The 57,671-nt window shown below is 60.3% G+C and carries 41 protein-coding genes and 1 pseudogene (1 of these 42 only partly in view); 19 read left to right on the top strand and 23 right to left on the bottom strand.

Going from position 1 to position 57,671, the window contains the following annotated elements; translation table 11 throughout:
- The 5 genes and pseudogenes from V9L13_RS25015 to V9L13_RS24995 all read right to left on the bottom strand — a co-directional run.
- A protein-coding gene (locus V9L13_RS25015) for a FadR/GntR family transcriptional regulator (RefSeq protein WP_103485926.1) crosses the window boundary here: on the bottom strand, positions 1–613 show its 5' portion. It extends 134 nt beyond the left edge of the window; 613 of the gene's 747 nt are visible here — the first part of the coding sequence; it begins with the start codon at positions 611–613; its stop codon lies beyond the left edge, outside the window.
- 85 nt (positions 614–698) lie between these two features.
- Positions 699–785: pseudogene (locus tag V9L13_RS25010) on the bottom strand (metal ABC transporter ATP-binding protein); the annotation flags it as partial.
- Between the two features lie 16 nt (positions 786–801).
- The gene (locus V9L13_RS25005) at positions 802–2,529 is read right to left on the bottom strand and encodes an ABC transporter ATP-binding protein/permease (protein WP_338800818.1); all 1,728 of its coding nucleotides are present in this window, start codon (positions 2,527–2,529) and stop codon (positions 802–804) included.
- Positions 2,530–2,625: 96 nt separating this feature from the next.
- The gene (locus V9L13_RS25000; RefSeq protein WP_003221630.1) at positions 2,626–3,186 is read right to left on the bottom strand and encodes a response regulator transcription factor; all 561 of its coding nucleotides are present in this window, start codon (positions 3,184–3,186) and stop codon (positions 2,626–2,628) included.
- Entirely contained in the window at positions 3,179–4,441 is a 1,263-nt protein-coding gene (locus V9L13_RS24995; RefSeq protein WP_003221626.1) for an ATP-binding protein, read from the bottom strand. The genes V9L13_RS25000 and V9L13_RS24995 overlap by 8 nt, the downstream gene beginning before the upstream one ends.
- Before the next feature lie 414 nt (positions 4,442–4,855).
- On the opposite strand from V9L13_RS24995, the gene V9L13_RS24990 reads away from it, so the two are divergent.
- A complete protein-coding gene (locus tag V9L13_RS24990; RefSeq protein WP_338800817.1) occupies positions 4,856–5,575 on the top strand; it encodes an SIMPL domain-containing protein in 720 nt (239 codons plus the stop codon).
- Between the two features lie 171 nt (positions 5,576–5,746).
- Here the strand turns inward: V9L13_RS24990 and V9L13_RS24985 are convergent, their stop codons facing one another.
- Positions 5,747–6,106, bottom strand: a complete 360-nt coding sequence (locus tag V9L13_RS24985; protein WP_338800816.1) for a DUF6124 family protein — start codon at positions 6,104–6,106, stop codon at positions 5,747–5,749.
- Positions 6,107–7,118: 1,012 nt separating this feature from the next.
- Here V9L13_RS24985 and V9L13_RS24980 point away from each other — a divergent pair.
- The 9 genes from V9L13_RS24980 (at position 7,119) to V9L13_RS24940 (ending at position 19,758) form a co-directional block, all read left to right on the top strand.
- Complete coding sequence (locus tag V9L13_RS24980; RefSeq protein ID WP_338800815.1) at positions 7,119–8,720, top strand: ABC transporter substrate-binding protein; 1,602 nt, start codon at positions 7,119–7,121, stop codon at positions 8,718–8,720.
- A 260-nt stretch (positions 8,721–8,980) separates the two neighbouring features.
- The gene (locus V9L13_RS24975) at positions 8,981–10,606 is read left to right on the top strand and encodes an ABC transporter substrate-binding protein (RefSeq protein WP_226500657.1); all 1,626 of its coding nucleotides are present in this window, start codon (positions 8,981–8,983) and stop codon (positions 10,604–10,606) included.
- Positions 10,607–10,908: 302 nt separating this feature from the next.
- Complete coding sequence (locus tag V9L13_RS24970; RefSeq protein WP_338800814.1) at positions 10,909–12,507, top strand: ABC transporter substrate-binding protein; 1,599 nt, start codon at positions 10,909–10,911, stop codon at positions 12,505–12,507.
- A gap of 175 nt (positions 12,508–12,682) precedes the next feature.
- Positions 12,683–14,104, top strand: coding sequence for an OprD family porin (locus V9L13_RS24965; RefSeq protein WP_103485768.1), 1,422 nt, complete (start codon positions 12,683–12,685; stop codon positions 14,102–14,104).
- A gap of 78 nt (positions 14,105–14,182) precedes the next feature.
- Positions 14,183–15,778 (top strand): ABC transporter substrate-binding protein, encoded by a 1,596-nt coding sequence (locus V9L13_RS24960; protein WP_201135809.1) that lies wholly within the window; start codon positions 14,183–14,185, stop codon positions 15,776–15,778.
- Between the two features lie 73 nt (positions 15,779–15,851).
- Entirely contained in the window at positions 15,852–16,862 is a 1,011-nt protein-coding gene (locus V9L13_RS24955; RefSeq protein WP_003221609.1) for an ABC transporter permease subunit, read from the top strand.
- A 10-nt stretch (positions 16,863–16,872) separates the two neighbouring features.
- Positions 16,873–17,799 carry an ABC transporter permease subunit gene (locus V9L13_RS24950; protein WP_064585947.1) on the top strand — a complete coding sequence of 309 codons (927 nt, stop codon included), beginning with the start codon at positions 16,873–16,875 and terminating at the stop codon, positions 17,797–17,799.
- Positions 17,800–17,809: 10 nt separating this feature from the next.
- Complete coding sequence (locus V9L13_RS24945; protein ID WP_338800813.1) at positions 17,810–18,778, top strand: ABC transporter ATP-binding protein; 969 nt, start codon at positions 17,810–17,812, stop codon at positions 18,776–18,778.
- A complete protein-coding gene (locus tag V9L13_RS24940) occupies positions 18,778–19,758 on the top strand; it encodes a peptide ABC transporter ATP-binding protein (protein ID WP_103485765.1) in 981 nt (326 codons plus the stop codon). The genes V9L13_RS24945 and V9L13_RS24940 overlap by 1 nt, the downstream gene beginning before the upstream one ends.
- Before the next feature lie 199 nt (positions 19,759–19,957).
- On the opposite strand, the gene V9L13_RS24935 is transcribed toward V9L13_RS24940, so the two are convergent.
- From V9L13_RS24935 to V9L13_RS24920, 4 genes are all read right to left on the bottom strand, one after another.
- The gene (locus V9L13_RS24935) at positions 19,958–20,212 is read right to left on the bottom strand and encodes a hypothetical protein (RefSeq protein ID WP_338800812.1); all 255 of its coding nucleotides are present in this window, start codon (positions 20,210–20,212) and stop codon (positions 19,958–19,960) included.
- Between the two features lie 157 nt (positions 20,213–20,369).
- Complete coding sequence (locus V9L13_RS24930; protein WP_338800811.1) at positions 20,370–21,599, bottom strand: MFS transporter; 1,230 nt, start codon at positions 21,597–21,599, stop codon at positions 20,370–20,372.
- A 1,149-nt stretch (positions 21,600–22,748) separates the two neighbouring features.
- Positions 22,749–24,050, bottom strand: a complete 1,302-nt coding sequence (locus tag V9L13_RS24925; protein ID WP_080593282.1) for an IS4 family transposase — start codon at positions 24,048–24,050, stop codon at positions 22,749–22,751.
- Positions 24,051–24,316: 266 nt separating this feature from the next.
- Positions 24,317–25,900 (bottom strand): peptide chain release factor 3, encoded by a 1,584-nt coding sequence (locus V9L13_RS24920; protein ID WP_007965665.1) that lies wholly within the window; start codon positions 25,898–25,900, stop codon positions 24,317–24,319.
- Between the two features lie 359 nt (positions 25,901–26,259).
- Between V9L13_RS24920 and V9L13_RS24915 the strand changes: the two genes are divergently transcribed.
- From V9L13_RS24915 to V9L13_RS24895, 5 genes are all read left to right on the top strand, one after another.
- On the top strand, positions 26,260–26,949 hold the full coding sequence (locus V9L13_RS24915) for an ABC transporter permease (protein ID WP_177327464.1): 690 nt from the start codon (positions 26,260–26,262) through the stop codon (positions 26,947–26,949).
- Positions 26,950–26,970: 21 nt separating this feature from the next.
- The gene (locus V9L13_RS24910; RefSeq protein ID WP_338800810.1) at positions 26,971–27,864 is read left to right on the top strand and encodes a glycine betaine ABC transporter substrate-binding protein; all 894 of its coding nucleotides are present in this window, start codon (positions 26,971–26,973) and stop codon (positions 27,862–27,864) included.
- Between the two features lie 12 nt (positions 27,865–27,876).
- On the top strand, positions 27,877–28,530 hold the full coding sequence (locus tag V9L13_RS24905; protein WP_338800809.1) for an ABC transporter permease: 654 nt from the start codon (positions 27,877–27,879) through the stop codon (positions 28,528–28,530).
- Positions 28,527–29,684, top strand: coding sequence for an ABC transporter ATP-binding protein (locus V9L13_RS24900; RefSeq protein WP_338800808.1), 1,158 nt, complete (start codon positions 28,527–28,529; stop codon positions 29,682–29,684). Before V9L13_RS24905 ends, V9L13_RS24900 begins: the two co-directional genes overlap by 4 nt.
- A 634-nt stretch (positions 29,685–30,318) precedes the next feature.
- The gene (locus V9L13_RS24895; protein WP_003221589.1) at positions 30,319–31,482 is read left to right on the top strand and encodes a type III PLP-dependent enzyme; all 1,164 of its coding nucleotides are present in this window, start codon (positions 30,319–30,321) and stop codon (positions 31,480–31,482) included.
- A gap of 47 nt (positions 31,483–31,529) precedes the next feature.
- Here the strand turns inward: V9L13_RS24895 and V9L13_RS24890 are convergent, their stop codons facing one another.
- The 4 genes from V9L13_RS24890 to V9L13_RS24875 form a co-directional block, all read right to left on the bottom strand.
- Positions 31,530–32,408 (bottom strand): hypothetical protein, encoded by an 879-nt coding sequence (locus V9L13_RS24890; RefSeq protein WP_338800807.1) that lies wholly within the window; start codon positions 32,406–32,408, stop codon positions 31,530–31,532.
- Positions 32,409–32,455: 47 nt separating this feature from the next.
- The gene (locus tag V9L13_RS24885; protein ID WP_338800806.1) at positions 32,456–34,672 is read right to left on the bottom strand and encodes an alpha-xenorhabdolysin family binary toxin subunit A; all 2,217 of its coding nucleotides are present in this window, start codon (positions 34,670–34,672) and stop codon (positions 32,456–32,458) included.
- 201 nt (positions 34,673–34,873) lie between these two features.
- Positions 34,874–35,629 (bottom strand): tetratricopeptide repeat protein, encoded by a 756-nt coding sequence (locus V9L13_RS24880; protein ID WP_338800805.1) that lies wholly within the window; start codon positions 35,627–35,629, stop codon positions 34,874–34,876.
- Positions 35,626–36,306 carry a Fe2+-dependent dioxygenase gene (locus V9L13_RS24875; RefSeq protein WP_003221582.1) on the bottom strand — a complete coding sequence of 227 codons (681 nt, stop codon included), beginning with the start codon at positions 36,304–36,306 and terminating at the stop codon, positions 35,626–35,628. The genes V9L13_RS24880 and V9L13_RS24875 overlap by 4 nt, the downstream gene beginning before the upstream one ends.
- A gap of 207 nt (positions 36,307–36,513) precedes the next feature.
- Between V9L13_RS24875 and V9L13_RS24870 the strand changes: the two genes are divergently transcribed.
- Together V9L13_RS24870 and V9L13_RS24865 are read left to right on the top strand one after the other, a co-directional pair.
- Positions 36,514–38,835 carry a TonB-dependent siderophore receptor gene (locus V9L13_RS24870; protein WP_338800804.1) on the top strand — a complete coding sequence of 774 codons (2,322 nt, stop codon included), beginning with the start codon at positions 36,514–36,516 and terminating at the stop codon, positions 38,833–38,835.
- A gap of 252 nt (positions 38,836–39,087) precedes the next feature.
- Positions 39,088–41,616: a sulfite reductase flavoprotein subunit alpha gene (locus tag V9L13_RS24865; protein ID WP_338802903.1), complete on the top strand. Its 2,529-nt coding sequence runs from the start codon at positions 39,088–39,090 to the stop codon at positions 41,614–41,616.
- Between the two features lie 117 nt (positions 41,617–41,733).
- Here V9L13_RS24865 and V9L13_RS24860 read toward each other — a convergent pair whose 3' ends face one another.
- From V9L13_RS24860 to ptsP, 4 genes are all read right to left on the bottom strand, one after another.
- Positions 41,734–43,275: an alkaline phosphatase D family protein gene (locus tag V9L13_RS24860; RefSeq protein WP_338800803.1), complete on the bottom strand. Its 1,542-nt coding sequence runs from the start codon at positions 43,273–43,275 to the stop codon at positions 41,734–41,736.
- A 169-nt stretch (positions 43,276–43,444) separates the two neighbouring features.
- Positions 43,445–45,178, bottom strand: a complete 1,734-nt coding sequence (locus tag V9L13_RS24855; RefSeq protein ID WP_338800802.1) for a PTS fructose-like transporter subunit IIB — start codon at positions 45,176–45,178, stop codon at positions 43,445–43,447.
- An 11-nt stretch (positions 45,179–45,189) separates the two neighbouring features.
- The gene (gene pfkB / locus V9L13_RS24850; RefSeq protein WP_338800801.1) at positions 45,190–46,131 is read right to left on the bottom strand and encodes a 1-phosphofructokinase; all 942 of its coding nucleotides are present in this window, start codon (positions 46,129–46,131) and stop codon (positions 45,190–45,192) included.
- The gene (gene ptsP, locus V9L13_RS24845; RefSeq protein ID WP_338800800.1) at positions 46,131–48,992 is read right to left on the bottom strand and encodes a phosphoenolpyruvate--protein phosphotransferase; all 2,862 of its coding nucleotides are present in this window, start codon (positions 48,990–48,992) and stop codon (positions 46,131–46,133) included. The genes pfkB and ptsP overlap by 1 nt, the downstream gene beginning before the upstream one ends.
- Before the next feature lie 306 nt (positions 48,993–49,298).
- Between ptsP and cra the strand changes: the two genes are divergently transcribed.
- Both cra and V9L13_RS24835 read left to right on the top strand, forming a co-directional pair.
- Positions 49,299–50,294: a catabolite repressor/activator gene (cra, locus tag V9L13_RS24840; RefSeq protein ID WP_338800799.1), complete on the top strand. Its 996-nt coding sequence runs from the start codon at positions 49,299–49,301 to the stop codon at positions 50,292–50,294.
- A 3-nt stretch (positions 50,295–50,297) separates the two neighbouring features.
- The gene (locus tag V9L13_RS24835) at positions 50,298–51,074 is read left to right on the top strand and encodes a TatD family hydrolase (protein ID WP_338800798.1); all 777 of its coding nucleotides are present in this window, start codon (positions 50,298–50,300) and stop codon (positions 51,072–51,074) included.
- Here the strand turns inward: V9L13_RS24835 and V9L13_RS24830 are convergent, their stop codons facing one another.
- The 5 genes from V9L13_RS24830 to V9L13_RS24810 all read right to left on the bottom strand — a co-directional run bounded on the left by V9L13_RS24830 (position 51,075) and on the right by V9L13_RS24810 (position 57,622).
- Positions 51,075–51,464, bottom strand: coding sequence for a hypothetical protein (locus tag V9L13_RS24830; protein WP_338800797.1), 390 nt, complete (start codon positions 51,462–51,464; stop codon positions 51,075–51,077).
- 283 nt (positions 51,465–51,747) lie between these two features.
- Positions 51,748–53,778 carry a methyl-accepting chemotaxis protein gene (locus V9L13_RS24825; protein ID WP_338800796.1) on the bottom strand — a complete coding sequence of 677 codons (2,031 nt, stop codon included), beginning with the start codon at positions 53,776–53,778 and terminating at the stop codon, positions 51,748–51,750.
- Positions 53,779–53,974: 196 nt separating this feature from the next.
- The gene (ampE, locus tag V9L13_RS24820; RefSeq protein ID WP_003221565.1) at positions 53,975–54,814 is read right to left on the bottom strand and encodes a regulatory signaling modulator protein AmpE; all 840 of its coding nucleotides are present in this window, start codon (positions 54,812–54,814) and stop codon (positions 53,975–53,977) included.
- Entirely contained in the window at positions 54,811–55,371 is a 561-nt protein-coding gene (ampD, locus tag V9L13_RS24815) for a 1,6-anhydro-N-acetylmuramyl-L-alanine amidase AmpD (protein WP_262143699.1), read from the bottom strand. The genes ampE and ampD overlap by 4 nt, the downstream gene beginning before the upstream one ends.
- Positions 55,372–55,435: 64 nt before the next feature.
- Positions 55,436–57,622, bottom strand: coding sequence for a DUF1631 domain-containing protein (locus V9L13_RS24810; RefSeq protein WP_338800795.1), 2,187 nt, complete (start codon positions 57,620–57,622; stop codon positions 55,436–55,438).
- Between the last annotated feature and the right edge of the window lie 49 nt (positions 57,623–57,671).

The following is a 57,671-nucleotide window of genomic DNA, read 5'->3' as shown; positions in this document are numbered from 1 at the left end:
GGCTCAGGCGGTTCATGTAGTGCTGCTGATCGTCATGCGCAAGGCGCGCCGAATTCAGCCGTGTACGCGGAATGATGCTGGTGCCCAGGTGGGTCATGATGTCGGTGAAGTAGCGGTTGCCGGTGGACAGAGCGATTTCCAGGTGGAAAGCGAAGTCCGAGGCCACCGCATCGCTGGCGTGGGCCACGCTGTCGTTCAGCGCATCGAGGGCGGCGCGCATGGTTGCCAGTTGTTCGGGGCTGCGGCGTTGCGCGGCGAGGCCGGCGGACTCCACTTCCAGGCTGATGCGCAATTCGAGAATCGCCAGCACATCACGCAACGTGACGACCGTCGCCGGGTCGATGCGAAAACCGCTGGGGCTCGGCGTGTCCAGCACAAACGTGCCGATGCCATGGCGGGTTTCCACCTGGCCAGCGGCCTGCAAGCGGGAAATCGCCTCACGCACCACGGTGCGGCTGACGCCATGTTCCTGCATGATCGCCGACTCGGTGGGCAGCTTGTCGCCGCGCTTGAGCAGACCGTCGCGGATCTGCTCGGTCAGCACCGTCACCAGCTCCTGGGCGAGGCTGCGGCGCTTGCGCGGGAGGCGTGGGGTGTCGATCGGGTTTTCCATGGTCTACGTCTGGTCTCGAAATTCGGCTTGGTGGGCATCATAGCGCAGGCGGGTTGTACGATCACTTACCACGCGTACCCCCCAGTGGGAGCGGGCTTGCTCGCGAAGGCGGTGTGTCAGGCAACCGATTTGTCGACTGAATGGACGCCTTCGCGAGCAAGCCCGCTCCCACTGGGGAATGGTGGTGATCAGGCGGTCACGGCCTGCTCCACCAGATGCCCGCTGTCGATGCGCACATGGCGTGGATGGAAACGCTTGAGGCTGCTGCGGTGGCCGACGCTAACGATGCTCAGCCCCGGTAACTGATCGATCAGCGCCTGATACAGCGTCGCTTCATCCTCTTCATCCATCGCCGACGTCGCTTCGTCCATATACAGCCATTGCGGTGCGTAAAGCATGGCGCGGGCGAAGGCCAGACGTTGCTGTTCACCCGGTGACAGCATGCGCTGCCAGTGATTGGCTTCGTCCAGACGTGCGACCAGATGCGGCAGTCGGCAGATTTCCAGCACCTCGACGTAGCGCTCCGGCGCGTAGGTGTCGCCCGGTTGTGGATAACTCAACGCCTCGCGCAGGGTGCCGATCGGCAGATACGGCTTCTGCGGCAGGAACAGATAACGCGCCGCCGGCAAGCGGATGTTGCCGTGGCCCGCCGGCCACAAGTGCCCCATCGCCCGCAGCAGGGTCGATTTACCGCTGCCGGAGCGGCCGCTGAGCATCACCCGCTCGCCCGGCTCCACCGTCATGTCGGCATTGGTCAACAGGTGACGACCGTCGGCCAGATCCAGACCGAGGTTATGCACTTTCAACTCACGGCCCTGATTCTGCACGTCGATGGCTGGGATGCGCTCTTCGTTATCGGTCATGGCCTGCCGGAAACTCAGCAGACGATCGCAGGTGGCGCGCCAGGACGCGAGGCTCTGGTAAGCGCTGATGAACCAGCTGAAGCTCTCCTGGACGTTGCCGAATGCCGAGCTGATCTGCATCAGCTCACCGAGTTCGATCTTGCCGGCGAGGTAACGCGGCGAGGCCACGATAAAGGGGAAGATGATGGCCGCCTGGCTGTAACCGGCGGTGAAGAATGTCAGGCGCTTGGACACTTTCATGATGTCCCAGAAGTTGTGCCAGACATTGCCGAAACGGCCGCTCAAGCGACGGTTTTCATTCGGTTCGCCGTTGTACAACGCAATGCTCTCGGCATTTTCGCGAATCCGCACCATGGAAAAACGCAGGTCGGCTTCAAAGCGTTGTTGTTGGTTGTTCAGGCCGATCAAGCGACGACCGATCAAGTGCGTCAGCCAGCTGCCCACCACGGCGTAGACCAGCACGCACCAGAACATGTAGCCGGGAATGGTGATGCCATAGACTTCGATGCTGCCCGACACGCCCCACAAAATGATCGAGAACGACACCAGGCTGACGATATTGCGCAGCAGGCCGATCCCCAGCTCAAGGGTATTGGAGGTGAAGTTGTTGAGGTCTTCGGAAATCCGCTGGTCCGGGTTATCGGTGTAACCGCCCTGCTCCAGCTGGTAGTAATTCTTGTCGGCAAGCCAACGGGAGAAATGTTTTTCGGTAAGCCAGGCCCGCCAGCGAATCGTCAGCATCTGGGTCAGATAGAGCCTGTACACGGCGCCGATAATCGCCACGGCCGCAATGCCGCAAAAGTACAGAATCAAGCGCCAGAACGCCGCTTCATCCTTCTTTTGCAGGGCGTTGTAGAAGTCCTTGTACCAGGTGTTGAACCACACCGAGATGCCCACGCTCAGCAACGAGAGCGCGATCACCGCAATCAGCAGCGTCCAGGCCTTGCCCTTCTCTTCGCTGCGCCAGTAAGGCGTGATGATCGCCCACACCTTGCGAAAAAACTGCCCGCGCACAGCATCGTTGACCGCGGAATATTCAGCGTTCTGATTCATGGAAAAGGCTCGATAAAGAAAAGAACAGACACGCACCGATCATAGTTGATCGGTGCGCGTTATCGCGAGAGCTGGCGATGGCCGTTCAGCGCAGGTTCAGCGACGAACCGGGCGCTTCTGCAGTTTGCGCTGCAGGGTGCGGCGGTGCATGCCCAGGGCGCGGGCAGTGGCGGAAATGTTGCCTTCGTGTTCGGTCAGCACACGCTGGATGTGCTCCCACTGCAGACGGTCAACCGACATCGGGTTTTCCGGCACCAGGCTGTCGAGGTCGGCGTGCTCGGAGAGCAGCGCGGCCAGTACGTCGTCGGCGTCGGCCGGTTTGCACAGGTAGTTGCAGGCGCCGCGCTTGATCGCTTCGACCGCGGTGGCAATGCTCGAATAACCGGTGAGGATCACCACGCGCATTTCCGGATCCAGTTCCAGCAGCTTGGGCAGCAGCACCAGGCCGGAGTCGCCGTCCATTTTCAGGTCCAGCGCGGCATAGTCCGGCAGGTCGGCCTGGGCGATGGTCAGGCCTTCCTCGGCGGAACCGGCGGTGCTGACGCGAAAGCCACGACGGGCCATGGCACGGGCCATCACTCGGGTGAAGGTCGCGTCGTCGTCGACCAGCAGCAAATGCGGCAGTTCTTCGCCTTCGACTTGGATTTCGTCACTCATGTTGGTCTCCTCGGGCGCCGTGGGGCAGGCGCAGCTCGGTGAGCGTGCCGCCTTCCTCATGACTATAGAGTTTCACTGAGCCGCCGGCGCGTGTCACGCTGGCCTTGCTCAAAAACAGGCCCAGGCCGAAACCTTTGCCCTTGGTGGTAAAAAACGGTTTGCCGATCTGCTCGGCGATGGCCAGCGGCACACCGGCGCCGTGGTCACGAATGCTGATGGTCACGGTTTCCGCGTCCCAGTCCAGCGTCACCTGGAGATTTTCCGGGCAAGCGTCGGCGGCATTGTTCAGCAGGTTGAGCAGCGCCTGGGTCAGATCCGGCGGCGGCGCCATGCGCGGCACGCTGCCCTGGCCGAGACGCTGGAAGCGATAACTGGCTTCCGGACGCATCAGGTGCCAGCGGTTCAGCGCTTCGTCGAGCCATTGAGTGACGTCCTGCATCTCCACGGCCATACGCCGGTTGGCCTCGGCGGCGCGCACCAATTGTTGCAGGGTCTCTTTGCACAGTTTGACCTGATCCTGCAGCACCTTCAGATCGTCCTGCAACATCGCGTCGGGATGATCCTGCTGCATCTCCTTGAGCAACACGCTCATGGTCGCCAGCGGCGTGCCGAGCTCATGTGCGGCGCCGGCCGCCTGGGTGGCGACGGCCAGCAACTGCTGATCGCGCAGGCCTTCTTCGCGGCGAATCGCCCGCAACTCTTCCTGACGACGCAGCTCTTCAGCCATGCGCGCAGCGAAAAACGTGATCACCGCAGCGGCCAGCGCGAAGCTCAGCCACATGCCGTAGATCTGCAGGTTCTCGCGGGCCACCGGCAGAGTTTCCAACGGGTAGAAACGCGTGAGCATCACGGTGTACAGCGCCAGCGCAATACCCGACAGAATCACCGAATAACGCCATGGCAATGTCACCGCCGCGATGGTCAGCGGCACCAGATAATAGGAAACGAACGGGTTGGTCGAACCGCCGGAGAAATACAGCAACGCACTGTGGATCACCAGATCGCAGGCCAGTTGCAGGGCGTATTCGAGTTCAGTCACCGGCCATGAAGTACGCAGGCGCACGGCGGTGAACACACACAGCAGAATCGAGCAGCCAAGGGTCATCGCCAGTTGCACCCACGGCAACGGCAGCAGTTGCAGCCAGTAAGCCAGGCCGACGGAACCGGCCTGCGCGGCGAGCACCAGGGTGCGGATGAACGTCAGCCGCCAGAGGTTCTGGCGAGTGGCGGAAGTCAGTTGTACGGGGGCGAGCATGAGCTCTCCTGATGAGCGCTCCAGGCGGATCGCACGGAGTATAACCAAGCCACGCCTTTGAGAGGCGAAAGTGCGGCAAATGACCACATGGCGTTGCCGAAAAATTGGTCTACCCCGCATGGCTGCCCGAGATCACCTGTGGCGAGGGAGCTTGCTCCCGCTCGGCTGCGAAGCAGTCGTAAATCCGGTATCTCCGGTATTTCTGGCAGATCACGGTTGCCGGGTTTGGGACTGCTTCGCAGTCCAGCGGGAGCAAGCTCCCTCGCCACAAGAGCGCACTCGACTCAGGATCTGCGGTGATCCCGGCCATCTGTATAGAAGTTGTAACTGGGCGAACCGGATCGCAGAAGCTAGAGTCTGATGGTTTCACGCAGGCCCCCGATCCAGCACCTGCGCCCTCATCAAGGAGCTTTCATGCACACATTTCGCCGCAGCGCCGCCCTTCTCGCCCTGACCGTCGGCAGCGCCGCCAGCCTTCCGGCGCTGGCCGCCGATGAGCTGCACTACAACCAGATCTCCCTGCGCGCCGAAGTCAGCCAGGAAGTGGCCCGCGACCTGATGATCGTGACGCTCTACACCGAAGCGCAAAACACCGACCCGGCCAAACTCGCCGCCGACGTCAGCACCACCATGAACAAGGCACTGGCCCAGGCCAAGCAAGTCAAAGACATCACCCTGCGTCAGGGCAGCCGCAACAGCTACCCGATCTACGACACCAAGGGCCAGAAAATCACCGGCTGGCGTGAACGCGCCGAACTGCGCCTGGAAAGCGCCGACTTCGCCGCCCTGTCCAAACTCACCGGCGAACTGCTGACCGACCTGAAAATGGGCGGCATGGACTTCGCCATCGCCGAGCCGACCCGCAAGGCCAGCGAAGACAAGTTGCTGAAAGAAGCCGTCAGCGCCTTCAAGGCCCGCGCGCAACTGGCCACCGATGCACTGGGCGGCAAGGGCTACAAAATCGTCAACCTGAACCTCAACAGCAACGGCTACCCACAACCGTACATGCGCGCCCCAATGATGATGAAAGCCGCCGGCATGGCGGATTCGGCACCGGTCACGCCGGAAGTAGAAGCCGGCACCAGCCAGGTCAGCCTGACCGCCGATGGCTCGATTGAAGTGCTGATGCAGTGAGTTGATGTGGGCTGAATGAGAAACCGGCGATCAGTAAGTGATCGCCGGTTTTTTTGTGCCTGGATTTTGTGGTGAATGTTCCGCCGCCATCGCGAGCAGGCTCACTCCTACAATTTGGAATGCATTCCTCTGTGGGAGCGAGCCTGCTCGCGAAGAACGATAACGCGGTCGTCAGCCTTGCGGATCCACCCGATCCAGCGCCCGGTTCACCGCCAGTTCAGCCAGCATGATGATCTGCTGAATCGCCAGCGCCGTATTGCGCTGCGGGCGACTGAGCTGATCGGCGAAATCACTGGCCATGGTGTTGGCCGAGGCCAGGGATTCACAGGCGTGGGCCAGCAGGCTTTCCGTGTCGATGCCCGGATGGACGAGGAACATCGAACTGGGTGGACGTGGTTTTGCGGATTCGGGGCTGAGGTAGAAATCGAGGGCACGTTTGATTGCTTCGCGGTTTTTTGCGAGGTCTTCGGCGTGGAGGGCTTCGGTGAGTGGGGTTGTTTCTGGGGGTGGATCGTGGACAGGCTTGGACATTGATAGCGTTCCTAATCAATAGCCATTCACGCGCCGTTCTCACGCGGCGGAGTGGTGGCAGCAATGTGCGGGGTGAGAAACCGGTAGGAACAAGCCCGGCCGGACCGAAGCCCGCCCGCACACAGCCGCCATAGAACATTGCAGCAGCAGAAATGCCGGCGGCAATTATGGTGGTACTGATTGTGGATTAACAGTTCCTACGGGTTCTCACGCCCGATCGCTGAGTTTTCAGCGACAGCTCAAGGCTAGAGAGCTGACGTCCGAGGGACAACCTGAAAACCTTGTGGGAAGGTTCTGGTTTTCTCACACATTCTTAAACACAACCCCACTCACTGTAGGAGCTGCCGAAGGCTGCGATCTTTTGACTTTGACTTTCACAATTCAAAAGCAAGATCAAAAGATCGCAGCCTTCGGCAGCTCCTACAGCGGGACTGGGTCCAGTCAATTAGAGACCGGTCGGCTGTCAGGCCGCCTTCGCTGGCAAGCCAGCTCCCACAAAATCAAGATCAAAAGATCGCAGCCTGCGGCAGCTCCTACAGGGAACATAAGTACAACCCGCACGCGGCGCATGCCGCCCCACTCCAGGATGAGCGCAAGCTCGGCTGCAGCTCTTGATCTTGATCCACGGGCGACGTCGGAAGGCTGAGCGGAGGGATTGATCCGGGGGTGGGAGCGCAGCGACCGTTTGGCGAAGCCAAACACAGCGAGAGGAGGTGCAGCGAAGCAAACCGGAGGCGCTGCCCCCGGATCGATCCCGCAGCGAAGGAACCCCGAGCCCCAGCGAGCGGGCCGAACGCAGGAGCAAGCGTTTTTGGTTACTTTTTAGGCGTTTGTAAAAAGTGACCCGCCGTAAGGGCGGAACCATAAGCCGCAGCACCCGAAGAAACGGATATGCCCAAACAGCGCTGGATATACCGAGATAGACGCATCCCCTCAAAAAACGATATTTCCGAACACCCCCGAATCCCCGCTAACCTCAAGGAACAACCACCTCCAGACCTACGGGCCAGACATGCAAAGATCCACCCTCAAACCACTCCTGATCACACTGGCCCTGAGCGCCATAACCCCAATCGCCAACGCAGCCACCACCCTGGTCTACTGCTCCGAAGCCAGCCCCGCAGGCTTCGACCCCAGCCAATACACCAGCGGCACCGACTTCGACGCCTCAGCCGAAACCGTCTTCAACCGCCTCACCCAATTCAAACGCGGCGGCACCGAAGTCGAACCCGGCCTGGCGACCAACTGGGACGTAAGCTCGGACGGCCTCCAGTACACCTTCCACCTGCGCCAAAACGTAAAATTCCACACCACCGACTACTTCAAACCCACCCGCGACTTCAACGCCGACGACGTGCTGTTCACCTTTCAGCGCCTGCTCGACCCGGACAACGCCTTTCGCAAGGCCTACCCCGCCGAATCCCCGTACTTCACCGACATGGGCCTGAACACCACGATCAAATCGGTGGAAAAACTCGACGAGCAGACCGTGCGCTTCAACCTCAACAACGTCGACGCCGCGTTCGTGCAAAACCTCGCCATGAGCTTCGCCTCGGTGCAATCGGCCGAATACGCTGCCCAGCTATTAAAGGAAGGCAAAGCCGCCGACCTCAACCAGAAACCGGTGGGCACCGGCCCGTTCGTGTTCAAGCGCTACCAGAAAGACTCACAAATCCGCTACGCCGCGAACAAGGCCTACTGGAAACCCGAAGACGTAAAGATCGACAACCTGATCTTCTCGATCACCCCCGACGCCGCCGTACGCCTGCAAAAACTCAAGACCGGCGAATGCCAGGTCAGCGGCTACCCGCGCCCGGCGGACATCGAAGTGATGGAACAAGACCCGAACCTGCGCGTACTGAAGCAGGCCGGTTTCAACCTCGGATTCCTCGCCTACAACACCACTCACCCGCCACTGGATCAGCTCAAGGTGCGGCAGGCGCTGGACATGGCCATCGACAAACCGGCGATCATCAAAGCCGTCTACCAGAGTGCCGGCCAACTGGCGCAGAACGCCTTGCCGCCGGCGCAGTGGTCGTATGACCCGAACATCAAGGACGCGCCGTACGACCCGGTGAAAGCCAAGGCATTACTCAAGGAAGCGGGAGTGGCGCCAGGTACCACCATCAACCTGTGGGCGATGACCGTGCAGCGCGCCTCCAACCCGAACGCGCGGATGTCGGCGCAGATGATCCAGCAGGATTGGGAGAAGATCGGGATCAAGGCCAACATCGTCAGCTATGAATGGGGCGAGTACATCAAGCGCGCGAAAAATGGCGAACACGACGCCATGATCTATGGTTGGACAGGTGACAACGGTGACCCGGACAACTGGCTCGGCGTGCTCTACAGCTGCGCGGCGGTCAAGGGCAGTAACTACGCCAAGTGGTGCGATCCGGCCTACGACAAACTGGTGCAGCAGGCCAAGGTGACCACCGACAAGGCGCAACGGGTAAAACTGTATCAACAGGCGCAACTGATCCTTAAACAGCAGGTGCCGATCACCCCGATTGCCAACTCGACCGTGTTCCAGCCGCTGCGCAAAGAAGTGACCGGCTTCAAGATCAGCCCGTTCGGCCTGACGCCCTTCTACGGCGTGGGTATAAATAAGTAACACCGAGCCCCAGAGCGGCGCACACAACGTGACCAGCGCACCGTTTTGGGGCTTCGTTTGCACCGTAAAAAACGCCCGCAAACGGTCAAATGCGTCAACTCTTATACAAATGCGACATTAAGGTACGTTCGTGCCACGCTTTGAGGCCGGCAGTCGCTCTGGATCTTGCATTGGGTATGGCCCCTGCATAAGTATCCGCAGGCACGACTCACGAGGTCGTACCTCAATATTAAAAAATGACAACAAATCATGAGGCCAACATGCTTAAACACGCGGTCATTCCGTTTTTAGTCGGCGCAGGCTTGTTAGCCTCCGCACCATTCGCATCCGCTGCGACTAACCTGGTGTTCTGCTCCGAAGGGAGCCCGGCCGGTTTTGATCCAGGCCAGTACACCACCGGAACCGACTTCGACGCCTCAGCAGAAACCATGTTCAACCGTCTGAGCCAGTTCGAGCGCGGCGGTACCGCTGTTGTTCCTGGCCTGGCCACCAGCTGGGACATTTCCCCGGACGGCCTGACCTACACCTTCCACCTGCGTGAAGGCGTCAAGTTCCACACCACCCCGTATTTCAAGCCGACTCGTGAGTTCAACGCCGACGACGTGCTGTTCACCTTCAATCGCATGATTAACAAGGATGATCCGTTCCGTAAGGCGTACCCGACCGAATTCCCGTACTTCACCGACATGGGGATGGATACCAACATCACCAAGATCGATAAAGTCGACGACCACACCGTCAAGTTCACCCTGAAAGAAGTCGACGCCGCGTTCATCCAGAACATGGCCATGAGCTTCGCCTCGATCCAGTCCGCCGAGTACGCTGCCCAGTTGCTCAAGGAAGGCAAGGCTGCCGACATCAACCAGAAGCCGATCGGCACCGGCCCGTTCGTGTTCAAGAGTTACCAGAAAGACTCCAACATCCGCTACACCGGGAACAAGGACTACTGGAAGCCTGAAGACGTGAAGATCGACAACCTGATCTTCGCCATCACCACCGACCCGTCGGTACGTATCCAGAAGCTGAAAAAGAACGAGTGCCAGGTCACCCTGTTCCCGCGTCCGGCGGATCTCGCGGCGCTCAAGGCCGACAAGACCCTGAAGATGCCTGACCAGGCCGGTTTCAACCTGGGTTACATCGCCTACAACGTGATGGACAAGGTCAAGGGCAGCAACGAGCCTAACCCGCTGGCTGACCTGCGCGTACGTCAGGCGCTGGACATGGCGGTGAACAAACCGCAGATCATCGATTCGGTTTACCAGGGCGCCGGCCAACTGGCCGTCAACGCCATGCCGCCGACCCAGTGGTCCTACGACACCACCATCAAGGACGCCAAGTACGATCCTGAAAAAGCCAAGCAACTGCTCAAGGAAGCTGGCGTCAAGGAAGGTACCGAGATCGTTCTGTGGGCGATGCCGGTTCAGCGTCCGTACAACCCGAACGCCAAGCTGATGGCTGAAATGCTCCAGTCCGACTGGAAGAAGATCGGCCTGAACGTGAAGATCACCAGCTACGAGTGGGGCGAGTACATCAAGCGTTCCAAAGGTGGCGAGAACCAGGCCATGATCATTGGCTGGAGCGGTGACAATGGTGACCCGGACAACTGGCTGAACGTGCTGTTCGGCTGCGACTCGCTCAGCGGCAACAACTTCTCCAAGTGGTGCGACAAGAAGTTCGACGGCCTCGTCAAGGAAGCCAAGCGCACTACCGACCAGGCCAAGCGCACCGAACTGTACAAACAGGCGCAACACGTCCTCAAAGATGCAGTCCCAATGACACCTATCGCTCACTCGACGGTGTATCAACCCATGCGCGCCAACGTGCAGGACTTCAAGATCAGCCCATTCGGCTTGAACTCCTTCTACGGCGTCAGCGTCAGCAATTAAAAACAGACAGCGGCGACGTTTCAGGCGGCGCCGCTGTTTTTTTCTGCCGACTAGCCAGGAATTTGCCTACAGCCATTTCCACCCTGCTCTAACAGGGAGGTACATGACGTGTTGCCTTTTCCTACGAGTCTTTAGGACTCAGCGCATTTACTGCCAGACCCACGGCCCCTACCGTCGGGCTCTGACCAGTTTCTGCGTGGGCCACCGGCTTGCTGTACGTACTGGATTGAGCTCAATGCAACCTCAACTTCCCTGGACGGGATCGCGGTGCATTGAACAACACTAAAAAAAGAGGGAGCGTCATGCGCCATACCTTGGTTTTTTCCGCATTGCTGGGCGCCGGCCTGTTGGCCGCCACGTCGGCCAGTTACGCCGCCAGCGACAGTCTGGTGTTCTGCTCCGAAGGCAGCCCGGCGGGTTTCGATACCGCGCAATACACGACGGCAACCGATAACGACGCCGCCGAGCCGCTGTATAACCGTCTGGTCGAGTTCGAAAAAGGCGCCACCAATGTCGTACCGGGTCTGGCAACCAAGTGGGATATTTCCGAGGATGGTCTCAAGTACACCTTTCACCTGCGTGAAGGTGTGAAGTTTCATACAACGCCGTACTTCAAACCGACGCGCGATTTCAACGCCGACGACGTGCTGTTCACGTTTAACCGCATGCTCGATCCCGCGCAGCCATTCCGTAAGGCTTATCCGACCGAATTCCCGTACTTCAACGGGATGAGCCTGAACAAGAACATCGCCAAGGTCGAAAAGACCGGGCCGCTGACCGTGGAGTTCACGCTCAACAGCGTCGACGCCGCGTTCATCCAGAACATCGCCATGAGCTTCGCTGCCATCCTGTCCGCCGAATACGCTGACAAGCTGCTGGCCGAAGGCAAGCCGAGCGACATCAACCAGAAGCCGGTCGGCACCGGGCCGTTCGTGTTCAAGAGCTATCAGAAAGACTCGAACATCCGTTACACCGGCAACGAGCATTACTGGGACCCAAGCCGGGTCAAGCTGAAGAACCTGATTTTCGCGATCAACACCGACGCCTCGGTACGCGTGCAGAAACTCAAGGCCGGCGAATGCCAGATCACCCTGCATCCGCGTCCTGCCGATGTTGAAGCGCTGAAGAGCGATCCAAAACTGCAGCTGATTTCCAAGCCCGGTTTCAACCTCGGCTACATCGCCTACAACGTCCGTCACAAGCCGTTCGACCAGCTCGAAGTGCGGCAGGCGCTGGACATGGCGGTGAATAAACAAGGGATTCTCAACGCCGTTTATCAAGGCGCCGGACAGCTGGCGGTCAACGCCATGCCGCCGACCCAGTGGTCCTACGACGACAGCATCAAGGACGCCGCCTACAACCCGGAAAAAGCCCGCGAGTTGCTCAAGGCTGCCGGCGTCAAGGAAGGCACCGAGATCACCCTGTGGGCGATGCCGGTACAGCGTCCGTACAACCCGAATGCCAAATTGATGGCCGAAATGCTCCAGGCTGACTGGGCCAAGATCGGTCTGAAAGTGAAGATCGTCAGCTACGAATGGGGCGAGTACATCAAGCGCACCAAGAATGGCGAGCACGATATCAGCCTGATCGGCTGGACCGGCGACAACGGTGACCCGGACAACTGGCTGGGCACCCTGTACAGCTGCGACGCGATTGGCGGCAACAACTACTCCATGTGGTGCGACCCGGCTTACGACAAGCTGATCAAAGAGGCCAAGGTCGTCACCGACCGCGACCAGCGCACCGTGCTCTACAAACAGGCGCAGCAGTTGCTCAAGCAGCAAGTGCCGATCACGCCTGTCGCCCACTCGACGGTCAACCAGCCGTTAAGCGCCAGGGTTGAAGGCTTCAAGGTCAGCCCCTTCGGTCGCAATGTGTTCTCGGGCGTCAGTATCGATTAACCCAACCGATTAGCCGCAACGCTGAGGGGGCTGTCTATCCCCCTCACGCAAGCGCTTTGCCGAAATTCGCCAATCAGGCCTTTTGCAAACGTTTGCGATGTGTGAATGAGTTCTAAACCAATAACCGGCCAACCCAAAAAAGCCGGCATAAAAAGAAAGTAAAGGAGCTTCACCCATGAAACTGAGCAGCACTGCGATACTGGCTTTGGCCATCAGCAGCATTACCGCAACGGCGTATGCGGAACCTGTTAGTCAGGAATTCGTACCGACCACTCTGGCCGGCAGCAGCGCCCAAAGCGAGGCCAAAGGCTTTGTCGATGGACAAAGTCTGGGCGGCACCACGCGTAACTGGTATGCCAACGAACTGAAGCGTCGCGATGACACCTTCAGCTACGTGAAAAACAGTGACAAGAACACTTCGCCCGTGGTCAAAACACCGACCGCACGTCGTATCAACTGGGTTCAAGGCACAATCGTCAACTACACCTCGGGCTTCACCCAAGGCACCGTTGGCGTCAGCACCGAAGTCGCGGCCTACAACGCCATCGCTCTCGACCGTGACCGCAAGGACATCGCCGGCGGTTCCAACCGTACCCTGGCGCACTCCGACGGTGACGCTGTCGACCAGTGGAGCAAACTGGGTCTGGCCAACGTCAAGTTCCGTGTTTCCAACACTACGCTGACCGCAGGCCGCCAGAATTTCAGCACCCCGATCGTCGACGTCATCGGCAACCGTCCGCTGCCTTCGAGCTTCGAAGGTATCAGCCTGCACAGCGAAGAATTCAACAACCTGTCGTTCGACCTGGCCGGTTTTGACCGCGTCTCGCCTCGTACCGAGCAGAGCCTGTCGAAGTTCCGCAGCGAATACGGTGCCAACGGCGCGGAAACCGACAAGGTCTACACCGCCGGCGTCAACTATCAGCCGCTCAAAAGCCTGAAAACCAGCCTCTACGTGGCCAACGTCGAAGACTTCTGGAACCAGTACTACTTCGGCGGCACCCATGAACTGGGTGACAGCCAGGTGCTGAGCCTGACCACCGGTCTGAACTACTACAAGACCGTAGATGAAGGCAAAAAACTGATGGGCAAAATCGACAACGACACCTACTCGCTGTCGTTCGGCCTGACCCACCAGGCGCACAGCCTGACCTTCTCGTACCAGCAAGTGAACGGTGACGAGTACTTCGACTACCTGCACGAAACCAACGGCATCTACCTGGCCAACTCCCTGCTGTCGGACTTCAACGGCCCGAACGAGAAATCCTTCCAGATCGCCTATGGCATCAACATGGCCGAATACGGCGTGCCAGGCCTGAAGTTCAACATCTACCAGGCTCGTGGCTGGGGCATCGACGGTACTCACTACACCGGCACCGCCTACACCGATCCGGGCGCCAAGCGCGGCGACCTGAGCCTGATGGACGGCGAAAGCCACTACGAATACGGCATCGGCGCCTCTTACGCCGTGCAGAGTGGCCCTCTGAAGGCCACCGCGATTCGCGCGACTTACACCACTCACCGCGCGAGCGAGCATCAGGCTGACGGCAACATCAACGAGTTCCGTCTCGTGACCACGATTCCATTCAACATCCTGTAAAAACCGCCGACCGACGGCTGACTCATGACGAGTCGGCCGTTCGGTTTTTTGTCTTCAACCGATTGCAGAGGGTTATCGATGAAAATGCTTCCCCTACGTGCGGCCGTCGCTGCCGCGTTGTTGAGCGCCGCCATCGGCGTCTCGGCCAAACCCTTGGTGGTCTGCACCGAAGCCAGCCCGGAAGGCTTCGATATGGTCCAGTACACAACTGCAGTCACTGCCGATGCGGTGGCCGAAACGATCTTCAACCGTCTGGCCGACTTCAAGCCCGGCACCACCGAAGTGATCCCGGCGCTCGCCGAGTCCTGGGACATCAGTGACGACGGCCTGACCTACACGTTCCACCTGCGCAAAGGCGTCAAGTTTCACACCACCGAATATTTCAAGCCGACCCGCGACATGAACGCCGACGACGTGGTCTGGAGCTTCCAGCGCCAGCTGGACCCGAATCACCCGTGGCACAAACTGTCGAGCGTGGGCTTCCCGTACTTTGAAAGCATGGGCTTCAAGGAACTGCTCAAAAGCGTAGAGAAAGTCGACGACAACACGGTCAAGTTCACCCTGACCCGCCGCGAAGCGCCGTTCCTGGCCGACATCGCCATGGCGTTCTCCTCGATCTACCCGGCCGAATACGCCGACCAGTTGCTCAAGTCCGGCAAGACCGGCGACCTCAACAACAAGCCTGTGGGCACCGGCCCGTTCATCTTCCAGCGTTACGCCAAGGACGCCCAGGTACGCTTCAAGGCCAACCCGGACTACTTCCGTGGCAAGGCCCCGGCCGACGCGCTGATTCTGGCGATCGCCACTGACAACAACGTGCGCCTGCAGAAGCTCAAGGCCAACGAGTGCCAGATCGCGCTGTATCCGAAGCCGGATGACATCCCGAGCATCAAGAAAGACAGCAACCTGAAGGTCGACGAGATGGACGCGATGACCGTCTCGTACATCGCCATGAACACCCAGCACAAATACATCAGCGACGTGCGGGTGCGCAAAGCGATTGATATCGCCTTCGACAAGGAAGCCTACGTCAACGCGCTGTTCGGCAAAGGCAACGCCTCGGTCGCGGTCAACCCGTACCCGCCGACGCTGCTGGGCTACAACCACGACCTGAAGAACCCGCCACGTGACCTCGACAAGGCGCGCGCCCTGCTCAAGGAGGCCGGGGTTCCGGAAGGCACCGTGTTTACCCTGTTTACCCGTAACGGTGGTGGCCCGACCAACCCGAATCCGATGCTCGGCGCGCAGATGATGCAGGCTGACCTGGCGAAAGTCGGGATCAAGATCGACATCCGCGTGATGGAATGGGGCGAGATGCTCAAACGCGCCAAGGCCGGCGAGCACGACATGGTGTCGGCCGGATGGGCGGGCGACAACGGCGACCCGGATAACTTCCTGACGCCTATGCTCAGTTGCGAAGCGGCCAAGAACGGCGAAAACTACGCTCGCTGGTGCAACGAGAAATTCCAGGCACTGCTGGACGAAGCACGGGCTAAAGTAGATCCGGCCGAACGCGCCAAACTCTACGAACAGGCCCAGGTGCTGTTTAATCAGGACCAACCGTGGATCAGCATGGCCCACACCCGTATGTTTACCGCAATGCGCAACAACGTAGAGGGTTATCACATCAGCCCTCTCACCACTAATAACTTCGCCACCACCCAGGTGAAGTAGATAAGAAACTCCCGGCCTCCCTGACCCCAGGGTCGCCGGGCACGCCTAACCGGCTGATGAGGTACCACACAAGATGTTTAGTTTTATTGCCCGCCGACTGGGGTTGTTGATCCCCACGTTTTTCGGCATCACCCTGCTGACTTTCGCGTTGATTCGCATGATCCCTGGCGACCCCGTGGAAGTGATGATGGGCGAACGTCGGGTCGACCCCGAAATGCACGCTCAGGCAATGGAACGCCTAGGTCTGAACAAACCGCTGTATGCCCAGTACCTGGACTACATCGGCAAACTGGCCCACGGCGATCTCGGCGAATCCCTGCGTACGCGTGAAAGCGTATGGACCGAGTTCACCTCTCTCTTCCCGGCGACCCTGGAACTGTCCATGGCCGCCCTGCTGTTCGCCGGCATCCTGGGCCTGCTGGCCGGGGTGATTGCGGCCCTCAAGCGAGGATCCCTGTTCGACCACGGGGTGATGGGCATCTCCCTGGCGGGGTATTCGATGCCGATCTTCTGGTGGGGCCTGATCCTGATCATGTTTTTCTCGGTGAGCCTGGGCTGGACCCCGGTCTCCGGACGGATCGACCTGCTCTACGACATCGAGCCGCGCACCGGTTTCATGCTGATCGACACGCTGCTGGCCGATGACATGGGCGCGTTCCTCGATGCCCTGCATCACCTGATCCTGCCGGCCATCGTGCTCGGCACCATTCCGCTGGCGGTGATCGCGCGGATGACCCGTTCGTCGATGCTCGAAGTGCTGCGTGAAGACTACATCCGTACCGCCCGGGCCAAAGGCCTGTCGCCGGCGCGCGTGGTGTTCGTGCACGGCCTGCGCAACGCGCTGATTCCGGTTCTGACCGTGGTCGGTCTGCAAGTCGGCACCCTGCTGGCCGGTGCAGTCCTGACCGAAACCATCTTCTCCTGGCCCGGCATCGGTAAATGGCTGATCGAAGCCATCGGCGCCCGGGACTACCCGGTTGTGCAAAACGGCATCCTGTTAATCGCCTGCCTGGTGATTCTGGTCAACTTCGTAGTGGACATCCTCTACGGCTTTGCCAACCCACGCATCCGTCATCAGCGCTGAGGTCCATACCATGAGCACTCCAACATCCTCAGTAGCCAATGCCGCCCCAAGCGCGGATCAAAGCCTGCTGTACCCGTCGCCGTACAAAGAATTCTGGCAAGCCTTCTCCAAAAACAAGGGCGCGGTTGCCGGCCTGCTGTTCATGCTGCTGGTGATTTTCTGCGCGATCTTCGCGCCGTGGGTCGCGCCGCATAACCCGAGCGAGCAATACCGTGACTTCCTGCTGACGCCACCGGCCTGGCTTGAAGGCGGGCAGATGCAGTTCCTGCTCGGTACCGATGAACTGGGGCGTGACCTGCTGTCGCGCCTGATCCAGGGTTCGCGCCTGTCGCTGCTGATCGGTCTGTCGTCAGTGGTGATGTCGCTGATCCCGGGGATCCTGCTGGGTCTGTTCGCCGGCTTCTTCCCGAAAATGATCGGCCCGACCATCATGCGTCTGATGGACATCATGCTGGCCCTGCCGTCCCTGCTGCTGGCTGTGGCGATCGTCGCCATCCTCGGCCCTGGCCTGATCAACACCGTGATCGCCATTGCTGTGGTGTCCTTGCCGTCCTACGTGCGTCTGACCCGTGCTGCGGTGATGGGCGAACTGAACCGCGACTACGTGACCGCCGCGCGCCTGGCCGGTGCCGGTCTGCCACGCCTGATGTTCATCACCGTGCTGCCCAACTGCATGGCGCCACTGATCGTGCAGGCGACCCTGAGTTTCTCTTCGGCGATTCTCGATGCTGCGGCGCTGGGCTTCCTCGGCCTTGGCGTACAACCGCCAACCCCTGAGTGGGGCACCATGCTGGCCTCGGCCCGCGACTACATCGAACGCGCCTGGTGGGTCGTCAGTCTGCCTGGTTTGACCATTTTGCTCAGCGTGCTGGCAATCAACTTGATGGGCGACGGCCTGCGCGATGCGCTGGACCCGAAACTCAAGAACGCCGCCTGAGGAGATTCCCATGTCACTGCTAGAAATCAAGAATCTCAACGTTCGCTTCGGCGACAAGAACGCCGTTCCAGTAGTCGACGGCCTCGACCTGAAAGTCGACAAGGGCGAAGTCCTGGCGATCGTTGGCGAATCGGGTTCGGGTAAATCCGTGACCATGATGGCGCTGATGGGCCTGATCGAGCACCCGGGGATCGTCACTGCCGATTCCCTGAGTTTCGACGGCAAGAACATGCTCAAGCTGAGCAGCCGCCAGCGTCGACAAATCGTCGGCAAAGACCTGGCGATGGTGTTCCAGGACCCGATGACCGCACTCAACCCGAGCTACACCGTCGGTTTCCAGATCGAAGAAGTGCTGCGCCTGCACCTGAAAATGTCCGGCAAGCAAGCGCGCAAACGTGCCATCGAACTGCTGGAAAAAGTTGAAATCCCGGGCGCCGCCAGCCGTATGGACGCCTACCCGCACCAACTGTCCGGCGGTATGAGCCAGCGCGTGGCGATTGCCATGGCGATTGCCGGCGAGCCAAAACTGCTGATCGCCGACGAACCGACCACGGCGCTGGACGTAACGATTCAGGCGCAGATCATGGATCTGCTGCTGGCGTTGCAGAAAGAACAGAACATGGGCCTGGTGCTGATCACCCACGACCTTGCGGTCGTGGCTGAAACCGCCCAGCGCGTGTGCGTGATGTACGCCGGCCAAGCGGTTGAAGTCGGTCAGGTGCCGCAACTGTTCGACATCCCGGCGCACCCGTACAGCGAAGCGCTGCTCAAGGCGATTCCCGAGCACAGTCTGGGCGCCTCACGCCTGTCGACCCTGCCGGGTATCGTTCCGGGCCGCTACGACCGTCCGCAGGGTTGCCTGCTGTCGCCGCGCTGCCCGTACGTGCAGGACAGCTGCCGCGCGCAGCGTCCAGCCCTTGATCCGAAAAGCAACAGCCTCGCGCGCTGCTTCTTCCCGCTGAACCAGGAGGTGGCGTAATGGCCGTCGTACTTACCGCCCGCGACCTGACCCGTCACTACGAAGTCTCCCGTGGCCTGTTCAAGGGCCACGCGACCGTGCGCGCCCTCAACGGTGTGTCGTTCGAACTGGAAGCCGGCAAGACCCTCGCCGTGGTCGGCGAATCGGGCTGCGGCAAATCCACCCTGGCCCGTGCCCTGACCCTGATTGAAGAGCCGTCGTCCGGCTCGCTGAAGATCGCCGGTCAGGAAGTCGCCGGCGCCGACAAGGCCCAGCGCAAGCAACTGCGCAAAGACGTGCAGATGGTATTCCAGAGCCCGTACGCATCGTTGAACCCACGGCAGAAAATCGGTGATCAACTGGCCGAGCCGCTGCTGATCAACACCAACCTGTCGGCCACCGAACGTCGCGAGAAAGTCCAGGCGATGATGAAGCAGGTCGGCTTGCGTCCTGAGCATTACCAGCGTTATCCGCACATGTTCTCCGGCGGTCAGCGTCAGCGGATCGCCCTGGCCCGGGCGATGATGCTGCAACCGAAAGTGCTGGTGGCGGACGAACCGACCTCGGCGCTGGACGTGTCGATTCAGGCGCAGGTGCTGAACCTGTTCATGGACCTGCAGCAGGAATTCAACACCGCCTACGTGTTCATCTCGCACAACCTGGCCGTGGTGCGTCACGTCGCTGATTCGGTGCTGGTGATGTACCTCGGCCGGCCGGTGGAAATGGGCCCGAAAGAGGACATCTACACCCGTCCTCTGCACCCGTACACCCAAGCCTTGTTATCGGCGACGCCTACGATCCACCCGGACCCGGACAAGCCGAAAATCAAGATCGTCGGCGAACTGCCCAACCCGCTGAACCCGCCACCGGGCTGCGCGTTCCACAAGCGCTGCCCGTACGCGACCGAACGTTGCAGCAGCGAAGAGCCGGCCCTGCGCCAGCTCGACAACCGGCAGGTGGCTTGCCACTACGCCGAGCAGTTCCTCGACGGCGCCGCCTGATCACCGCGGACAGAATTGTGGCAGCGGGCTTGCTCGCGAATGCGGTGTGACAGTCGATGATGATGGTGACTGATTCACCGCTTTCGGGCGCAAGCCCTCTACCACAGGGGATTTGAGTTGTAGTCAAAGGGTTAACCAAACCCCTTCTCCTCCGATTGCGCATCAGTCGGGGAAGAAGGGGTTTTCTTTTGCCGGCGATTTACGACTGGCTGTCGCCGTCGTCATCGTCAGTGTCTGGCTCATCAGTGGTGGAGTCGTCATCGTCCTTGCTGCCGCCCTGGTCCTGATCGCCCGGTTCGGATTCAGACTTGGCCAGCATGACCACACCGGCTTGTCCGTGGGCTGCGTTAAAACCCTGTGGTGGCGTGGCAGAACTCGCCCACGCCGCCGTGGTGCCAAGCGTCAACATCACCAAAACCTTAAGCAACAGCACAACGCGTTGAAAAATGCTCATAGCCATTTCCATCCTTTCGTGGTTGAAGCCTGGGGTGCCAATCCGGCGCTGAATGAAATCTAGTTCCGATCAGTCCGGTTCACCAGATAGGACGCTAACGGGACCTCGGAAATGCCCCGGTCGGGAAGATCACTTGTGAATAACCGCTATAACCGAATCAGCTAAGCGAGGTGGCGCGCTGGTTGGCGGCTTGCGCCTTGGCCGGTGTCGACAAGCGTGTAGCAAGGCAGATCAGCGGCACGGTCAACAACGCCAGTGTCGCGCTCGCAAGCCATACGCTGTGCCCGCCGAAGTGCCCATACAGCTGACCACTCAGCACCGGAGACAGCAACGCACTGGCGCTCCAGCTCATGAAGAACAGGCCGAAATACTGGCCGCTCTTGCCACCCTGCGCATGCCGCATGACCAGCACATTCATTGGCGGCATGAAAAAAGCTTCACCCAATGTCCAGATCACCGTCGACAGACACACGTAAAACAACCCCGAGCCAAACGGCAACATCCCCAACCCGACCGCCAGTAACACACAGCCCGCCAGCACTTGTCGACGCAAGCCCCAGCGCTCGCCCCAATGCGTCAGTGGGATCTGCAGCGCCACCACCAGCATCGCGTTAAGCCCGAACTGCCAGCCGATGGCCTCGGTGCTCAAGTGGTAGTAGTCACGCAGATAGTTGCCCAGCGTGCTGTAAACCGTGTCGAACGCCATCCCCAGCAACACCGCCGCACCGAGCAGCCAAAGGAACGCCGTGTCGCGCAACGGTGTGCCAGTGCCAGCCTCGGTCACCTCATCGGGCTCGAGCACCGCACGGCGCCAGGTAGTGCGCACAAACCACAGCAACGCCAGCAACGTCATTGCCGCACTGACAAAAAACACCCAACGGAAATCCGTCTGCGCCAACACCCCGCCGGCAATACCGGCAGCCGCCATGCCAAGGTTTCTTGCAACACGGCTCAAGGCCTGGGCGCGCGAACGCTGCGCTGGCTCGCAATACTCCATGATCAGCCGCTGATGCAGGGTTCGAATCGCCCCGTCGAGGGTACCGCTGAGCAACAGCAACCCGGCCAGCAGCGGCACCTGCGTCACCAGCCCCAGCAGGATCAACACCCATACGGAGACGAAGAACAACGCCGCCGTCAGCCGCGCCGTCCGCACATGGTCACTGAGCAGCCCGCCGAGCATCGAACCGATCAACAACCCGGCACCATAGGCCGACAGCAGCCAACCGACTGTCTCGATCGCCAGCCCCAACTCCTGACGCAGATACAGCGCCATGAACAGCTTGACCATGCTGCTCAGACGATTGATGAACAGCAATGCCGCAAGTACCCAGGCCATCAGACTGAAATAGCCGCTGGGACGCAGCAGATGGACGAGGTTGCGCGTCATTCCCTTGACCTCTCAAAGCGACTGGCGTGGACCTGAAACACTAACGCCCAGCACACCGGTTGTCGCGCTCAAGAACATCGAGAACTCAAAATACGGACTCGCCCTACAGTCCCTACGGTCGCTCAGTTCGATTAGAAAATGGTCGGTTGTGAAACCGCCTTCGCGAGCAAGCCCGCTCCCACAGTGGATTGGGCGAGTCAGTTAGAAAATGGTTGGCTGTCAGGCCGCCCATCGCCAGCAGGCTGGCTCCTACAGAGGGATTGGGTGTGGTTTGTTAGAGATTGGTCGGCTCGGAGGCCGCCATCGCTGGCAAGCCAGCTCCCAAATTGGGATTGGGTGTGGTCTTTTGGAGATTGGTCGGCTGTCAGGCCGCCATCGCCAGCAGGCTGGCTCCTACAGAGGGATTGGGTGTGGTCTTTTAGAGATTGGTCGGCTCGGAGGCCGCCATCGCTGGCAAGCCAGCTCCCACAGTGGGATTGGGCGAGTCAGTTAGAAAATGGTTGGCTGTCAGGCCGCCATCGCCAGCAGGCTGGCTCCTACAGAGGGATTGGGTGTGGTCTGTTGGAGATTGGTCGGCTCGGAGGCCGCCATCGCTGGCAAGCCCGCTCCCACAGTGGATTGGGCGAGTCAGTTAGAAAATGGTTGGCTGTCAGGCCGCCCATCGCCAGCAGGCTGGCTCCTACAGAGGGATTGGGTGTGGTCTGTTGGAGATTGGTCGGCTCGGAGGCCGCCATCGCTGGCAAGCCAGCTCCCCCAGTGGGATTGAGTGCAGGCAGTTGGAAATTGGTCGGCTGTCAGGCTGCCATCGCCAGCAGGCTGGCTCCTACAGGAAAGCAAAAGCCTAGCGCATGCTTTTCACCACTCAAATGGCCGAGTGTCAGCTCGCCGAAAGCTTTTGATCTTGATCCACGGGCGACATCGGAAGGCTGAGTGGAGGGATTGGTCCGGGGGTGGGAGCGCAGCGACCGTTTGGCGCAGCCAAACACAGCGAGAGGAGGTGCAGCGAAGCAAACCGTAGGCGCTGCCCCCGGATCGATCCCGCAGCGAAGGGACCCCGAGCCCCAGCGAGCGGGCCGAACGCAGGAGCAAGCCTTTTTGGTTACTTTTTCGGCGTCTGGAAAAAGTGACCCGCCGTAAGGGCCATCCCTTTCAAGGTCTTTTCGTTTTGGCGGCCTTGATTACCCTGTCCGTTGAAACATGAGCATGCACCGCTGTGCCTTGGACCCACGTTTTGGGCTTGGGCACCTTGGGGCCTCGGGGGCTTTTCGCAACTTGTTTTGGCTGGATGTTTCTGGCTAGTTCCAACAAGCGCTGAGCCAGTTTTTCCGCAGGGATAACGGGAAGGTACTCCGAGGGCAGCGCAATCTGCATTCCCTCATAACCACTCCTGACCTGGACCGCCAAGTGGTAGGTCGAGGCTTCCCAGCCTTCAGGCTGGGTGTCGCGATGGGCTTGTTCGACACTTCGTTTGAGTACGGCCAGGACGTTGTATGCCAATACCGCAGTAGCGAACCCGAGCAAGGCAGCCTTTGGGCTGCCAAGGGTTTCGATTTCACTTTCCAGGATCGCTTCCAGTCGCTGGAACATGCCCTCAATACTCCAGCGGCGGCGATAGAGTTCTGCGATCTGCTGTGCACTGATGCTCTCAGGTAGATTGCTCCAGAACATCAAGCTGCTGTCACCCGAGTCTGTTGGCGAATGAAGCGTCAGTTCCACGCGCCGCCATTGGTAACCGCCTCTGACGTGGATGATCTGCTCGCGCACAGTGCCTGTTTCCACAGCTACGGGCTCTTGCCACTCACCCTCTTGAATCAGGCGTGGGTGCTTGGCTTGCTGACGAATGACAAAGGATGTCTGGACCTGCTCACAAGCTTCCATAACCGGGAGCGTGCAGTAGAGTCGATCAGCCAGCCACACCTGGCCCGGCTCGGCATCAGCCAATAGAGGCAGCACACAAATACGCTCGCTTGCGTAGGCATCCTCACATGCCTGAAGGTCGATGACCTGATCGAGATCGGGGTCGTAGACAACCACCGAAAAGCCAGGACGAGCGGCACCCCGCTCGTGGCGTAGAGCGCCCAGACGTTTCTCAGTGGATGCCAAGTGGTTGCCGTCCACCACCCGAACCTGCCAGCCCGGCAGCATCGTGGTGCAACCCAGCTCTTTGATGGTTGGGGTCAGGCGTTGTGCACAGCCTGTGACCAGCGCGCGCAACAGAGCAGGTTCGGTACGACTGATCTTGTCGTAGAGGGCTGCCAAGCTGACAGGAAGATCTTCCAGTTGCCGAGCGGCGGCGTGCAGGGATGGCTTCAAACCCAATGAAACAAGGGACATCAGCTTGATGATGGTCGAGAACAGTAGTTCACGAGAATACTGCCGTTGCCGATGTTCTTCGAAGACCTGATCGACCCACTCAGGAGCAATAGCCTGCTCCAGCGCCAACTTGGCCATGACGCTGGCAGGTGCTTTTTTTTCGAATCGAGCTAGAACATCGGTCCACATCTTCGGGGGATCCCTGACTGAAATTTCAGGGGATTTTACCTAAGACCTTGAAAGGGATGGCCGTAAGGGCGGAACCCTAATCCGCCATCACCAAAAAAACGGATATACACCCAAACCACCCGAAGCCTGGTCGGCCCGAAGGCCGCCAAGACCAAAGCCCAAAAAAAGCCCCCAAGGCCTACACCTCAGGGGCTCCAGACAACTCAGCTCAACGCTTAGTGGTGCTCACGGGTCGCACGGAACTTCACATCCGGCCACCGCTCTTCCATCAACGCCAGATTAACCCGCGTCGGCGCCAGGTAGGTCAGGTGCCCACCGCCATCCAATGCCAGATTCTCCACAGCCTTGTTGGAAAACTCCTCAAGCTTCTTCTTGTCGCTGCATTCAATCCAGCGCGCGGAGTAAACAGTGATCGGCTCATAAGAGCACTCAACCTTGTATTCCTCCTTCAAGCGGCTCGCGACCACATCAAACTGCAGCACACCCACGGCGCCAAGAATGATGTCGTTGCTACGCTCCGGAAAGAACACCTGAGTCGCACCCTCTTCAGCCAGCTGTTGCAGCCCTTGACGCAACTGCTTGGACTTCAACGGATCACGCAAACGCACGCGACGGAACAGTTCCGGGGCGAAGTGCGGGATGCCGGTGAAACCGAGGACTTCGCCTTCGCTGAAGGTGTCGCCGATCTGGATGGTGCCGTGGTTGTGCAGACCGATGATATCGCCGGCGTACGCCTCTTCCAGCTGTTCACGCTCGGAGGAGAAGAACGTCAGGGCGTCGCCGATGCGCACGTCCTTGCCGGTACGCACATGGCGCATCTTCATGCCTTTCTCGTATTTGCCGGAGCAGATACGCATGAAGGCGATGCGGTCACGGTGTTTCGGGTCCATGTTCGCCTGGATCTTGAAGATGAAGCCCGAGAACTTCTCTTCCACCGGCTCGACGGTGCGCTCGTTGGCGACACGGGCCAGCGGACGCGGGGCCCAGTCAACTACGGCGTCGAGCACGTGGTCGACCCCGAAGTTGCCCAATGCAGTACCGAAGAACACCGGGGTCAGTTGACCGTCGAGGAACTCCTGCTGGTTGAACTCGTGGCAGGCGCCCTGCACCAATTCCAGCTGTTCGAGGAAGCGCTCGTACTCGTCGCCCAGGTGCGCGCGCGCCTCGTCGGAGTCGAGTTTCTCGATGATCTTGGTTTCGGTGCGTTCGTGACCGTGACCGGCGGTGTAGACAATGATGTAGTCGTCGGCCAGGTGATAAACGCCCTTGAAGTCACGGTAGCAACCGATCGGCCAGGTGATCGGCGCAGCCTTGATCTTGAGGACGGCTTCGATCTCGTCGAGCAGTTCGATCGGGTCGCGGATGTCACGGTCGAGTTTGTTGATGAAGCTGACGATCGGCGTGTCACGCAGACGGCAGACGTCCATCAGCGCGATGGTCCGTGGCTCAACGCCTTTACCGCCGTCGAGCACCATCAGCGCCGAGTCGACCGCCGTCAGGGTGCGGTAGGTGTCTTCGGAGAAGTCTTCGTGGCCCGGGGTGTCGAGCAGGTTGATCATGTGTTCGCGATACGGGAACTGCATGACCGACGTGGTAATGGAAATACCCCGTTGCTTCTCCATCTCCATCCAGTCGGATGTCGCATGGCGGTCGGATTTACGGGATTTCACCGTGCCGGCCACTGCAATCGCCTTGCCCATCAACAGGAGCTTTTCGGTGATCGTGGTTTTACCGGCATCGGGGTGGGAAATAATGGCGAAAGTGCGGCGTTTCGCGACTTCGGCGGCCTGGTTGGTCATGGGAAATCGCCTGGCGGTGATTCAAAAAAGGGCCGCGATTATAGCCCAACTCGATGCAATAACCGAACCGTTGAGCACATTAAGGGTGGCCAAATGCTGCCCCGGATGGGAACCTTTTAAAGCACGGAGACGTCCATCCCCTGTTACGACATTTCGTCAGGGGCTGAAAAATCAGCAAGTTAGCCTGACGAGGCTGCGCTCATGGCTCGCTTTCAGACCGCTTGTTGCCGGTGCTGAAGGAGCTGCTTCTCGCGAACGTTTATTTCCCGGCAGCCAGGCATGGCATGCCACTCGGGACGGCGTTCGCCGACTACAAGAAAAGGAGTCCGCCTGTGGCTATCCGCTATGGCAAAGGGCTGATGGGAGGTGCGGTGGTTATCGCGCTCCTGGCCCTGCTGGTCCACTGGATCGGCATCAACACGATCGAACACTACCGCGACGATTTGTTGTTTTACCTGCAAGCTCATCTGATTCTCGTCCTCGCTTCAATGCTGGCCGCCCTTGTCGTGGGCATCCCCGCCGGTATCTTCCTCAGTCGCCCGACCATGGTCGGCCGCGCTGAACGTTTCATGCAGATCTTCAATATCGGCAACACCGTGCCACCGCTGGCCGTACTGGCGATTGCCCTGGGGATTCTCGGCATCGGCAGTGGTCCGGCAATCTTCGCTTTGTTCCTCGCCTCTCTGTTGCCGATTGTGCGCAACACCTACGAAGGCCTGAAAAACGTCCAGGGTTCGCTGAAAGAAGCCGCCGTCGGCATCGGCATGACCCCGCGTCAGGTGCTGTGGAAAGTTGAATTGCCCAATGCGGTGCCGATCATCATCGGTGGCGTGCGCGTAGCCTTGGCGATCAACGTCGGCACCGCGCCGCTGGCCTTCCTGATCGGCGCCAACAGCCTCGGCAGCCTGATCTTTCCCGGCATCGCCCTGAACAATCAGCCGCAACTGCTGCTCGGCGCCGCGTGCACCGCGCTGCTGGCCCTGCTGCTCGATGGCGTGGTCACCCTCGCCAGCCGTCTCTGGCTGGAACGCGGTTTGCGCCCGTCTTAAGGCTTTTGCGAAGGAATATTTATGAAACGACTTAGCTTGATCTTAGGCTGCATCATGCTGTTCGCAGGATTGGCCCAGGCGGCGGAAAAACCGGTGATTCGCCTCGGCGCCCGGGTGTTCACCGAGCAGACCCTGCTCGCGGAAATCACCGCGCAATACCTGCGCAGCAAAGGTTACGACGCGCAGATCACCGGCGGTCTGGGCAGCAACCTCGCCCGCAGCGCTCACGAAAGCGGGCAACTGGACATGCTCTGGGAATACACCGGCGTGTCGCTGGTGGCCTATAACCATGTCACCGAAAAACTCGACAGCGAACAGTCCTACGCCCGGGTCAAAGAACTCGACGCGAAAAAAGGCCTGGTCTGGCTGACCCCGTCGAAATTCAGCAACACCTACGCCCTCGCCCTGCCGAAAAAAGTCGCCGAGGAGTATCCGCAGATCAACACCATCAGCGACCTGAACAAGGTGTTGCGCGATGAAGCCAAGACCAATCACCTGGTGGCGCTGGACACCGAGTTCGCCAACCGCTCCGACGGTCTCGACGGCATGGTCAAGCTCTACGACATGAACCTCACCCGTAAGAACATCCGCCAGATGGACGCGGGGCTGGTCTACACCGCGCTGCGCAACGGCCAGGTGTTCGCCGGTCTGGTCTACACCACCGACGGTCGCCTGAATGCCTTCGGCCTGAAGTTGCTGGAAGACGACAAGCACTACTTCCCCGACTACACCGCCGCGCCGGTGGTGCGTCAGGCCTACCTCGATGCACACCCGCAACTGGCCGAGCAACTCAAGCCGCTGGCAGAACTGTTCGATGACGAAACCATGCGCCAGCTCAACGCGCGGGTCGACGTCGATCACGAAAGCCCATCGAAAGTGGCCGCCGACTTTCTGCGCCAGCACCCACTCAATTAAGGAGGAAAAGTCATGGAATTTCTGAACGCCTTTTCCCACCTCGACTGGCAGCAGGTGATGCACCTGACCTGGCAGCACATCACCCTGGTTGGCGTCGCCGTGACACTGGCGATCCTCATTGGTGTGCCGCTGGGCATTCTGATGACGCGTTTCCCCAGCCTCGCCGGTCCCTTGCAGGCCAGCGCCACAGTGCTGCTGACCGTGCCGTCGATTGCGCTGTTCGGTCTCCTGCTGCCGTTCTACTCCAAGTTCGGCCAGGGCCTCGGGCCGATGCCGGCGATCACCGCGGTGTTCCTTTATTCGCTGCTGCCGATCATGCGCAACACCTACCTCGCCCTGACCGGCGTCGAGCCGGGCATCCGTGAAGCCGCACGCGGTATCGGCATGACCTTCGGCCAGCGCCTGCGCATGGTCGAGTTGCCGATTGCGGTGCCGGTGATCCTCGCCGGGGTGCGCACCGCGGTGGTGATGAACATCGGCGTGATGACCATCGCCGCAACCATCGGCGCCGGTGGCCTCGGTGTGCTGATCCTCGCCTCCATCAGCCGCAGCGACATGTCGATGCTGATCGTCGGCGCGCTGCTGGTCAGTCTTCTGGCGATCTTCGCCGACCTTCTCCTGCAGTGGCTGCAACGTACGCTGACTCCAAAAGGACTCCTCAAATGATCGAACTTCAAAACCTCAGCAAGACCTTCCAGAGCAACGGCAAAGATGTCAAAGCCGTGGACTCGGTGAGCCTGACCGTCAATGAAGGCGAAATCTGTGTGTTCCTCGGGCCATCGGGTTGCGGCAAAAGCACCACGCTGAAAATGATCAACCGCCTGATCAAGCCGACCTCGGGCAAGATCCTGATCAACGGTGAAGACACCACCGACCTCGACGAAGTGACCCTGCGTCGCAACATCGGCTACGTGATCCAGCAGATCGGCCTGTTCCCGAACATGACCATCGAAGAGAACATCGTCGTGGTGCCGAAACTGCTCGGCTGGGACAAACAGAAATGCCACGACCGCGCTCGCGAACTGATGAGCATGATCAAGCTCGAACCCAAGCAGTATCTGCATCGCTATCCGCGTGAACTGTCCGGCGGCCAGCAACAGCGCATCGGTGTGATCCGCGCACTGGCGGCGGATGCGCCGCTGTTGCTGATGGACGAGCCGTTCGGTGCGGTCGACCCGATCAACCGCGAGATGATCCAGAACGAGTTCTTCGAGATGCAGCGCGCGCTGAACAAGACCGTGATCATGGTCAGCCACGACATCGATGAAGCGATCAAACTCGGCGACAAGATCGCGATATTCCGCGCCGGCAAACTGCTGCAGATCGACCATCCGGACACCCTGCTCGCGCACCCGGCAGACGACTTTGTCAGCAACTTCGTTGGCCAGGACAGCACCCTCAAGCGTCTGCTGCTGGTGAAGGCTGAAGACGCAGCGGACAACGCGCCATCGGTCAGTCCAGAGACCCCGGTGGCCGATGCGCTGGAATTGATGGACGAGCATGACCGCCGCTACGTGGTGGTCACCTGTGCCGAGAACAAGGCGCTGGGTTACGTCCGTCGACGCGACCTGCACCGCCAGACCGGCACCTGCGCGCAGTATCTGCGCGAGTTCAACGCCACCGCGGCGTACGACGAACACCTGCGCATCCTGCTGTCGCGCATGTACGAGTTCAACCGTTCGTGGCTGCCGGTGATGGATGCCGAGCGGGTGTTCCTGGGTGAGGTGACGCAGGAGTCGATTGCGGCTTACCTGAGCTCGGGGCGTTCGCGCGGGATGAAGACCAATATCGTCTCGCCGGCTGAGGCTGCAATCGCGTAAAAACTCCAAACCTGTGGGAGCGGGCTTGCTCGCGAATGCGTAATGGCCGTCGGCGGTGATGTCGGCTGTGAAAATGTCTTCGCGAGCAAGCCCACTCCCACAGGATCTGTGCAATTTCCTGATGATTCGCAGGCGGAAAAGAATCTCAACAGCTGCGTTCACGGAACTTCTGCAAGCAGCCGCTTACAAACGGCCAAAATCCCCCTCACACCCACCTGTCGCCGCCAACGTCGCCGATGTTGCGCCTATCGCACTTACCCACTAGTTAGCCGAGAAAAGCGGCGAACGTGCAGGTATTTTTAACACATGAAAATTCCTGGGGAACATCTGCCCGTCATCTCGGTCGGCTACAAAGAGTGATATCCGCGACGCACGTCAGAAGCGTGCAAAAACGCGACATTTTTAGTTGATCTCAGGCCCCTCACGCCCTAAAGTTCGCGCCGAACGTCCATGCTGGAAACGATCCATCCGGCTCAAGTACTGACGACGAGACAGCAAGGCCAAGGGCAGTTACGCCCGTGGCCTTTTTGCTTTCGGCGACATGCCTTGGGAAGTAGGCGAACCAAAGTGGGGATACGGAGGACGTTCATTTACACCCATGTTTTTACCCGTTTGCCCATAGGAGCACTCCAGCATGTCGATCCAGGTCGAAGACTATTTCGCGCGCGAAACCTTTCAGAAAATGAAGGCGTTCGCCGACAAACAGGAAACCCCGTTCGTGGTGATCGACACCGCGATGATCAGCCAGGCCTACGATGACCTGCGCGCCGGTTTCGAATTCGCCAAGGTCTACTACGCGGTCAAGGCCAACCCGGCCGTCGAGATCATCGACCTGCTCAAAGAGAAAGGCTCGAGCTTCGACATCGCCTCCATCTATGAGCTGGACAAAGTGCTGAGCCGTGGCGTCAGCCCGGATCAGATCAGCTACGGCAACACCATCAAGAAATCCAAGGATATCCGCTACTTCTTCGAGAAGGGCGTGCGCCTGTACGCCACCGACTCCGAAGCCGACCTGCGCAACATCGCCAAGGCTGCACCGGGCTCGAAAGTCTATGTGCGCATCCTCACTGAAGGCTCGACCACCGCCGACTGGCCGCTGTCGCGCAAATTCGGCTGCCAGACCGACATGGCCATGGATCTGCTGATCCTCGCCCGTGACCTGGGCCTGGTGCCGTACGGCATCTCGTTCCACGTGGGTTCGCAACAGCGCGACATCAGTGTCTGGGACGCGGCGATCGCCAAGGTCAAAGTGATCTTCGAACGCCTGAAAGAAGAAGACGGCATTCACCTGAAACTGATCAACATGGGCGGTGGCTTCCCGGCCAACTACATCACCCGCACCAACAGCCTGGAAACCTACGCCGAAGAAATCATCCGCTTCCTGAAAGAAGACTTCGGCGATGACCTGCCGGAAATCATTCTGGAACCGGGCCGTTCGCTGATTGCCAACGCCGGTATTCTGGTCAGCGAAGTGGTACTGGTTGCGCGTAAATCCCGCACCGCTGTCGAGCGCTGGGTGTATACCGATGTGGGCAAATTCTCCGGCCTGATCGAAACCATGGATGAAGCGATCAAGTTCCCGATCTGGACCGAGAAGAAAGGCGAGATGGAAGAAGTGGTCATCGCCGGCCCGACCTGCGACAGCGCCGACATCATGTACGAAAACTACAAGTACGGTCTGCCGCTGAACCTGGCCATCGGTGATCGTCTGTACTGGCTGTCGACCGGTGCGTACACCACCAGTTACAGCGCCGTCGAATTCAATGGCTTCCCGCCGCTGAAATCGTTTTACGTGTAATACGTCGCGATGGTGAAAAAGGCCCATGAGCAATCATGGGCCTTTTTTTATGGGCGCAGCCACGCCTCAAGATGATCGAGCATTGCCATGCAATCATTGGCGCTCTCGGTCAATGCGGCGAGTTTGAAATTCAACTCACTCAGTTTCACCGCAGCCTTCGCCTGCAAGAGTTGATTGCACATGCTATCGAGGCGCTGATAAAGCGCTTCGATGAATAGCCCCATCTGCGTATTCACCGATACGAATCCGTTGAATAACGCCACGATATCGGCCTTGTATGCAGCCGCCCTGATGGACGGATCAGTCGATGCATAGGCCAGATCCCAGACCGGCGTCGTCAATGGATCGCCAAACAGCCCTTCGGCTACGGTTGGCGTCGTATGACACAGGCAGGAGCGGTGATCCATGGCGCTGAGAAACACTGACTTCAAGCCAAATGACTCGTCGTACACTTCCACGACCGTGTATTTCAGCTGCCCTATCTCGGCGCGCAGCGCATAGAAACGCAGTGCCAGTTCGTGTATCAGGTCAGGCACATCCTCTGCTGGAAACAACTGCCAGCTGGTCGACCGCGAAAGACTGAACTGCCGAAAGTCCACTTGGCTGACAGGCTCGTGTCGGGAGGTGTTGCCTGTGATATCCAGGGCTTCACGAGTAAACACTTGCAGATCCGCCACATACCCTGCGCCAAGACGCCTGGAGGCTTCGGTACGCGCCCAGAAATCCTGCAGATAGCGTTGATTGAACCGGGCGTTCTCCAGACGCGAGTCTTTGGCCAGAACGGCCAATTGATGCCCTGCCTTTCTCCGGCGCTCGAAGACCAGCGGTATCGCATTGAACGTGGTCGGCAAGGTGCCGAGAAATTGCCCGTAACGGTCCAGTACACGCCGTTGCATCGCTGAAAATTCATAAGCCATAGCATTCATGCTGTTTCAGGAAAGGCAGGCCGGTCGCCCACCTTCCCAGCTCCCTGTTATTGATGAATGCTCTGCAGATACTTGACGACTTCGGCGACTCGATCAATCGCTGCTTGCGTCCGGGTTTCAACGGGAAGCGAAGTGTTCTGCCTGAAATCACTGGCGAAGCGGGTAAAGTCATCGATCAGAACGCAGAACTCTCCAGCGTAAGCCACACGGCCATCGTCCAGTTGATCCAGGGTTTCGACCAGCTCAATCCGGCCTTCAATGCGCGCGAGGTCTTTGCTGTATTTGTTGATCTGTGCGCGCAGATCACCTGCCTGTTCATTCAGCCGGTTGTACGCTGCCAGCATATTCAGAAAGGAAATGGCCTCGCCAATGCCGGAAATCAGTTTCTTCAGCGTCTCGATAGCCAGCAGGGCAACTTGCACCTGAGGTGGCGCCAGTCCCAATGCCTTGAGGTTTTCCAGAGACAACTGCGCTTGTTCGCCAATTTTCTCGATGCCAGCCTTGGCGATCAGATCAATACCCTCGGAAACAGACTTCATTTCGGTCGTCAGGTCTGCGAGTTTTTTGTCAGATCTGGCCTTGAGCTCGATCGTGGTGACACGCTCGGCCTTGAGCGTCACGATCCACTCGGCCGAAGCGCTGCGATCGTAATGAGCGCTGATGCTCTTGTGCACGGCTTTCAGATCTTCGTTCTGCACCGCCACCTTATTGAAGATATTCTTCAGCTCGAACTCCATATCCTCGCGAACTTCGTCCGCCTCGTCTGGATACTCCAGCTCAGCCTGATAGCTGCGCAGTTTTTTCTCGGCGCGTTCCAGATAAATGCCAGTGGCCTGTGCCTGACTCCGCAGATCGTAGGTGGCCTTGTTGATGGCGAGCACCAGACTGTTCATGGCCCCGACAGTTCCAGGCATGTAATCGAACTGCTCGAAGAGCATTTGAGCCGTGGTATTCAGCGCTTGCACGCCAGCATTATGCTCACGCAGGCGCGCCATGTTGAACACAGGAACAGCCGAACTTTCTGATAGCAAAGACATCATTGACCCACTCCGAACAACCAGCCCACTTCTTTCATATTCTCTGTCAGCTTCTTCAAATACTTTCAGCAACTGATCAGAGCTGACTTTTATCTGTTCCCAAGGATCGACGATACTCAGTAATTGATTCTTGAAACGGCGTAACGAAGTCGCTTCAAAAATACCTTCAACTTCTTTGGCAGAAGCCTCGACGTAATCACTGAGGGCATTCCATACAAGCATGAGGTTCTGAGTCGCGACCTCGGCTTCAATCGCCACGTAACTCAAATTCTGCAAATCATCTCGAACCTTGTTCAACGAACTCAGCGTCTGGTTCTTGCTTGCCATACTCTGGTTATCGACCTGCTGCAGTTGCTTCAGGCGATTACGTTCAGAGCGGATTTTCTCGGCCTTGACGCCTTGGTAAATGCCAAGAATCAATCCGCCAATATTCAGGGTGGCCGCCGACCTGATCGCTTCCTGCACCAGTTGATCGTATTGTTTGTTCAGTTCATCAATTTCTTTTGCGCGCTGATCAATGACAGCCTGCAGCGCCTTGATATCGTTCTGGTAAGTGTTCCTGGAGACGAACTGCAGTCGCAAGGCAATTTCCGGCAGCACCTTTTCACGCATATCGGCGCCAAAACTGTCCAGCAGGGCCCGAACGCGCTCGGCGTCCTGATGACAAAGCGCAACTTTAGCCAACAGGTCATTGAGATACCCCTTGATATCCAGCACATCTTCCGAAGACAGGTCCAGATCAGGCAGACCCGGAATCTGCCGTTGCAGATTCAGATATTCCTCAGGCGTATTGATGTTGTGCTCTTCGAGATACCTTGAGGCCTTGAGATCCTCATACACTTCGACAATGCCGTTACCCGTGCGGATAATACTGCCGGCAAAGATTCTCAGATCGTTACCGGTCAACATGATCTTTTCGCGTAATGGCGACCAGCGCTTGGCGTGATCATAGGTCATGCTGAAGGTGCGCAGAAAATCTCCCGCTTTCAGGCCCACGCCGCCTTGATCACCCGCACCATAGTTCAGATAGGCAATAACATCTTGCAACCGGACGGGCAGCGAGAGGCCGAGGGCCTCATACTTCCTGAGACTGATAATTTGCTCTTTGGTCAGTTGTATACCGGTATCGCGGTTATACCCCTCACCCACACCCAGCGAAGCATTTACAAATGCCAGGGGTGCTTTCGCGGCGGCCTCGACCACCTTGTCATTTAATTTGAGTTCCATCAAAGACTCCTTGTCTTCCGTGGATATTAATAACCGTTATTTTATTTTCGATATCGACAAGAAACTTCCAGCCACTTGAACAACATCGAACCCAACAGTAGGCAGATACAACTAATCCGCCAAGTTATTAACTATTAAAATTAAATACAAGAACCAGCAAATCCAACTAACCTGTGGCAAACCAAAAGACTTTTTAATGACTCAAGCGACGAGCAGTTCCCCAAGCCGCTGCCGATAAGCATCGGCCATCTGGCGAATCGACGGATGACTGGCGCTCGACAATGAACCCATGCTCACCCGCAGGAAATTCACGTTCCCTATAGCCAGTGCCTTGCGCAACCAGCCCAGCGCGTCCTCGATCAATCCAGCATCAGCCAGCACTGCGGCATAACTGAACTGCCCACGAAAATCCCCGCCCTCGGCCGAACGTCGGTACCAGTCGCGCGCGGCGGCCGGGTCGGCGCGACAGACCAGCCCTTCTTCCAGATAACGCCCCAGCAGGTTCATCGACTTGGCGTGGCCGGCTTCAGCGGCGCGCTGATACAGCACCAGGGCCTGAGCATGATCCAACGTCACTCCGCGCCCGGTACCCAGCAGATTGGCCAGGTTATACATCGCCCAATCCAGCCCCGCGTCGGCGGCGATCCGGTAATGCTGCGCGGCAACCGCAGCATCGGCAACACAACCCCAACCATGCTCATGGCAGCGACCGAGCATGTTGCGCGCCATCAGATGCCCTTGCCCGGCTGCGATGCCGAACCAGCGCAGCGCCAATGGCACATCCTGAGCGATGCCGCGACCATCGAGCAGGATCTGCCCGAGCAGCGCCTGCGCTTCGACAATGCCCTGCCCCGCCGCGAGCAGAATCGCCTGCGCCGCACGCGCCGGGCTTTCTTCAAGCATGGCGTTGAGCTGCGCGCCGTCGAGTACTTCCTCGCGCCGCAGTTGAAAACTCATACCTCGACCCAGCGCCGCAGCAGATTGTGATAGGTGCCGGTGAGGCGGATCAGCGACGGGTGATCGGGCATGTCTTGAGTCAACTGCTGGATCGCCCCGTCCATCTCGAACAGCAAGGCGCGCTGGCTGTCTTCGCGTACCAGACTTTGCGTCCAGAAGAACGACGCATAACGCGTACCGCGCGTGACGGCATTGACCTTGTGCAGGCTGGTGCCGGGGTACAGCACCATGTCGCCGGCAGGCAGTTTTACCCGCTGGGTGCCGAAGGTGTCCTGGATCTCCAGCTCGCCACCGTCGTAGTCCTCGGGCTCGCTGAAAAACAGCGTGGCCGAGAGATCGGTGCGCACCCGTTCGATGCTGCCCTTGGGCTGGCGTACAGCGTTGTCGATGTGAAAATCGAAACTGCCGCCCGCCGTGTAGCAGTTGAGTAACGGCGGAAATACTTTGTGCGGCAGCGCGGCAGACATGAACAGTGGGTTTTTCCACAGCCGTTCGAGCATCGCCGCACCGATTTCCTTGGCCAGTGGATGACCTTCAGGCAGTTGCAGATTGTGCTTGGCCTTGGCCGACTGATAACCGGCGGTGATCTTGCCATCGGCCCAGTCAGCCTGCTCCAGCGCCTCGCGGATGCGCTGCACTTCGTCTTTGGCGAACAGGCCGGGAATGTGCAGCAGCATGACGAACGTACCTGATGGCAAAGGGGTGCCAATGGTATTGATTCTTATTGACCGTGTAAAACCCGTGTGACGAATGAATCGGCAAAAACCGTAAGGCCAAATTGTAAAGAATGTAAATTCGTCGCGAATAACAATATTTCGCAATTGATACGAATACCTGTTTACCCTATATTCCGCCGCCTCAAATCCTTGGGGAGGGGAATAAAAATGTCACGTCAACACGCACAATTGCCGGTCAGTTCACCACGTCTGCTCGCTTCGGCAATTGGTGTCGCCATTACTGCCGGCTCCGCTGGGCACATGGTATTTGCCGCCGAAAAGACCGACAGCAAAGCCTCCGGCAATGCCATCGCTCTGGACGCTACCGCCATCACCGGTGAAGCGCAGGACCCGACGTCCTACCAGGTCGAAAAAGCCTCCTCGCCCAAGTACACCGCACCGCTGGTCGACACCCCGCGCTCGGTCACTGTGATCCCGCAACAAGTGCTGAAGGACACCGGCGCGCTGAACATGCAGGACGCGCTGCGCACCGTACCCGGCATCACCTTCGGTGCCGGTGAAGGCGGCAACCCGCAGGGTGATCGTCCGTTCATTCGCGGTTTCGACGCTCAGGGCGACACCTATCTCGACGGCGTGCGCGACACCGGTTCACAGAGCCGCGAAATCTTCGCCGTGGAAAACATCGAAGTCAGCAAGGGCCCGAACTCCGCCATCGGCGGTCGCGGCGCGGCTGGCGGCAGCATCAACCTGGTGAGCAAGAAAGCGCACCTGGGCAACTCCTTCGACGGCGGCTTCACCTGGGGTTCCGACCAGACCCAGCGCTACACCCTGGATGGCAACTACCAGTTCAGCGACACCGCTGCCGGCCGTCTGAACCTGATGAGCCACGAGAGCAACGTCGCCGGTCGCGACAGCGTCGATTACGATCGCTGGGGTATCGCCCCGTCCCTGGCGTTCGGCCTGGGCACCGACACCCGCGTCAACCTCGACTACTACCATCTCGAAAGCAACGACACCCCGGATTCGGGCATTCCGTACACCATTCCGGCTGCAGGCTCGGCGGCGCGTACCAAGTCCAATCCGGACAAACCGTACGCCGGTGGCGATCACAGCAATTTCTATGGCCTGGACGATCGCGACTTCCGCAAGGGCCGTACCGACACCGCGACCTTCGCCATCGAACATGATCTGAGCGATTCGCTGACCATCAAGAACACCCTGCGCCACGGCACCAGCATGCAGGATTACATCCTGACCCAGCCGGACGACAGCAAGGGCAACGTCAACAACGGCACCGTGTGGCGCCGTGCCAACACGCGCGTCAGCAATACCGAAACCACCACCAACCAGACTGATCTGTTCGGCAATTTCTACATCGCCGGTTTCAAGAACAGCTTCTCCACCGGTGTCGAGTACACCTACGAAGAAGCCCAGAAGTCCTCGTACAACGTCAACACCGACACCACACCGCGCAGCCCGGGCAACGCCAGCACCAACTGCACCCCGTCGATGATCGGCGCCTCGAGCGGTTACAACTGCACCTCGCTGTCGAACCCGAATCCGGGCGATCCGTGGAACGGCGCGATCTCGCGCAACTACGCCGGCACCGACACCAAGGCCAACACCTATGCGCTGTACGCGTTTGACACTCTGGAGTTGTCCGAACAGTGGCTGGTGAACATGGGACTGCGTTACGACCACTTCTACACCGACTACAAAACCTACACCAACGCCGGCACCACCACCTCCAAGGGTGATGACACCAGCGAGTTCGTGACCGGTCAGTTCGGCGTGGTCTACAAGCCAGCTCCGAACGGTAGCATCTACGCGTCCTATGCCACGTCTGCGACGCCACCTGGCAACACGTTGGGCGAGGGTATGGAAGGCAACCCGCTGGGCGGCACCCCGGATCGCAATGGCAACCTGCTCAAGAGCGACATGGAGCCGGAAACCACCAAGAACTACGAAATCGGCACCAAGTGGGATCTGTTGAACGATCGCCTGTCGCTGACGGCTGACATCTTCCGCACCGAGAAAGAAAACGCTCGTGTGCAAGTCGACACCACCTCGTACGAAAACGCCGGCAAGACCCGTGTGCAAGGTATCGAGCTGTCGGCCAGCGGCAAGATCACAGACAAGTGGCAAGTGTTCGCCGGCTACGCGTTCATGGACAGCGAACAAGTCGACGGCGGCCCGATGGGCAAGGCCAACGATGGTAACGAGTTGCCAAACACGCCGAAAAACAGCGCCAGCCTGTGGACCACTTACCAGATCACGCCGAAGCTGACCCTCGGTGGCGGCGCGTTCTACGTCGACGACGTATACGGCAGCGTGGCCAACACCACGATGGTCGATTCCTACGTACGTTACGACGCGATGGCTGCCTACAAGCTGAGCAAGAACGTCGACCTGCAACTCAACGTGCAGAACCTGACCAACGAGGTCTACTACGACAAAGCGTTCTCGACCCACTTCGCCAACCAGGCGGCGGGCCGTACGGCATTGCTGAGCACCAACTTCCACTTCTGACCAACGCTGTAAATGTGGGAGAACCTGCAGGAGTGAGCCTGCTCGCGATGAGGTCGTGCCTGCCAGCGAATGGATTGACTGATCCACCGCTATCGCGAGCAGGCTCACTCCTGCAAAGGTAGGCGCCGCAAGATCATGGCCCCGTTCATTCCATTGAACGGGGCCTTTGTGCGTAAAGAAGAACGCTTCTCGACAACCCACGGCATAATGCGCGCCGTGATGACAATTTTTCGAACGGACAAGGCGAGCGACGTGTTGAAGAAAACCCTGTTCCAGTTGCACTGGTTTTTCGGCATCACTGCCGGGCTGGTGCTGGCCCTGATGGGCATTACCGGTGCCGCCTATTCGTTCCAGGACGAAATCCTGCGGGCGCTGAACCCGTCGGTGTTGCAGGTGGAAAAACAAGTCGCCGGCGTCCTGCCTCCAGTCGACCTGGTGGAACACATCGAAGCGACTTCCGGCAAGAAAGTCTCGATGCTCTGGGTCGAGACCGACAGCGGCAACGCCGCGCGCGTCTACTTCACTCCGCCCAAAGGCGAACGTCGTGGCGAGATGCGCTACTTCGATCCCTACACCGGCGAGTTCATGGGCGACGCGGTTGGCCAGGACTTCTTCGGCCTGATGCTGCAGCTGCACCGTTTCCTCGCCATGGGCGATACCGGACGCAACATCACCGGCGCCTGCACCCTGATCCTGTTGTTCTTCTGCCTGTCCGGGCTGTACCTGCGCTGGCCGCGACAGTGGAACAGCTGGCGCGTGTGGCTGACCCTCGACTGGAAGAAAAAGGGCCGCAGCTTCAACTGGGATCTGCACTCGGTGGCAGGCACCTGGTGTTTGCTGGTGTATCTGCTGCTGGCCTTGACCGGGTTGTCGTGGTCCTACGAGTGGTACAACAAGGGCCTGACCAAACTGCTTTCCGATGCGCCGCAAAACGAGCGCGTGCGCGGTGGTCGCGGCCCGGCGCCGGAAGGTCCGGCACCGACTGCCGATTACGCGGCGATGTGGAGCAGCATCTACAGCGCCGCCGGTCCAGGTCTGTCGGCCTACAACATCCGTATGCCGCCAGTGGCCGGGCAACCGGCGACCGTGTTCTATCTGCTCGACAGCTCGCCGCATGATCGCGCGCTGAACCAGATCACCCTCGACCCGGCCACCGGCATCGTCAAACGCGTTGATCGCTACGCCGACAAGAGCTTCAAGGCGCAGCTGTTGACCAGCATTTACGCGCTGCACGTCGGCAGCTATTTCGGCCTCGTCGGACGGATCATCATCACCCTCGCCGCCGTGTGCATGCCGCTGTTTTTCATCACTGGCTGGCTGCTGTATCTGGATCGCCGACGCAAGAAAAAGCAGATTCAGGACGCGCGCAAAGGTCTTGAACAACCGACCGGTAATGCCCCTGGATGGCTGATCGGTTTTGCCAGCCAAAGTGGTTTTGCCGAACAACTGGCCTGGCAGACCGCCGGGCAATTGCAGGCCGCCGGGTTGCCGGTGAAGGTGCAGCCGCTGGCGAATGTCAGCGCAGAGGATCTGCGCGAATCGAACCACGCGCTGTTCGTGGTCAGCACCTTCGGCGACGGCGAAGCACCGGACAGCGCGCGCGGTTTCGAGCGCAAAGTGCTGCGCGAAGCCACGACCCTCGACGGCCTGAATTATGCGGTGCTGGGCCTGGGTGACCGCCAGTACGCGCACTTCTGCGGCTTCGCCCGACGCCTGCATCAGTGGCTCGGCGAACACGGCGGCAAGACCCTGTTCGCCCCGGTCGAAGTCGACAACGGCGATCCGTACGCCCTGCGTCACTGGCAGACTCAACTCGGCCTGATCACCGGACAAGCGCCGGTCGACACCTGGCAAGCGCCGAGCTACGACAACTGGACACTGCTGCGCCGCGAACTGATGAACCCGGACAGCAGCGGTTCGCCGGTGTACCTGTTGGGCCTGAAGGCGCCGAGCACCAGCAGCTGGCTGGCCGGCGATCTGGTGGAAGTGCTGCCGCGCAACTGTGCGTGGGCGATCGAGCACTTCCTCGACGGCCTCGGCATTCGTGGCGAAACCACCGTGAAGATCAACGGCCTCGAAGAACCGCTGGAAGTCGCCCTCGCCAGCCGCCAGTTGCCGGAACATCGTGCGCATCTGGTCGGCCTGCATGCGCAAGCGCTGGTGGATGCGATGGTGCCGCTGGCGATGCGCGAATACTCGATCGCCTCGATTGCCGCCGACGGCGTGCTGGAACTGATCGTGCGTCAGGAACAACACGCCGATGGCAGCCTCGGCATCGCTTCCGGCTGGCTGACCGAACACGCCCCGGTAGGCGGCGCCATCAGCCTGCGCGTGCGGCGCAACAGCGGGTTCCATCTGCCGAATGAACCGCTGCCGATGATTCTGCTGGGCAACGGCACCGGCCTCGCCGGGTTGCGCAGCCTGCTCAAGGCACGCATCGCCGACGGTCAGCAGCGCCACTGGCTGCTGTTTGGCGAGCGCAATCGCGAGCATGATTTCCTCTGCCGGGCGGAGCTGGAAGAGTGGTTGATCAATGGCGATCTGGCGCGCCTGGACCTGGCGTTTTCGCGGGATCAGGCGCAAAAGATTTACGTCCAGGATCGCCTGCGCGAATCCGCTGACGAGCTGAAAAAATGGCTGGCTGACGGTGCGGTGATCTACATCTGCGGCAGCCTGCAGGGTATGGCCTCTGGCGTCGATCAAGTGCTCAACGACGTGTTGGGGGCAGCCGAAGTCGAACGCCTGATCGAACAGGGCCGTTACCGCCGCGACGTGTACTGACACCCATCATTCCCCTGGGGGAGCGGGCTTGCTCGCGAAGGCACCGTGCCAGTCGATATCAACTTCGCTGACACACCGTCTTCGCGAGCAAGCCCGCTCCCACAGGTTCCGCAGCGTCTAGACGGGCTGCAACTTCTGCTCAAACACCGCCACCCCATTCAAATCCCGCAACACCACACTCATCTCCCCGCTCTGCCCTTCGATATTCACCTCGCCAAAGAACTGAAACCCGGCAAATGGTGAAGCGTTCTGCGTCGGCGGAGCCTTCTGGAACACCACTTCCGGGCCGAAGGTCTTGTCCAGCGGATTAGGCCCGAAGCTCCCGGCATTCAGCGGCCCGGCGACAAACTCCCAGAACGGTTCGAAATCCTGAAACGCCGCGCGCTCCGGATGGTAGTGATGCGCCGCGCAGTAATGCACGTCCGCGGTCAGAAACACGAAATTGCGTACCTGTTGCGCGCGCAGGAAACCCAGCAACTCAGCGACTTCCAACTCACGTCCTTGCGCCGGGCCGGGATCGCCGTTGGCCACCGCCTCCCAGCGTGCCACGCCGGGGCTGACTTCACCGTCGGGCACACCGAGGCCGATCGGCATGTCGGCGGCGATCACCTTCCACTGCGCCTTGGAGTGCTCCAGCCCACGCTTGAGCCAGTCCAGTTGTTCGCGCCCGAGGAAAGGTTTGGCCGCGCCGAGGTTGTCGTCGTTGGCCCCGCGATAACTGCGCATGTCGAGCACGAACACGTCGAGCATCGGCCCGTAGCTGAGCTTGCGATAGATCCGTCCGCCGCCATCGGCCGCCTGCAATCGCATCGGCGAATATTCCAGCCAGGCCTTGCGCGCACGGCCGACCAGGGTGTGGATATCTTTTTCCTGATAGCGCTCGTCGAGCTGCTTGCCCGGCGACCAGTTATTGACCACTTCGTGGTCGTCCCACTGCCAGATCTGCGGGACTTCGGCGTTGAAGCGGCGGATGTTTTCGTCCATCAGGTTGTAGCGATAGTTGCCGCGATAATCGTCGAGGGTCTGCGCGACTTTGCTCTTGGCTTCGGTGGTGAGATTGCGCCAGATCCGCCCGCCTTCAGTGGTCAATTGCGCCGGCACCGGGCCGTCGGCGTAGATGGTGTCGCCGCTGTGGATAAAGAAGTCCGGCAAGCGCAGACGCATGGATTCGTAGATGCGCATGCCGCCGATGTCCGGGTTGATGCCGAAGCCTTGGCCGACGGTGTCACCGCTCCAGACAAAACGAATATTGCGCCGCGCCGTCGGTGCGCTGCGCAGGTGGCCGAGCCACGGCTCGCTGGCGACGCCGGTTTGTGCGTCCTTGAAATACACGCGATAGAAAATCGCCTGATCGGCGGGCAGCCCGGTGAGTTCGACCCGGGCGGTGAAGTCGCTGCGCGCATCGGCCAGGGCCGAGACTACACGGCGTGGGTGGCGAAACTGGCTGCGGGTGTCCCACTCGACCACCATCCGCGCCGGGCGGTCGCTGCGGCTCCAGATCATCGCGCGGTCGCCCTGCAGGTCGCCGGACTGCACGCCGTCGGTGAGTTGTGGCCGATCCTTGACCGACGCGATCACTGCCGGCGCCAGCCCGGGCATCAGCAGCCCGGCGCCGACCACTTGCATGACCCGACGGCGCCCGAGGTTGAAATCGCTCATGCTGTTCTCCCTGAAAAAAGGAAAACTTAAGCACGCAATGATGAATCCGGCATGACAACACATCCCCTGTGGGAGCGGGCTTGCTCGCGAAAGCGGTGTGTCAGTTAAAGAAATATCGACTGACACGACGCCTTCGCGAGCAAGCCCGCTCCCACAGGTTGTTGCGGTGTCAGGCGTTGACGGGGTCGACCGCCAGTTCCGTGGCTTCCGCGCGTTTGACCGCCGCGTAAACCACCGCCGTCAACAAACTCCCCGCGACAATCGCCAGCAGATACAGCAACGCATGATTGATCGCATTCGGGATCGCCAGCACAAACAAGCCACCGTGCGGCGCCATCAGTTTGCAGCCGAAGTACATCGACAACGCGCCAGTCAACGCACCACCGGCGATGCTCGCCGGAATCACTCGCAGCGGGTCTTTCGCGGCAAACGGAATCGCCCCTTCGGAGATGAAGCACAGCCCCAGCACCAGCGCCGCTTTACCGGCCTCGCGCTCGGTCTGGGCGAACTTGCGGCGGGCAATGAAGGTGGCGATGCCCAGTCCGATTGGCGGCACCATGCCGGCGGCCATGGTCGCGGCCATCGGCGCGTAACTCTGCGAAGCCAGCAGCCCGACCGAGAACGCATACGCGGCTTTGTTGATCGGCCCACCGAGGTCGACGCACATCATGCCGCCGAGCAACACCCCGAGCAGAATCGCGTTGGTCGTGCCCATGCTGTCGAGAAAATGCGTCAGCGCCGCAAGCATGCCGGCAACCGGTTTACCGACCACGTAGATCATCACCAGCCCGGTGAACAGGCTGGCGAACAACGGGATGATCAGGATCGGTTTCAGCGCTTCAAGACTTTGCGGCAAGGCGACATAGCGACTGATGGCCTTGGCCGCATAACCGGCGATGAAACCGGCGACGATCCCGCCGATGAACCCCGCCCCAAGCGTACTGGCGAGCAAGCCACCAATCATCCCCGGCGCCAGGCCCGGGCGGTCGGCGATCGAGTAGGCGATGTAACCGGCAAGCAGCGGCACCATCAGCTTGAACGCGGTCTCACCGCCGATCTGCATCAGCGCCGCCGCCAGCGTGCCCTCTTCCTTGAACGCGGTGATGCCGAAGACGAACGACAGCGCGATCATCAGACCACCGGCCACCACCATCGGCAGCATGAACGACACGCCCGTCAGCAGGTGTTTGTAGACCCCGGTTTTCTCTTGCTTGGCCGGCGCGTTGCCGTCACTCGCGGCGCTCTCCACCTGAGCTTCGGCGAGGGCTTTTTTCAGGGTCGCTTCGGACTGCTTCAAAGCAATCCCGGTGCCGCAGCGGTAGATTTTCTTGCCGGCAAAACGCTCGGTGGCGACTTCGATGTCCGCCGCCAGCAACACCACGTCAGCCTCGGCAATCGCCGTCGCGCTGAGCGGGGTTTTCGCGCCGACCGAACCCTGGGTTTCGACGTGCAGTTCATAGCCCAGACGCTTGGCCGTCTGCTGCAACGCCTCGGCAGCCATGAAGGTGTGGGCGACGCCGGTCGGGCACGCGGTGATGGCGACGATGCGCGGCGCACGTTGCGCAGCGGCAACCGGGACGGCTTCGCTGGCGACGTAAACCTCGGCCTCTTCAGCACCGCGACGCAGCACCGCTTCGACATCCTGCAGCGCTTGCGCCGGGGCGATGCGGAACACACGCTTGCCGACAAAACGGCGCATGTCGATGTCACCGGTGACCACCAGCAACACCCACTCCGCCGCCGCAATAGTGGCGGCCGACAATTCGCGCTCGGGGTGCGCCGCATCGACCACTTCAACGCTGGTGCTCCAGCCCTGACGCTGGGCCGCCGCATCGAGCAGACGGGCGCACAGCACACTGGTGACCATGCCGTTCGGGCAGGCCGTGACAATGGCTAACTTCATGACAAACCCTCTTATTGTTCTGTCAGGGGACGCACGCGTACGCCCTGTTCGAGCTGCGCCAGTTGCGCCGCATCGTTGATGCCGAAACCGATCTGCGTCACCGCCATCGCGGCAATCGCCGTGGCCGTGCGCAGGGTCTGCTCGGGAGTATCGGCACTGAGCAGACCGTGCAGCATGCCGGCCAGCAACGAGTCACCGGCACCCACCGTACTGGCGACCGTGACCTTCGGCGGCGTGGCATGCAGCGCCGAGCCGACGCTGAACCAGTTCACCCCGTCGGCACCGTGGGAAATCACCACGTGCTCGATACCTTTGGCGTGCAGGCACGCCGCAGCCTGAGCTTCGGCGGCGTGCGAGACCACATCGCAATCGAGCGCATCGGCGAGTTCTTCGGTGTTCGGCTTGATCAGCCACGGGCGCGCTTCAATCGCCGCACGCAAGGCTTCACCGCTGCTGTCGAGGGCGACTTTCAGACCGAGACCGGTCAGACGTTCGATCAGTTCGCGCAACCACTGCGCGCTGACGCCGCGCGGCAGACTGCCGGCGACCACCACCGCGTCATGCCCCGGGGCGATCTGCAGCAGACGCTCGAGCAACGCCCGCTGCGCCGCCGCGTCGACCACCGGCCCCGGGCCGTTGATGTCGGTGATACGCCCGTCATGCTCGGCGACCTTGATGTTGCTGCGCGTCTCCCCCGGCACGCGGATGAACGCGTCGACGAAGCCGCGCTTGGCGAACAGGGTTTCGAAGGCTTGCAGATTGTCTTCGCCGAGAAAGCCGCTGACCGTCAGTTGATGCCCGAGGTCCGCCAGCACCTGCGCGACGTTCACGCCTTTGCCGGCGGCGTGGGTGTGCATCTCGTCGCTGCGGTTGACCTGACCGGCCTCAAGGCGCGACAGCTCGACCGTGAGGTCCAGCGCCGGGTTAAGGGTCAGGGTGAGAATCTTGGCCATTACAGGGCCTCCACTAATGCACGCACTTCGTTCGCGCTGCCCACGGTGAGGGCTTGTTGAGCAAGGGTTTGCGCCTGGGTCAGGCTGAGTTCGCGGATGCGCGCCTTGACCTCGGCGATGCTGCGCCCGGATACGCTCAGCTCATCGACGCCGAGGCCGACCAGCACCGGCACCGCCAGCGGATCTGCCGCCAGTTCGCCGCACACGCCGACCCATTTGCCATGGGCATGCGCGGCGCGCACGGTGATGTCGATCAACTGCAGCACCGCCGGGTGCAGGCCGTCAGCCTGGGCCGACAGTGTCGGGTGACCTCGGTCGATGGCCAGGGTGTATTGCGTCAGGTCGTTGGTGCCGACACTGAAGAAGTCGACTTCCTTGGCCAGCACCGGCGCCAGCAATGCGGCGGACGGTACTTCAATCATGATCCCCAGTTGCAGATCGGCAACCGGGATTTCCAGGCGCAGGCGCTCGGTCATGTCGCGGGCCTGACGCCACTCTTCGACGCTACCGACCATCGGGAACATGATCCGCAATGGACGGTTATCCGCCGAACGCAGCAAGGCGCGCAATTGCGCTTCCATGATCTGCGGACGCTGCAACGTGAGGCGAATGCCGCGCACGCCGAGGAACGGGTTTTCTTCCTTGGCGATCGGCCAATATGGCAGCGGTTTGTCGCCTCCGACATCAAGGGTGCGCACCACCAGCGGTCTCCCGGCGAGGCCATCGAGAACGCGACGGTATTCGGCTTCCTGAGTGGCTTCGTCTGGCGCTTGCGGGTGGGCCATGAAAATCAGTTCGGTGCGCAGCAGACCAATGCCTTCGGCGCCCTGCTCGACCGCAGCGCTGACCCCGGCGCTTTCACCGATGTTGGCGAACACTTCCACGGCGTGGCCGTCAGTGGTGTGTGCCGGTTGATGGCGTTGTTCGGCGGCAGCCTTGAGACGTTGTTCGCGGGTATCACGTTCTTCGGCGGCGCGTTGCAGGGTCGCGGCATCGGCGTCGACGTGCAGGCGACCGCGCTGGCCGTCGAGCAGCAACGGCGTGCCCGGTGCCAGCAGCAGCACCGCTGCGCCCGCACCGACCAGCGCCGGAATTCCGAGAGCACGGGCGACGATTGCACTGTGCGCGGTGGCGCCGCCGCGAGCGGTGAGAATCCCCGCGACGCGCGCCGGATCGAGCCGCGCCACGTCGGATGGGCCGACTTCGTCCATCACCAGAATGTACGGCTGCTCCGGCTCGTTCGGCGTCTGCACACCGCAGAGTTGCGCCAGCACCCGGCGCCCGATGTCACGCAGGTCCGCCGCCCGCTCGGCGAGCAACGCGTCCTGCAGCGATTCCTGTTGCTTGGCCGCCGCTTCAATCACCGCCATCCACGCCGCTTCGGCGCTCTCGCCTTGCTTGAGACGGGTGTCGACTTCGTCGGTCAGTTCCGGGTCGTCGAGCATTTCCTGGTGGGTGATGAAAATCTCGCGAATCGCCTTGGCCTTGCTGCGTTCGATCAGGCCCTGGATGTCACTGCGCACATCGCTCAGCGCTTGTTTGAGACGCTCGCGCTCAATGGCCGCGGACTCGCCGCGCAACGGGTAATCGATAGCCTGTTGCACCTGAATGTGCGCTGGACCAATGGCGATGCCCGGTGCAGCAGGGATCGCCTGCAACTGCGCGCCGGACGCCGGGGCGATCAGCACTTCGGCGATATCAGCGATGGCTTCGCGTTGCTGACTCACGGCCGGCAACGGTTCGACTTCTTCGCCGAGGCCTTCTTCGATAGCGGCCAGCAGCGCCGGCAGGGCATCAGCGGCGATGCTCGGTTCGGCGATCAACTCCAGCACCTGACCACGACGGGCGCCGAGACTCAGCAGCTTGCTCAGGCTTTTTACCGACACGGCGCTGTCCGCGCTGTCGACGATGCGCACGCGGATTTCACCGTCAAAACTCTTCGCCAGTTGCGCAAGAATCTTCGCCGGGCGTGCATGCAGACCGTGAGCGTTGGCCAGGGCAATACGCGCGCTCGGCCAATCGGCGGGCAGTTCGCCGCCGAGCACTTCGAGGACTTTGCGGCTGCTGGTGGCGCGGCCCAGTTCATGGCCGCGCCCTTCAATGAGCAGTGCACACAGACGTTCGAGCAGCGCCTGATGCGCCTCACCCAAACTGGCCAGACAGAACAGACCACTGAGCGGCTGGCCGAGGTAACGCATCGGTTTGTCCGGGGTGACGAAGGCCAGGCCCGGGCGCTTAACGGTCTGCTCGCTGTGCAGCCACCACAGGCCATCGCCCAGCGGCAGCGCTTCGACTTGCTGCAACACGCCGGCAAACCCATTGCTCACACAATCTGCCTGACGCAACAGACGCGCGCCACGCCAGACCAGCTCTTCAAAATCGTCAGCCGACACGCCGAGGCCGATCATCTGCGCATCCAGCGCCAGTTCCTGCGGCGCACCTTGCAGCAGTTTCAGCAGCGCTTCCGGCGAGCTGGCGCGACGCAGCGCCTGACCCAGATCGGTTTCGCCGAGGGCGCGGGTCAGCAGTTGCAGCAGACGCAGGTGTTCGTCGGATTTGGCGGCGATGCCGATCGCCAGATAAACGATCTGCCCATCGCCCCAATCCACCCCCTCGGGAAACTGCATCAGCCGCACGCCGGTGGCGAATACCTGATCGCGGGTCTCCGGGGTGCCGTGGGGGATGGCGATACCCTGGCCGAGAAAGGTCGAGCCCTGGGCTTCCCGGGCCTGCAAGCCGGCGAGGTAGCCATCGGCGACCAGGCCATCGGCCACCAGATGATGGGCGAGCAATTGCAGGGCGGCGGGTTTATCCACAGCCGATTGGCCCATGGATATCTGCTCTATAGTGAGCTCGAGCATGCGATCTCCTTTTTGGCACATGGATGCGCCAGGATATTGTTTTGAATGGTCACAGCTTAGGCGCTGGTCAGCCTGCTTTTCAGCGGCAGTTTTGGCGGTTTCACGGCAGAACCGGCCAAAGGCGTCTAAAACGTAGAAAATACGCTTGCTGAAACGTTTAATCTAGATTGATCGGCACGTTACTCGATAATGTCTCATCCTTGAAGTCCAACTTGTCGGATGCGCTGCGACAATAGTCGTCTGCCCGAATCGGGTAGGATTGGCGAAAATGTCGCGGCAAGCTCGAAAAAACAAGGAAATCCCGGGTTGAAACTCAGTGATATCGCGCGGTTGGCCGGAGTGTCCGTGACCACCGCCAGCTACGTCATCAACGGCAAGGCCGAACAGCAACGCATCAGCAGCGCCACGGTCGAGCGGGTGCGTGCAGTCGTCGAACAGCACGGCTTCACCCCCAATCCACAAGCCGCCGGGTTGCGCAGTCGGCACACGCGCACGTTGGGCTTTATTCTGCCGGATCTGGAAAACCCCAGTTACGCGCGGATCGCCAAACTGCTGGAGCAAGGCGCGCGAGCGCGGGGCTATCAGTTGCTGATTGCCAGCTCTGACGACGCGCCGGACAGCGAGCGCCAATTGCTGCAACTGTTCAAGGCGCGCCGCTGCGATGCGCTGATCGTCGCCAGTTGTCTGCCGGCCGGTGACGATAGCTACCGCCAGTTGCAGGCCAAGGGCTTGCCGATCATAGCCATCGACCGGGTCATGGAACCCGAGCACTTCTGCTCGGTGATCAGTGACGACCGCGAAGCCAGCCTGCACCTGACCCAGAGCCTGCTCGATCCGCAACCAAAACAGATCGTGCTGCTCGGTGCGCGTCCGGAGCTGAGCATCAGCCAGGAACGTGCGGCCGGCTTCAAGCAGGCACTGGTCGACTTCAAAGGCGAAGTGCTGATCGAGCACGCCGAGTCCTTCAGCCGTGAATGCGGCAAGCAATTGATGGAAGAACTCCTGCAACGTCTGGGGCATTTGCCGGATGCGCTGGTGACCACGTCCTACGTGCTGTTGCAGGGCGTGTTCGATGCGCTGCATGACTTCCCGCTCAAATCCCGCCCGCTACGTCTGGGCACCTTCGGTGATACGCAGTTGCTGGACTTCCTGCCGCTGCCGGTCAACGCCATGGCCCAGCAGCACCAGTTGATCGCCGACAAGGCGCTGGAACTGGCGCTGGCCGCCGTCGAGCAATCGCAATACAAGCCTGGCGTGCAGGCCATCGCCCGTACCTTCAAGCAGCGTATTCACCGGGACTGAGCCGTGGAGCTGATCGACAGCCACACCCACCTCGACTTCCCCGACTTCGACGCCGATCGCTCGGCGTTGCTCGCCGAAAGCCGCGCCCTCGGGGTGCGGCGGATGGTGGTGCTGGGGGTTTATCAAGGTAACTGGCACCGGGTGTGGGATCTGGTGCAGAGCGATGCCGACCTGTACGCGGCATTCGGTCTGCATCCGGTGTATCTCGATCAGCATCAACCCGAAGATTTACGCACGCTCGGTGACTGGCTGACGCGGCTGCGCGGCCATCGACAACTGTGTGCGTTGGGCGAGATCGGTCTGGATTACTTCATCGAAACCCTCGACCGTGAACGTCAGCAGGCGCTGTTCGAGGCGCAGCTGCAACTGGCAGCGGACTTCGAACTGCCGGCGCTGATCCACGTGCGCCGCAGCCACGCCGCGGTGATCGCCACGCTCAAACGCTTCAAGCTCAAACGCGCCGGGATCATCCACGCCTTCGCCGGCAGCCGTGAAGAAGCTCGGGAATACATCAAACTCGGTTTCAAACTGGGTCTGGGCGGCGCGCCGACCTGGCCGCAGGCGTTGCGCATGCATCGGGTATTGGCGGATCTGCCGCTGGAGTCGATCGTGCTGGAAACCGACTCCCCGGACATGGCGCCGGCGATGTTTCCCGGAGTACGCAACACCCCCGCGCACTTGCCGGCGATCTGTGCCGCGCTCGCCGAGTTGATGAATATCAGTTCAGAACGACTGGCTGCCGCCAGCACCGCCAACAGCTGCGAAGTGTTCGGCTGGTAATCAGTCGCCGTGGGCCTTGGCCGCCTCGAGGATCAGGGTCATGTGCTGGCGATGATGAACAAAACGCAGCAGCGCGAAGTACACAAAAAGCACGATCAGTGATGCATTCAACTGTTCCGTCACGTCAAGCAGGCCGATCCATTCCATGACCAACGCCACCAGCAGCGCGGTGCACACCGTGACTGACGCGCTGAAGCGCAGCAATCCGAGAGAGTCGAGAGATTTGAAGCGTTTGATCTGCACTGGACAGCGTAGCTCCAGGGTTTTCTGGCAGTGATTGCAGGTAAACGGTTCATTGATTGCGATGGCATTGAGTTGCCAGGGTTTAAGCACCTGCGTGGTCTGGCAATGAGCACAACGGCCCTGAACTCCCAGGGTTACAACGGACATTCGCGGCCTCCTCAGCGCAACTAACTGATCAGGGATATTGGCTCAATAATGACGAAAAGCCAGCCGTCGAAAGAAAACAGGAATTGGCTTACAAGCGTAAGTATCAATGCATTACAAAATGTTCTGACATCTGCCCTGCTCCAGCCCTGTAGCGAGGGGATTCATCCCCGATGGACTGCGCAGCGGTCCCTGATCACTTACAAGCATGGGGGGGACGCTTCGCGTCCCATCGGGGATAAATCCCCTCGCCACAGGTTTCTGACAAGGGGTGGCGCGGCCGGATTCAGACGCGGAACGCGCTGATCAGTTGCTTGAGTTCCACCACCTGCGCCGACAGTGCTCGGCTGGCGTCTTCGGTCTGGTGCGCACCCTGGGCCGTGCGCTCACCGGCGCGATTGATCTCGACGATGTTCTGGTCGATGTCATGGGCCACCGCAGTCTGTTGCTCCACCGCGGCGGCGATCTGCTGGTTCTGATCGACGATCATGCCTACCGCCCCGAGGATGTTTTCCAGCGCCTGCTGAACCTTTTCCGACTGCCCGACCGTGCCATTGGCCATCTGATGGCTAACGCCCATGGCCTTCACCGCAGCGCCCACGCCGCCATGCAGCTTGCTGATCATCTGCTCGATTTCTTCGGTCGATTGCTGGGTGCGTTTGGCCAACGTTCGCACTTCGTCCGCAACCACCGCGAAGCCACGGCCCTGCTCTCCGGCGCGGGCCGCTTCGATGGCGGCGTTGAGTGCCAGCAGGTTGGTCTGTTCGGCGATGCTCTTGATCACTTCCAGGACACGACTGATCGACTGGCTGTCGCTGGCTAACTGGTTGATCACCAGCACCGATTGATCGATCTCGCTGGCCAGCGCGGCAATGCTGCCCTGCTGCGACGCTACCAGTGTGCGACCGCTGACGGTTTCGTCGTTGACGCTGTGCGCGCTGCTCACCGCTGCCGCCGCGCTGCGTGCAACTTCCAGCGAGGTCGCCGACATCTGGTTCATTGCGGTCGCCACTTGCTCGATCTGCGTGCGCTGCCCGGCCACCGCCTGATTGCTTTGCGCAGACACGTTTTCCACCTGTCCGGCCTGACGCTCGACCTCTGCCACGGTGTGCCCGACCCGCTCGATCAGGTCATGGATCTTCCTCACGGTGCCGTTGAACACCTCACCCAACTCGCCCAGTTCATCACGGCTGTTGGCCTTGAAATTGACCGTCATGTCACCGGCCGCGACCTTGTCCATCATCGCGCCCAGGCGCTTGAGGGTGGTGCGGGTCGAGGCGTAGAACCCGCCATAGAGATAGAAAATCAGCACGAACACCACCGACAACGCCACCGCCTGCAACACCATGTGCGTGCGATTTTGCGCCAGGCGTTGCTGCAATTGCGTATCGAGGAATTTCAGGGTTGCTTCGTTGAGCTGGTAGGTCTGGTTCATCAGCCCGGTGACTTGGTCATAAAACGTCAGCCACGGCGTATCAAGGGTTTCGGCCACGACGACTTTCGCTTCAAACAGCTCGCTGGCCTGCTTGAGCGAGGTTTTGCTGCTGTCGGCCGGTGCGCTGAGGCTGGCGCGCGCGGCTTTGCTGGAGTCGAGGGCATCGGCCAGTTTCAGCGCGTATTCGGCCTGGAGCTTTTCGATCTGCGCCAGCAACTCGTCGAAACGGGCGCTCGACGAACTGTTGAGAAAGCCCTGCCCCAACGAATACGAACCGATGGCCCGGCCTTCGCCAAGCGTCTGGGTCACGGCCGGGGTGATGTTGGTGAGCAACTCGCTGAGCTGGCGGATGTCGCTCTGGTTGTCGCGGCTCAGACCGGCCTGACTGGCGATGATCTGGCTGAAAATCTGCGCGTTGCCGAGCAGCTTGCCGATCATTGCGCTTTTGCTTTGCAGGGAGTTTTCCGCCTGTTGAGCCTTGAACGCGCTGATCATTTCATCGCGTTTGCCGTCGAACACCTTGATCTGCTCAGGATCGTCAGTCATCGCCTGCAGACCTTGCAGGCGCGCCAGCACGGTTTGCTCCAGGCTGCCGATCTGCGACTCAAGATTGTCGGCCTTGCCGGACTGACCGAGGGTGACGTTGATCTGCACCAGATTGTTCAGGGTTTCCAGATCCCGGCGCAGGGTCAGGCTACTGCCCAGCAGGTCGAGGCTCTGCAATTCGACCCGGGTGCCCTGGAATTCGCGAAAGGAATCGCGCACCAGATAGAAATTGGTCACCAGCATCGGCACCAGGAACAGCACGCTGATCAGGCTGAACTTCATGCCGAAGCTCAGGCGATTCATCAACGAGACGGCGGGATAGAGCAAGCTCTTCACTGGAAGTCTCCCTTGGCTTTTCTTGTTTTTATTGGCAGGCGCGGGGCGACAGCAGATAGCCACTATCGGGCGCTGTCTCTGTATAGCTCAAATCGGGGGGAGGTTTTGTAACTTAAGGTTAACGACTGCCTGAGTGGGCAACTAACCCTGTGGTGAGGGGATGAATCCCCTCACCACAATGAATTTCACCGAGGGCTCAGTGAATCAACACTGTCCACAAGGCAAACCCGGCATACCACAACACCGCCGCGCGCAGCAGCAGTTCCCACAGGCAATCGAGGGTGTTGATGCCTTCCGGCCCGACCACCGGCGGCGGGATCTCGCCGGCTGCGAGCCCGACCTTGTTGATCAGTTGCGCGGCGCTGATGTTCCAGTTCAGCAGTTCGTGCAACATCACCCGGCTGACCGCAACAAAGTTGCCGACCAGGGCAAAACTGGCGGCGAGCAAGCGCACCGGCACCCAGTCGAAGGCATGACGTAACTGGCCGGCGCGTTCGGCGAGGGCCGGGTTCTGGCTGTTTTCTTCAGCCAACGCGAGCAAGCGATAAGCCAGCGCCGCCACCGGACCTAGCACGAAATACCAGAAGATCACCGCGAAGAAACTTTGATACGCCTGCCACAACAGATGGCCCTGTACCTGATCCAGCAATTGCTCACCGCTGTCGGCACAGATATCCAGATCACGCTTGGCCACATGCGCGGCGGCTTGCAGGTCTTCGCGACGCCAGGCGTCACGAAACGGCCCGAGACCGCCGAGCAGATCACCGCGCCCCAGCGCGTAAATCACCACCAGCAAATGCACCGGCAGCGCCAGCAAGCCGTAAGCGACGGGGTCCAGCACCACCAGCAACAAGGCGAGCAGCGCCACCGGCAGCAACACCAGAATTGTCAGCACCAGCCATGGCCGCTTGGCCAGGCGCTCACTGGCTTCGAGTTTGTGCAGTTCGCGGATCCATCCGCCATCGCGTTGAACCCGATGGCGCAGGGCCGAGAATTTCTCGATCCAGACCGCCAGCAGTAACACCAGAAAACTCATTGTCCTTCCTCTTGTGCCAGGGCTGCGCGGTAACGCGCCCAGTCGAATGCCGGGCCAGGATCGGTCTTGCGCCCGGGTGCGATGTCGCTGTGCCCGCAGATACGGGCGCCGGTGATAGCCGGAAATGCTCTTTGCAACTGACGCGTCAGCGTGATCAACGCCTGATACTGCGCGTCGGTAAAGGGCAGATCATCGGTGCCTTCGAGTTCGATGCCCACGGAAAAATCGTTACAGGTTTCACGGCCTTCGAACATCGACACGCCAGCATGCCACGCCCGTTCAAGACAGGAGACAAACTGGGTGACGGTGCCGTCACGTTCAATCAGAAAATGCGCCGAGACGCGCAGGTCAGCAATCCCTGCAAAATAGGGATGCTCGGTGACATCCAGACGATTCTGGAAAAATTCCTGCACCTTGCCGGTGGCGAACTGCGCTGGCGGCAGGCTGATGTTGTGAATGACCAACAGAGAGATTTCGCCCGCAGGGCGTTCATTGAAGTTGGGCGATGGGCAGACCTGCACCCCGTGACACCACCCGCTAGCGGGATCCAACTGCATACCGATTCCTTCAACGCCGACTGTGTTGGCGCCCAGTATGCCGTGATCGGCCCCCGGCGCGCGATCACTTGCCGCGATTGAGTCGCCGCAGATTGCCGAGCACCGATTCCAGCGCCCGATCGAACAGCAAGGTGTCATCCAGCGCCCGCACCGCGCCACGGCGAAACTCAAGGGCCAGGTCGACGCGGCTGCGCTCCAGCACTTTCATCCCGGTACGGTCGACGAACACGTATTTGCCGGTGGCTTCGATGATCGCTGCCAGCTTGCAGCGCAGGCTATGCTCGTCGTCTTCCTGGAACGCGACCCAGTTGCCCAGGCGCAGTTGCTCCACCTGACGCAGCCCGGGGTCGTCATGCGCAAGGCCGCTGGCGTTCAGGCCGACCGCGCCCTCATCGGCGCTGCGCAGGGTAATGTGCTGCGACACCTCAACCAGCGCCGGCGCATCCGCCAGCGGCTGCTCGGTTGCAGGTTCAAGCACCCGCACATGCAGCGCTTCCAGCTCGCTGAAAAATTCGCTGGTGGCGAACGGATCAAACGCCGAGCTGCTCAGGCCATCACGCAGTGATTTGAGCAAACCAGGCACCAGCGCCAACAATTGCAGACCGGCGTCCGCTTCGTCGTGACGCTGCACGCTCCAGATCAATTGCTCCATGGTCTGCACATCGGCCTGCCACTCAGCCGAGTGATCGCCATGCTTGAGACAGGTCAGCAGCAGCACCTTGCTCCAGGCATCGCGCACGAACGTCACCACCGACGGCGGCAGGACTTTACCCAGCAGCGCCAGGTTCAACGCCTGCTCGACCCGTTGCCGGGCCAGTTCGGTTTTCGCCCGGCCCTCTTCGGCATCGCGCAAACGCTGCTCCAGCAACTCGCTGCGCCGCCGCTCATCGCTGGTGAAGGCGAGGAAATCGGCGAGCAACTCGGAGAAAATCGCCGGATCGTCGCCGAAGTCACTCAGCAGGCGCTGCACCACTTGTTCGATGCGCAGATACAGGCTGTCGCGGGCCTCGCCATTGCAGTCACCCCATCCCATGGCGGCATCGGCAATTTCGTTGAGCAACCGCCGCGCCGGATGACTGCTGCGGCTGAAGAAACTTTTGTCGAGTACCGCCACCTTAAGCATCGGGATCTGCAAACGCGCGATCAGCGCCTTGAGCGAATCCGGCAGGTTACGGTCTTCAAGGATGCAGTCGAAGACCATGGCGATCAGGTTGATCACGTCTTCATCGGCGCCGTCGACGATGCGCGATTTACCGCTCCTGACACTTACCCGCGTCAGCAACTGTTCAAGCTGATTGCGCAGATCGAAATCGTCTTGCGCCGCCAGCGCCGGGACGTATTGCTGCAAGTGCGAAAGCAGGCGCAGCAGATCGCGGGTGGTAATCGGTTGCGCAGCTGCACTCGGCTCCAGGGTCGGCGCGACGCTGCCGCGCACATGTAAAAGTAACTCCTGCAACGCCGCAAAGACTTCCTGCACGCCTTCGTCGGCGGGCTCGGGTTCGGCACTTTCTTCATTGTTGATACTGGCCGTCGCGCGCTCGATTGCGCGCCGCGCCGGTGCTGGCTTCAACTCAGGCAAGACGCCGGTGGCAATCAGCAATTGATTGGCTTCGGCGTACAACTGCTCGGTATCGGCCAGCACGTAGCGTTCGAACAGCTTGAGCAGGATCAGTTTGACCTTGATCTCCACGCCCAGGTTACGTCCGGCCTGCAGGAAAAACTCGCAGAGCATCGCCGGGCCGAGCGGGTTGTGCTGGTTGTCGAAATCCTTGCCCAGCAACGCGTTGAGCCGCGCGGTCAGTTGATCGAGGGCAAAGCCGTCACGCTTGAGCACGCGGCCGACCATGGTCTCGACCGCCACACTGCGCTCCATGTCATCGGTACGCGGTGCCGAATCCTCGAACATCAGCGTGCCGGGCAATGTGGGTGGTGCGGCGTCGTATTGAATCAGCGCGACAAAGGCTTCGAAGAATTGCTCGAGAAAACCGCGCTCGATGTTTTTGCGCTTGAGGCGCAGGTCGCGCATGGCTTCGAAAAAGATGTTCTGTTCGACATCGTTGCGCGCCCGGTCGGCCATCTCGAACAGAGTGTCGTCGGCGTTATCGAACAACTCCTGCAAACCATGGCGCAGTTGCTGGGCCGCTTTGTCGCGGACCTGAAGCAGAATCACAGGCAGGCGGGCGAGCGGCGAATGATTCGCCTGATCGGTAGCAGCCTTGTGCAAAGGCACTACATTCCCGTCGTTGCGCATCCAAGCCTCCTGAAACGGTGATTCCACTGGTCAGTCAAAACACAATGCC

Origin of the sequence: Pseudomonas sp. RSB 5.4 (assembly GCF_037126175.1) — a bacterium.
Classification (GTDB): Bacteria; Pseudomonadota; Gammaproteobacteria; order Pseudomonadales; family Pseudomonadaceae; genus Aquipseudomonas; species Aquipseudomonas fluorescens_H.
The sequence above is the reverse complement of the archived record's forward strand: the minus strand, read 5'-3'. Positions and strand labels throughout refer to the sequence as shown.

Excerpts from the sequence above, each read along its gene's own strand:
- V9L13_RS25005 (WP_338800818.1), bottom strand. The coding sequence starts at position 2,529 with ATGAATCAGAACGCTGAATATTCCGCGGTCAACGATGCTGTGCGCGGG.
- V9L13_RS25000 (WP_003221630.1), bottom strand. The coding sequence starts at position 3,186 with ATGAGTGACGAAATCCAAGTCGAAGGCGAAGAACTGCCGCATTTGCTG.
- V9L13_RS24995 (WP_003221626.1), bottom strand. The coding sequence starts at position 4,441 with ATGCTCGCCCCCGTACAACTGACTTCCGCCACTCGCCAGAACCTCTGG.
- V9L13_RS24990 (WP_338800817.1), top strand. The coding sequence starts at position 4,856 with ATGCACACATTTCGCCGCAGCGCCGCCCTTCTCGCCCTGACCGTCGGC.
- V9L13_RS24985 (WP_338800816.1), bottom strand. The coding sequence starts at position 6,106 with ATGTCCAAGCCTGTCCACGATCCACCCCCAGAAACAACCCCACTCACC.
- V9L13_RS24980 (WP_338800815.1), top strand. The coding sequence starts at position 7,119 with ATGCAAAGATCCACCCTCAAACCACTCCTGATCACACTGGCCCTGAGC.
- V9L13_RS24975 (WP_226500657.1), top strand. The coding sequence starts at position 8,981 with ATGCTTAAACACGCGGTCATTCCGTTTTTAGTCGGCGCAGGCTTGTTA.
- V9L13_RS24970 (WP_338800814.1), top strand. The coding sequence starts at position 10,909 with ATGCGCCATACCTTGGTTTTTTCCGCATTGCTGGGCGCCGGCCTGTTG.
- V9L13_RS24965 (WP_103485768.1), top strand. The coding sequence starts at position 12,683 with ATGAAACTGAGCAGCACTGCGATACTGGCTTTGGCCATCAGCAGCATT.
- V9L13_RS24960 (WP_201135809.1), top strand. The coding sequence starts at position 14,183 with ATGAAAATGCTTCCCCTACGTGCGGCCGTCGCTGCCGCGTTGTTGAGC.
- V9L13_RS24955 (WP_003221609.1), top strand. The coding sequence starts at position 15,852 with ATGTTTAGTTTTATTGCCCGCCGACTGGGGTTGTTGATCCCCACGTTT.
- V9L13_RS24950 (WP_064585947.1), top strand. The coding sequence starts at position 16,873 with ATGAGCACTCCAACATCCTCAGTAGCCAATGCCGCCCCAAGCGCGGAT.
- V9L13_RS24945 (WP_338800813.1), top strand. The coding sequence starts at position 17,810 with ATGTCACTGCTAGAAATCAAGAATCTCAACGTTCGCTTCGGCGACAAG.
- V9L13_RS24940 (WP_103485765.1), top strand. The coding sequence starts at position 18,778 with ATGGCCGTCGTACTTACCGCCCGCGACCTGACCCGTCACTACGAAGTC.
- V9L13_RS24935 (WP_338800812.1), bottom strand. The coding sequence starts at position 20,212 with ATGAGCATTTTTCAACGCGTTGTGCTGTTGCTTAAGGTTTTGGTGATG.
- V9L13_RS24930 (WP_338800811.1), bottom strand. The coding sequence starts at position 21,599 with ATGACGCGCAACCTCGTCCATCTGCTGCGTCCCAGCGGCTATTTCAGT.
- V9L13_RS24925 (WP_080593282.1), bottom strand. The coding sequence starts at position 24,050 with ATGGCCAAGTTGGCGCTGGAGCAGGCTATTGCTCCTGAGTGGGTCGAT.
- V9L13_RS24920 (WP_007965665.1), bottom strand. The coding sequence starts at position 25,900 with ATGACCAACCAGGCCGCCGAAGTCGCGAAACGCCGCACTTTCGCCATT.
- V9L13_RS24915 (WP_177327464.1), top strand. The coding sequence starts at position 26,260 with ATGGGAGGTGCGGTGGTTATCGCGCTCCTGGCCCTGCTGGTCCACTGG.
- V9L13_RS24910 (WP_338800810.1), top strand. The coding sequence starts at position 26,971 with ATGAAACGACTTAGCTTGATCTTAGGCTGCATCATGCTGTTCGCAGGA.
- V9L13_RS24905 (WP_338800809.1), top strand. The coding sequence starts at position 27,877 with ATGGAATTTCTGAACGCCTTTTCCCACCTCGACTGGCAGCAGGTGATG.
- V9L13_RS24900 (WP_338800808.1), top strand. The coding sequence starts at position 28,527 with ATGATCGAACTTCAAAACCTCAGCAAGACCTTCCAGAGCAACGGCAAA.
- V9L13_RS24895 (WP_003221589.1), top strand. The coding sequence starts at position 30,319 with ATGTCGATCCAGGTCGAAGACTATTTCGCGCGCGAAACCTTTCAGAAA.
- V9L13_RS24890 (WP_338800807.1), bottom strand. The coding sequence starts at position 32,408 with ATGAATGCTATGGCTTATGAATTTTCAGCGATGCAACGGCGTGTACTG.
- V9L13_RS24885 (WP_338800806.1), bottom strand. The coding sequence starts at position 34,672 with ATGGAACTCAAATTAAATGACAAGGTGGTCGAGGCCGCCGCGAAAGCA.
- V9L13_RS24880 (WP_338800805.1), bottom strand. The coding sequence starts at position 35,629 with ATGAGTTTTCAACTGCGGCGCGAGGAAGTACTCGACGGCGCGCAGCTC.
- V9L13_RS24875 (WP_003221582.1), bottom strand. The coding sequence starts at position 36,306 with ATGCTGCTGCACATTCCCGGCCTGTTCGCCAAAGACGAAGTGCAGCGC.
- V9L13_RS24870 (WP_338800804.1), top strand. The coding sequence starts at position 36,514 with ATGTCACGTCAACACGCACAATTGCCGGTCAGTTCACCACGTCTGCTC.
- V9L13_RS24860 (WP_338800803.1), bottom strand. The coding sequence starts at position 43,275 with ATGAGCGATTTCAACCTCGGGCGCCGTCGGGTCATGCAAGTGGTCGGC.
- V9L13_RS24855 (WP_338800802.1), bottom strand. The coding sequence starts at position 45,178 with ATGAAGTTAGCCATTGTCACGGCCTGCCCGAACGGCATGGTCACCAGT.
- pfkB (WP_338800801.1), bottom strand. The coding sequence starts at position 46,131 with ATGGCCAAGATTCTCACCCTGACCCTTAACCCGGCGCTGGACCTCACG.
- ptsP (WP_338800800.1), bottom strand. The coding sequence starts at position 48,992 with ATGCTCGAGCTCACTATAGAGCAGATATCCATGGGCCAATCGGCTGTG.
- V9L13_RS24830 (WP_338800797.1), bottom strand. The coding sequence starts at position 51,464 with ATGTCCGTTGTAACCCTGGGAGTTCAGGGCCGTTGTGCTCATTGCCAG.
- ampE (WP_003221565.1), bottom strand. The coding sequence starts at position 54,814 with ATGAGTTTTCTGGTGTTACTGCTGGCGGTCTGGATCGAGAAATTCTCG.
- ampD (WP_262143699.1), bottom strand. The coding sequence starts at position 55,371 with ATGCAGTTGGATCCCGCTAGCGGGTGGTGTCACGGGGTGCAGGTCTGC.
- V9L13_RS24810 (WP_338800795.1), bottom strand. The coding sequence starts at position 57,622 with ATGCGCAACGACGGGAATGTAGTGCCTTTGCACAAGGCTGCTACCGAT.